Origin of the sequence: Azospirillum brasilense, from assembly GCF_007827815.1 — a bacterium.
In the GTDB taxonomy this organism is placed as follows: Bacteria; Pseudomonadota; Alphaproteobacteria; order Azospirillales; family Azospirillaceae; genus Azospirillum; species Azospirillum brasilense_C.
In genome coordinates this window covers 224,896-275,406 of sequence record NZ_VITH01000009.1, presented here as the reverse complement: position 1 = coordinate 275,406, position 50,511 = coordinate 224,896, and the positions used below count along the sequence as shown (strand labels likewise).

Here is a 50,511-nt window from a genome sequence, read left to right as displayed (position 1 = left end):
ATCAGCACCTTCTCGGCACCCGCTTCCAGGTGCTTGGCGGCGTCGGCGCGCTTGGTGAAGATGCCCGAGCATTCCATGGCGATCTGGATGCCCAGTTCCTTCCACGGCAGCTTGGCCGGGTCACGCTCCTGCACGACCTTGATCGAGTGGCCGTTGACGACCAGCGCGCCGTCCTGGACTTCGATCGTGCCGGGGAAGCGGCCGTGGACGCTGTCGTACTTCAGCAGGTGAGCGTTGGCCTTGAGGTCGGCCAGATCGTTGATCGCCACGACCTCGACGTCCTTGCGGCCGCTCTCGTAGATGGACCGCAGAACCAGACGGCCGATGCGGCCAAAACCGTTGATCGCTACCTTCACGGACATGCTGTTCTCCGCTGGTGTTCGCGGCCCCGGACGGGATCGGGGGCGGCGCCGGCCAGGGCCGGTGGGAAAGGGGCGCCGGATCGGGCGGCCCGCCGCGCCAGGGCGCGGGCGCTTCCGGGCTTCGTTGAGATATATACTAGTATATTAGATTGATGCGCAAGAGCGGAGGGCGGTGCGGCCGGCCCTCCGGACAAAATGTCGCGGTTGCTGCGTTGCAAGACAAATCGTGCCCGGCGCTGTTGGCCTGGGTTGGACCCGTCACCCGGACCGCTCCAAAGGTCTTCCCTGAAGACCGGAACCGCCCTGAAAACGGAACCGCCAGAGGACGATGACTTCCGACGACCGTGCCCCACGGCTTCCCGCCGCCCGCCTCCGCGCCCTGCGCGGCCTTCTCGCCCTCCTTCTCCTGCTGACCGCCGCGCTTGGGGGGATCGCGACCCCGGCCTCGGCGCAGATCCCGACGCCGGCCCCGACGGCCCAGGCCGAGGCGGCGCCCAACCCGGAGGAGATCGCCCGCCTGCGCCAGACGCTGGAGGACCCGGACCGCCGCGCCGCCCTGCTCGGCCAGCTCCGCGCCCTGGAGCAGGCGGAGGCCGCCGTGTCACCGGCGGAACCGGAGGGGATCGGCACCCGCCTGCTCACCCTGCTGTCGAACCGGCTCGACGGGCTGGGGCAGGAGGCCGCGCTGGCCGGCGACGCCCTGCTCAACGCGCCGCAGGGGCTGCATTGGCTGGAGCGGCAGGTCTCCGACCCGGCGCAGCGCGCCGCCTGGGGCTGGCTGGTCGCCGAACTGGTGCTGGTGGTGGTGGTCGGGCAGGGCGCCCGGCTGATCGCCATCCGCACGCTGCGGCGCCCGCGCGCCATGCTGGCGGCCCGGCCCATCCCTTCAACCCTCGCCAAGGTGCCGCTGCTGCTGGTGCGGTCGCTGTTCGATCTGGCGCCCATCGTGGCCTTCGCCGCCGCCGGCTTCGGCGTGCTGGCGCTGTTCGACCCGCCCCCGGTGGTGCGGGTGCTGGGCGTCACCTTCCTCAACGCCAGCATCTTCGTGCAGATCGTCCTTCTGGTGGTCCGGGCGCTGCTCGCCCCGGCCTCGCCCAACCTGCGGCTGATCCCGATGAGCGACGGCTCGGCCCTGCGGCTGCTGCGCTGGTGCCGGACCATCGCCATCACCACGCTCTACGGCATGTTCCTGGCCGAGGCGGCTCGGCGGCTCGGCCTGCCGGCGCAGAGCTACAGCGCGCTGGTGACCCTGGTCGGCCTGCTGGTCGCCGTCATGCTGGCGGTGCTGGTGCTGCAAAGCCGGGAGGCGGTGGCCGCACGCCTGCGCGGCGGGATCGCGGCGGCGCAGCCGCTGTCCGACGTGGTGTCGCCGGTTCCGCCCGGACGGCGCGCCGCCGGGGCGGGCCGGATGCTGCGCGCCGCCGGCCGCCGCGTGGCCGACGTCTGGCACGCCATCGCCATCCTCTACATCATCGTCCTGTTCGGCATCTGGGCGCTGGAGATCAGCGGCGGGCTGCTGTTCGTGGTCCAGGCAACGGCCGTGACCCTGGTGATCGCCGGGGTCGCGCGGCTGATCGGGCGGGGGATCACCCGCGCCGCCGCGGCGATCCTGGAGCGCATGGACCGCCGGCGCGGACACTCCGCCTGGGCGGCGGGGCGGCTGCGCCGCTACGTTGCCCCCACCGCGCGGCTGCTGCACGCGGTGGTGGCCGTGCTGGGCGGGCTGGTGGTTCTGAGCGCCTGGGGGCTGGATGTCTGGGGCTGGCTGCAGACGGCCATCGGCCTGCGCATCGTGGCGTCGGGCCTGTCCCTCCTGCTGGTCGGCGCCATCGCGCTCGCCGTGTGGGAGGTGACCAACGGCCTGATCGAGCGCCATCTGGCGACGACGGACCGCAACGGGCGGGCCATCCAGCGCAGCGCGCGGGTGCGCACCCTGCTGCCACTGCTGCGCAGCGCGCTGCTGGTGGTCCTGCTGACGCTGGTCACGCTGATCACCCTGTCGGAGTTGGGCTTGAACATCGGGCCGCTGCTGGCCGGTGCCGGCGTGGTCGGCCTCGCCGTCGGCTTCGGCGCGCAGACCCTGGTCAAGGACGTCATCACCGGCCTGTTCATCCTGTTCGAGGACACCATCTCGGTCGGCGATGTCGTCAATGTCGGCGGCAAGGGCGGTCTGGTGGAGGGGATGAACATCCGCACCATCCGCCTGCGCGACTTCGACGGGACGGTCCACACCATCCCCTTCAGCGCGGTCACCAGCGTGTCGAACATGACGAAGGACTTCAGCTACTACGTGTTCGACGTGGCGATCCCCTATCACGAGAACGCCGACCGCGTGGTCTCCGTTCTGCACGACATCGGCGACGAGCTGCGCAAGGACCCGCGCTTCGCGCCGCTCATCCTGGAACCGCTGGAGGTGCTGGGCGTCGATTCCTTCCAAGAGTCCGCGGCGGTCATCAAGGCGCGCATCAAGACGCTGCCGATCCAGCAGTGGAACGTCGGGCGTGCGTTCAACGGCCGCATGAAGGCGCGCTTCATCGAGCTGGGAATCGACTTCCCGCTGCCGCAGCGCACGCTGCACATCGCCCGCGGCGCCGCCGAGGCGCTTGCCAAAGCGGGAGCCGCCGATGCTGGCCGGATGCGCCACGCCGGGGCGGCGGAGTAGGCGGCTGGCGCTCCCTCCCGCGGTCTTGCAAAAAAGTGACGGGGCCATGTCGATTTCGCTTGAGCCCCGCCATTGGCACGGCTATATCAGCGCTCCCGCGTCACCCCAAGAGACGCGGGATGCAAAGAGTAGACGTTGCGCTTGTGGCGGAATTGGTAGACGCGCTAGGTTCAGGTCCTAGTGGCTGAAAGGCCGTGGGGGTTCGAGTCCCTCCAAGCGCACCAACACTTCTTGTGTTGGTCTGTGACTATAGTGGGGCCATAGCTCAGCTGGGAGAGCGCTACAATGGCATTGTAGAGGTCAGGAGTTCGATCCTCCTTGGCTCCACCATCATGAAGCCAGCAACCCCGACGGGTTGCTGGCTTTTCCCATTTCCGGCCCCCCTGTTTCCAAGCCGACATCAACACGGCTTCGAGGGGCGTATCGGGTGCGGCCACCGCCATCGCAGCGCACACCACCCCATCGGCCAGCAGCCACCCGAACTGTTTTCCATCGCTGGGTTTGATCGGCGGCGTCTTCGCAGAGCGGGCGAGAGGCAGGCGGGCAAGCGATCGAAGGATCAGGGGTGTAATGGGGGTGACATGGCGTCGGGCGTCTTGTTCGTGGCGGTGGCGCCCCCACCTACCCATCGACAGCGACGATGCGGGAGGACGAGGAATGCGCATGGGCCGAACCGCCGCCCTGATGACCGCCACCACCCTTGCGGCGTGCCTGAGCGTCACCGACGCGAGCGCCGTGGACAAGGTGTTCAAAACCGAAAAAGCGATGGTGTCGGTGAAAACCATCGCCAGCGGCCTCAGCCATCCCTGGGGACTGGCCTTCCTGCCCGATGGGCGGATGCTGGTGACCGAGAAGGACGGCCGGTTGCGCATCGTGGCGCCGGACGGCAGCGTGTCCGCCCCGGTGAAGGGCGTGCCGAAGGTCGACGACCGTGGGCAGGGTGGCCTGCTCGACGTGGCGCTGGACCCGGACTTTGCGCAGAACCGCCTCGTCTATCTCAGCTTTTCCGAGCCGGGGACGGAGGACGGCACCAACTCCACCGCCGTGGCGCGCGGCGCGTTGAACGCCGACGAGACCGCCCTGACCGACGTCCGGGTGATCTTCTCGCAGAAGCCCAAGGTGGAAAGCCGGATGCATTACGGCTCCCGGCTGGTCTTCGACCGGCAGGGCCATCTGTACGTGACTCTGGGCGAGCGTTCGCTGGAGCAGTTCCGGACGCAGGCCCAGGACCTCGACTCGCATCTGGGCAAGGTGGTGCGGATCAACCGCGACGGCTCCGTGCCCGCCGACAACCCCTTCGTGAACCGGTCCGGCGCGTTGCCGGAAATCTGGTCCTACGGTCACCGCAACATCCAGGGCGCCGCCCTGAATCCGCAGACCGGCGCGCTGTGGATCAACGAGCACGGCCCGCGCGGCGGCGACGAGGTCAATGTGCCGGAGCCGGGGAAGAATTACGGCTGGCCGGTGGTCTCCTACGGCGTGAACTACAACGGGACGCCGATCGGGACGGGCAAGTCGAGCGCGCCCGGCATGGAGGAACCGGTGTACCAGTGGACCCCGGTCATCGGCTCCTCCGGCATGACCTTCTACACGGCGGACACGGTGCCGGGCTGGAAGGGCAGCCTCTTCAACGGTGGTCTGGCCACCAAGGAGGTCGTCCGGCTCGAACTCGACGGCAACAAGGTCAAGCACGAGGAGCGCATGTTCCGCGATCTCGGCAAGCGCATCCGGCAGGTCAGCCAGGGGCCGGACGGGGCGCTCTATCTGCTGACCGATGAGAATAGGGGCGAGATCCTGCGGGTGACTCCGGCGGGAAAATCGTAAGCACCGATTCAGCGGCCACCGCGGCGCCGGGGCGGTTTCCCCAGGCGCTCCGCGGCCATCAGGTCGCTGCGGCTGACGCCGATGTCCCTCAGCAATCGGTCGTCGAGGCGGTCGAGGGTGGCGGCTCTTTGCGTCCGGCGCTCCATCAGTTTGCGGAAGGTACCCAGCAGGGCGGAGGCGAGTGATTTCGGCAGGGTTGCGCCGAAGGCGCGGACGACGGGCAGGGTCGGCATGGACGATTCCTCCGTTCGGGCGGGGACTGCCGCCCCGCGTTGCCGGCCCTGTCTAACGGGCTTTGGCCGGTGGGGAAGTGGCCCCCTTCACATCGGCCCCGCACTTTCCGGACTTCCGATGGGGCGGCAGGGGCGCTACACAGGCGCCCATGCCAACCATCATTCCCCCCTCCATCATCCCCATCGACGCCCCGGACGACCCGCGGATCGCCGCCTACCGCGATGTGAAGGAGCGCGACCTCGTGGGGCGGGAGGGGCGCTTCATCGCCGAGGGGGCGGTGGTGCTGCGGACGCTGCTGACCGCCTCGCGCCATGAAACCCTGTCGCTGCTGATCGCCGACAAGCGGATCGCCGGGCTGGCGCCGATGCTGGAGGCGCTGCCCGCCGCGGTGCCGGTCTACAGCGCCCGGCAGGAGGTGCTGGACGCCATCGCCGGCTTCCCCCTGCACCGTGGCATCCTGGGGCTGGGGCGGGCGGCGGCGATGCCCGAGCCGGACGCGCTTCTGGCCGCGCTGGGACCGCGGGCGACCGTGCTGGTGCTGTGCGGGATCGGCAACCACGACAATGTGGGCGGCATCTTCCGCAACGCGGCGGCCTTCGGTGTGGACGCGGTGCTGCTCGATTCCGGCTGCTGCGACCCGCTCTACCGCAAGGCGATCCGCGTGTCGGTCGGGGCGGCGCTGCGGGTGCCCTTCTTGCGGATTCCGGCGGGAACCGACCCGGTCGCCCTGCTGGAGCGGCATGGCTTTGCTGTCCTCTCGCTGAGCCCGGCGGGCGCGGTGACCCTGGCGGGGCTGCGCCGTCCGGAGCGCGCGGCGCTGCTTCTGGGGTCGGAGGGGCCGGGCCTGCCGGCGTCGGTCCTGGCGCGGACGCGGACGGTGCGCATCCCCATGGCGCCGGATTTCGATTCCTTGAACGTCGCCACGACCAGCGGGATCGTCCTGCACCACCTCGCCTTCATGGCGGAGCCGGAGTCAGGCGTCGGCTGAGCCGTCGATCCGGCGCAGGCCGGGCGGAGTGGCGTCGCGCAAGCTCCGGGCGAGCGCGCGGAAGCCGGCGGCGCGCGGGTCGCTGGCCCGCCAGACCAGCCCGATGACCCGGCCCGGCGGGTCGTCCTGGAAGGCGCGGTAGGCGACCAGCCCGCCCACTGTCGCCGCCTCCCCGTCGCCGGTGGCGAGCCGCGGCATCAGCGTGTAGCCGGTGCCGCTGGCGACCATGTGGCGCAACGTCTCCAGCCCGGTGGCGTGGCGCATGCCGCGCGTGGTGGCGCCGCAGGCGGCCAGCGCCTGATCGCGCAGGCAGTGCCCTTCCTCCAGCAGCACCAGTTCGCCTGGGTCGAGGTCGGCCAGGGCGATGGAGGGCAGGCTTTCCAGCCGGTGGCCGGTGGGGTGGGCCAGCACGAAGGGCTCGAAGAACAGGGCGTCGCAGGTCAGCCCTTCCGCTTCGACGGGCAGGGCGAGCAGGACCGCGTCGAGCCGCCCCTCGCGCAACTCCTCCAGCAGGCCGTCTGTGCGGCCCTCGGACAGCACGAGCTGGACATCGGGCAGGTGCCGGCGCATCGCGGGCAGGACGTGGGGGAACAGGTACGGTCCCAGCGTCTGAATCGCCGCGATGGCGAGCGGGCCGTGCAGGCCATCCGCCGTTCCGCGGGCCAGCGCCAGCAGGCGGCGCGCTTCCTCCAGGACGACGCGCGCCTGGCGGATCACCACCTCCCCCTGCGGGGTGGGCAGCACGCGGCGGCTCGTCCGCTCGAACAGAGGGATGCCGAGAAGGTCTTCGAGCTTGCGGATCTGCGCGCTCAGCGACGGCTGGCTGACCGAGCAGCGCTCCGCCGCCTTGCCGAAATGCCGCTGCTCGGCCACCGCCACCACATATTCCAGATCGCGAAGGGAGAGACCGGCGATATTCATAGGTTTTGGCTATCGAAGCATTTGAAACGATGTCTTGGATATATCAACGACGCGGCGGGATAACCAGGGGGCAAAGCAGACACGGCGACCGACAAGACGCCCACCATAAGAAACGCCAGAAGGAGTTGAGCCATGAGCACCCTGACCACCACCGGCCTGACAACGGGAGCCGGCATCCCCGTCGCCGACAACCAGAATTCGTTGACCGCCGGCCCGCGCGGTCCGGTGCTGATGCAGGATTTCCACCTGATCGAGAAGCTGGCCCACTTCAACCGCGAACGCATCCCGGAACGGGTGGTCCACGCCAAGGGGGCCGGCGCCTACGGCGTCTTCCGGGTGACGAAGGACGTGACGCCCTACACGTCGGCGAGGTTCCTGTCGGAGGTGGGCAAAGAGACGGAGGTCTTTCTGCGCTTCTCCACCGTCGGCGGCGAGAAGGGCTCCGCCGACGCCGAGCGCGACCCGCGCGGCTTCGCCGTCAAGTTTTACACCGAGGACGGCAATTACGATCTGGTCGGCAACAACACGCCGGTCTTCTTCGTCCGCGACCCGCTGAAATTCCCGGATTTCATCCACACGCAGAAGCGCAACCCGGCGACCAACCTGAAGGACCCGACCGCGGTCTGGGACTTCTTCTCGCTGTCGCCGGAGACGATGCACCAGTTGACGATCCTGTTCAGCGACCGCGGCACGCCGCGCGGCTACCGCCACATGGACGGCTTCTCCAGCCACACCTTCTCGTGGATCAACGCGGCGGGCGAGCGCTTCTGGGTCAAGGTCCACTTCAAGACCCGCCAGGGCATCCAGAACTTCACGGCGGATCAGGCGGTGCGCATGGCCGGCGTCGATCCCGACCACGCCACCCGCGACCTGTTCGCCGCCATCCGCGACGGCGATTTCCCGGCCTGGACCGTCTCGGTGCAGATCATGCCGGAGGTCGAGGCCGACTCCTATCGCATCAACCCGTTCGACGTGACCAAGGTGTGGCCGCACGCCGATTACCCGCTGGTCGAGATCGGCGAGCTGGTGCTGAACCGCAACCCGCAGAACTACTTCGCGGAGGTCGAGCAGGCCGCCTTCAGCCCGGCCAATGTGGTGCCCGGCGTTTCCTTCAGCCCGGACAAGATGCTGCAAGGGCGCCTGTTCGCCTACGCCGACGCGCACCGCTACCGGCTGGGCGCCAACCATCAGGCGCTGCCGGTCAACCGCCCGCACGCCGCGGAGGTCCGCAACCACCAGCGCGACGGCGCCATGCGCTTCGACGGCAACGGCGGCGGCAGCCCGAATTACGAGCCCAACAGCTTCGGCGGGCCGGTGCAGAACCGCGCGGTGGCCGAACCGCCGCTGCGCATCGCCGGCGACGCCGCCCGCTATGACCACCGCGAGGGCAACGATGACTACGCCCAGGCCGGCGCGCTGTTCCGCCTGATCGGGGCGGAGGCGCAGGGGCGGCTGATGGACACCATCGCCAACTCGCTGGGGGAGGCGCCGGGCTTCATCCAGCGGCGGCAGTTGGCGCACTTCTTCGCGGCGGACCCTGCCTATGGCGCGGGCATCGCGAAGCGGCTGGGGGTGTCGGCGGCGGCGCAGCCTGAAGAGGCCGCCGTGACCGGCTGAGCCCAGCTCCCGAACACTCGGCGCCGCCGGACGCACCCCCTCGCGTCCGGCGGCATTTTTTGTAGGACAGGTCAGTCGGCCGCGGCGTCCTGCCGGCCCTCGTGCTGCCGGCTCGTCCAGCCCTCGGCGATCCGCGGCAGGTTGAATTCGATCCAGTCGGCGAGAAGGCGCACCTTCTCGGCGGCCTCCCGGCCCAGCGGCGTCAGGCTGTAGTCGACATGGGGTGGCACCACGTCGTGGGCGGTGCGTTTGACCAGCCCGTCGCCCTCCAGCCATTGCAGCGTCTGGGCCAGCATCCGTTCGCTGACCCCGCCGATGGTGCGGCGGAGTTCGCTGAAGCGCAGCGTTCCGCTTTCCAGGGCGATCAGGACCAGCACGCCCCAGCGGCTGGTGACGTGTTTCAGCACCTCCCGCGAGGGGCAGGCCACGGCCATCAGGTCGCCGCGCTGCATCCGCTCCGACAGCGGCAGCGGAATGTAGTCATTGTCCGGCTCCGGCATGGTCGTCCTTCTCCCGCCAGGAATCTTCACACTTACATTTATGTACGTACTTACGAAAAGTAAGCAAGTGGCTTAGGTAGGTGGTCACCACCCAACCGCAAACGGGACACCCGACCATGACCATCGCCGTCACCGGTGCCACCGGCCAGCTTGGCCGCCTCGTCATCGCCCGCCTGAAGGAGACGCTTCCGGCCTCCGGCATCGTCGCCCTGGTGCGCTCCTCCGCCAAGGCCGCCGACCTCGGGGTCGAAGCCCGCGAGGCCGACTACGGCAACCCCGAGACGCTCGCCCGCGCGCTGTCCGGAGTCGACACGCTGCTGCTCATCTCGTCGAACGAGATCGGGCAGCGGGCGGCGCAGCACCGCAACGTCGTCAACGCCGCCAAGGCGGCGGGCGTCGGCCGCATCGTCTACACCAGCCTGCTCCACGCCGACCGCTCGCCGCTGAGCCTCGCCGAGGAGCACCGGGCGACCGAGGCGGACATCACGGCGTCGGGCATTCCCTTCACGATCCTGCGCAACGGCTGGTACACCGAGAATCACACCGGCTCGGTCGGCGCCGCGCTGGCCGGGGGCGCCTTCATCGGCAGCGCCGGCGACGGGCGGATCTCCTCCGCCACGCGCGCCGACTACGCCGACGCGGCGGTGGCGGTGCTGACCGGCACCGGCCATGAGGGCAAGACCTACGAGCTGGCCGGCGACGAGGCGGTGACGCTGACCGACCTCGCCGCCGAAATTTCCCGCCAGTCCGGCAAGGACATCCCTTACCGGAACCTGCCGGAGGCGGATTACGCGGCCATCCTCGCCGGCTTCGGCCTTCCGGAAGCCTTCGCGAAGGGCATCGCCTCCTGGGACGCCGACGCGTCGAGGGGCGCGCTGTTCGACGACGGGCGCCAGCTGTCGGCGCTGATCGGGCACCCGACCACGCCGCTCTCCGTCGCCGTGGCCGCCGCCTTGCCCCGATAAGGGCGGGCCGGAAAAGAAAAAGACCCCCTCGCCCGTGCAAGGCGAGGGGGTCTTTTTTCGACGGGCTGCGGTCGGGCCGGCCTTACTGCGAGGCCGCCGCGATCTCCCGCGCGCGGCGGGAGACCGACGCCGCGTAGTGGTCCTTCGCCAGCACGGTGTAGACCGCCGGCAGGACGAACAGCGTGAACAGCGTGCCGATCAGCATGCCCGACACGATCACCAGACCGATGGAGAAGCGGCTGGCCGCTCCGGCGCCGGCGGCGGTCAGCAGGGGCAGGAGGCCCACCACCATCGCCGCTGTGGTCATCAGGATCGGGCGCAGGCGGACGCGGGCCGCGTGCTCGATGGCGGTGCGGCGGTCCACCCGCTCGTTGATCTGCATCTCGCGGGCGAACTCCACCATCAGGATGCCGTGCTTGCTGATCAGGCCGATCAGAGTCACCAGACCCACCTGGGTGTAGATGTTCATGGTGGACAGCCCGAAGAACAGCGGCAGCAGCGCGCCGCAGATCGACATCGGCACCGAGATCAGGATCACCAGCGGGTCACGCAGCGATTCGAACTGCGCGGCCAGCACCAGATAGATCACCACCAGCGCGAAGACAAAGGTGACCATGAGCTGGTTGCCCTCGGTCACGTACTGGCGCGACTCCGACAGGTAGGAATGGCCGAAGCCGGCGGGCAGGACCTCGCGGGCCTGCCGCTCCAGGAACTCCACGGCCTGGCCCATCGTCACGCCCGGCATCGGCACCGCGGAGAAGGTCGCGGAGGGAAGCTGGTTGTACTTGGTCAGGGCGTTCGGCTCCGTCGCCATCTCGATCGAGACGACGGTGGACAGCGGGATCTGCGCGCCGTTGCCCGCGGTGACGTAGTAGCGGGTCAGCGTCTCCGGCGTCAGGCGCTTGTCGCGCGGCACCTGCGGGATGACCTCGTAGGAGCGGCCGTTCAGGTTGAAGCGGTTGACGTAGTTGCCGCCGACCAGGACCGCCAGCGTGTCGCCGATCGACTGCATGGACAGGCCGAGGTCCGCCGCCTTCGACCGGTCGACGTGCAGCCGGACGACCGGGCTGTTGAACTGCAGGTCGCTGTCGGTGACGATGAACATGCCGCTTTCCATGGCGGCGGCCTTGATCCGCTCCATGGCGTTGAAGATGGTCTGGTAATCGCCGGGACTGTTGATGACCATCTGGACCGGCAGGCCGCCGGTGGAGCCGGGCAGGGCCGGCGGCGACACCAGGAACACCTGCGTGCCGGCCACCTTGCCGAGGTCGGCCTGGACCAGCGGCTGCAGCTCCTTGGCGCTGCGGGTGCGCTCGTCCCACGGCTTCAGGATCATGCCGGCGAAGCCCTGGGTCAGGGTCGGCAGGCCGTTCAGCACGAAGCGGGTGTCGGTCTCCGGGTATTGGGCGAACACCTCGTCCATCTCGCGCCCGTAGGCGTCCATGTAATCGAGGTTGGCGTACTGCGGCCCCTTGGTGATGCCGAACAGGATGCCCTGGTCCTCCTCCGGCGCCAGCTCCGACATGGTGTTGGCGAAGAGGAAGCCGACGCTCAGCAGAACGCCGAAGCCGAACAGCAGGGTCGCCGCCCGGTAGTCCAGCGCGCCGCCCAGACGCCGCCCGTACCAGCCGGACAGCTTCTCGAAGGTGCGGTCGACGAAGCGGGCGAAGCGGCCCTCGTTCATGTCGCGGGTCAGCAGGAGCGAGCACATCATCGGCGACAGCGTCAGCGCCACCACGCCGGAGATGATGACCGATCCCGCCAAGGTGAAGGCGAACTCGCGGAACAGCGCGCCGGTCAGCCCGCCGAGGAAGCCGATGGGGGCGTACACGGCGGCCAGCGTGATGGTCATGGAAATGATCGGCCCGATGATTTCCCGCGCGCCGATCAGCGCGGATTCGACGGGCGACTTTCCCTCCTCCAGGTGGCGGTGGACGTTCTCCACCACGACGATGGCGTCGTCCACCACGAGGCCGATGGCCAGCACCATGGCGAGCAGCGTCAGCAGGTTCAGGCTGAAGCCCATCGCCAGCATGATCGTCGCGGCACCCACGATGGACAGCGGGATGGTCACGATGGGGATCAGCACCGAGCGGAAGGAGCCCAGGAACAGGAAGATCACCACGATGACGATGCCGACCGCCTCCAGCAGCGTCTTCTGCACCTCGTCGATCGAGGCCTGGATGAAGCGGGTGGAGTCGTAGACGATCTCCATCTTCAGCGACGGCGGCAGGTTGCGCTCAAGCTCCGGCACCAGCTTGCGGATGTCCTCCACGATGGTCAGCGGGTTGCCGGTCGGCGTGGAGTTGATGCCGATGAAGATCGCCTGCTGGCCGTTCATCGACACGCTGGCGTTGGAGCTTTGCGCGCCCAGCTCGATCTCGGCGATGTCCTTCATGCGGACCAGCGCGCCGTCCTTGGACTTCACCACCATCTGCCGGAACTGCTCGACGTCGGTCAGGCCGGTGTTGGTGGTGATGTTGGAGACGACGAAGACGCCCTTCGATTGCCCGGGGGCCGACTGGTAGTTGTTGGCCTGGATCGCCGCCCGCACGTCGGCGGCGGCGATGTTGCGCGCGGCCATCCGGTCGGGGTCGAGCCAGACGCGCATGGCGAAGGTCTGCCCGCCCAGGATCTGCGCCTCGGCGACGCCGGACACGGTGGACAGCAGCGGCTGCACGACGCGCGTCAGATAGTCGGAGATGGCCGCCCCGGACAGCTCCGGGCTGGCGAAGCCCATGTAGAGGATGGAGGTCGTCTCGCCCGTGGACTTCAGGATCACGGGGTCGTTGGCCTCGCGCGGAAGCTGGTATTTGACCTGCTGCACCTTCGACATCACGTCGGTCATCGCGACGTTGGGGTTGAAGTTCAGCCGGATGTAGGCGGTGACGAGGCTCACCCCCTGGGTGGAGGAGGAGGTGATGTAGTCAATGCCTTCCGCCGTCGCCACCGCCTGCTCGATGGGCGTCGTGATGAAGCCCTGCATCAGGTCGGGAGAAGCGCCGGCGTAGGAGGTGGTGATGGTGATGACGGTGTTCTGCAGCTCCGGATACTGCCGGATCGGCAGATCCGTCAGCGACCGGACGCCGACCAGCAGGATCAGCAGGCTGACCACCAGCGCCAGGACCGGCCGTCGGATGAAGATGTCGGTGAATGACATGGCCGGGTCCTCAGTTGCGCGGAACGGTCTGCGGCGGCACCAGCGCGCTCGCTTCCGTCGGCACCACGGCGGCGCCGTTGTTCAGCTTGAGCTGGCCGGAGGACACCACCCGGTCGCCGGGCTTCACCCCGTCGAGGATCTCCACCTTGCCGTCGAAGCGGTCGCCCGTCTTCACCGGGACGCGGTTGGCGACATGGCCGTCCTTGCCCTCGGCATCCTTCTTGGCGGCGACGACGAAGACGCTGTCGCCGTAGACCGTGTAGTCCACCGCGGTTTCCGGGATGACGATGCGGTTCTGGGCCGGCGGCTGGACGACGCGGATGTTGGCGAACATGCCGGGCAGCAGCTTGCGCTCCGGATTCTTCAGCGTCGCGCGCACCTTGATGGCGCGGGTGTCCGGGCTGACCTGCGGCTCGATGGTCGAGATCACCGCGTCGAAGTTGGCGCCGGGGGCGGCGTCGGCGGAGATCAGCACCGGCTGGCCGACGCGGATCTGGCTCAGCGCCTGCTCGGGCAGGGTGAAGTCGACGAACAGGTTGGACAGGTCGGTCAGCGTGACGACGGGGCCGCCGGCGCTGACATACTCGCCGACATTCACCTGCCGGATGCCCAGCTCGCCGTCGAAGGGGGCGCGGATCAGCTTCTGGGCGATCAGCGCCTCGGTCTTCTTGATGTTGGCGTTGGCCTCGTCGAGCTGGGCCTGGTTCTGGTCCACGGTGACCTGCGGGCCGGCCTGGTTGCGCAGCAGGTTGCGGGCGCGTTGCAGGTTGTTCTCGGCCAGCTTCGCCTGGGCGCGGAAGGCCAGCACGTCGGCCTGCTCGGTGGCATCGTTGAGTTGCACCAGCGGCGCGCCGGCCTTCACGGTGGCGCCCGATTCGAAGAAGATCTGGGTCACGCGCCCGACCACCTCCGGCGCCACGGTGACCTGACGGCTGGCGGTCAGGGTGCCGATGGCGCTGGTGTATTTGGGAACGGACTGCGCCGCCGCCTCGGCAACCGAGACGGGGGTCGGCGGAGGCTTGTTGCCGGCGAAGAAGTCGGCGATGGCCTTGTTCCGGAAGTTGTTGAAGGCGTACAGGCCGCCCAACAGCACGGCCAGGATGATGGCCATGATGATGATGCGGAACGCCAGCCGCCCGCGGGTGACCGGACGGCGTGCGGTGGTCCGCTCTGGCGCGTGAGCGGAATGGTGGATATCACTCGTCACGATCAGCCTCTCTCGAACAGGTCGGTTCTGGTTCTGTTGATTGGGTGCAATGCAATAAAGGCGTGTAAAGGGCGACCGCTTCCTCCCGCAGGCCAAGGCCGCGCAGGATGAAGGCGACCGCGTCGCGGATGGTGCGCCGCGGCTCGGCCAAGGAGGGGACGAGCGGCGTCGGCGGCAGGTGAATGGTCGCCAGGGTGGAGCCCAGCATCTCGGCCAGCCAGAAGGCGTTCTCCGTCACCGGGGCCGAGGGGATGAGGTCGCCTGAGTCGCGTGCGGCCTGCAGCGAGGCCACGAAGGGCGGCGCGATGTGCTCCGACATCCAGCGGCGCACCATGTGGGCGAACTCACCATCCTCCAGCAGGCTCATGAAATAGAGCCGGTAGCGGGGGAGCATGGTGTCGCGGTCGCTGGGCAGCTCGCTGACATAGCAGCTCACCATCGCCTGGACGTAGGCGGCGAGCGTCTCGGTGCTGGGCGGCATCGCCAGCAGCTTCGCGAGATCCTCGTCGCCGTCCACGCAGGAGCGGAAGATCGCCTCGTAGAGAGCGGCCTTGCTGGGGAAATGCTTGAAGATCAGAGCCTCCGACACACCGGCGGCCTGCGCGATCTCCTTGGTCGTGGTGGCGGCGAATCCCTTGCGCGCAAACAGCGGAAGGGCCGCGTCGATGATCGCCGCGCGCCGGGCCGAGTTGTCCAGCCGTCCCATGATTAACCTTATAGCATAAGTGAGCACTAACTCACTTTGTTCGGGCTGGGGATACCACGGCGCGTCCGGGCTGTCCAGACCGGTCGTTGGAGCGGCGTGCGGGCGCGAATTAGCGCTTGACCTTCCCGCCGCTGGAAGGTGGAGACTGTGCGGTGTGATGCCGATGCAGCAACGGGAAACGGCGATGGCGCGGGGTGGATGCCCCCTTGGCGGGATGGCGCCGATCGGGCGGCTGGTGGCGGGGCTGCTCCTGCTCGCCGCGCTGGCGCTGTTCGCGCCGTCCGCCGCGCAGGCGCACGTTCATGCCGGCGCCCATGCTGGCCCCCATGCTCAAGGCCATGCCGCATCCTCGGCGCCGACGCCGGCCGTTGGGGTCTGGGTGGCCGATGCCGACCATGCGCCCCCGGCGGACGAGGCCTGCGCCGGCCGGAAAGGGCTGTCCTGTGGCGGGACCTGCCCGATGATGCTGTCGGGCATCGCCACCACAGCGGTTTTTCCGGCGCCGCCGCTCCGCGCGTCCGCGCGCTTCCGGCCGACCGGCCTGTTGCCGGAGGGAATCGGCCCGCCGCCCGCCCTCAGACCACCGCGCATGGCCGTTTGAGCGGACTTCATGCCCGAGCCGCGCCTTCGCGCGCCCTGGGCCGGCATTCCCCGAAAACGGATCATCGCATCATGACGAGTCTTCAGACCCGCCGCCGTTTCCTGGCGTCCGCGGCTTCGGCCGCCGCGCTGGGCGGCCTCTCCACCCTGATTCCCGCCGTCGCGCGGCAGGCACGGGCCGCGGCGCCCCTCCGCCTCGCCGTCGAGCGGCGCGTTCTTGAGGTGATGGGCAAACCCGCCTCCGTCTTCGGCATCCGCCAGCCGGACAGCACCTCCGGCCTGTTCCTCGATCCGGGGCAGCGTTTCCTGGTCGATCTGGCGAACCGGGCCGGGGAGGACACGGTCATCCACTGGCACGGCATGACCCCGCCCTACGCCCAGGACGGCGTGGCCGACGCGAACCGCCCGCTGATCCGCGACGGCGCCAGCCAGGGCTACGATTTCGAGCCGCGGCCGGGCACGCACTGGATGCATTCGCACCACGGCCTTCAGGAGCAGCTTTTGATGGCGGCCCCGTTGATCGTCCGCACCGCCGACGACCAGCGCGCGGACGCGCAGGAGGTCACCGTGCTGCTGCACGATTTCACCTTCAAGGACCCCGCCGAGGTGCTCGCCGGGCTGACTGGTGGTGGCATGAAACACGGCGGCGGGCATGGAAGCGGCCACGGCGGCCATGGCAGCGGGCATGGCGGGGCCATGCCGATGATGGACCACTCGAACATGAAGGGGATGGGAGACATGAAGGGCATGGGCGGCATGACCATGGCCGCCATGGACCTCAACGACGTGGAGTACGACGCCTACCTCGCCAACGACCGCACGCTCGACGACCCGGAGGTGGTGCGGGTGGAGCGCGGCGGGCGGGTCCGGCTGCGGCTGATCAACGGGGCGACCTCCACGGCCTTCCACATCGACCTCGGCGCCCTCGACGGAACGGTGGTCGCGGCGGACGGCAACCCGGTGCAGCCGGTGAGCGGGCGGCGCTTCGGCATGGTCATGGGCCAGCGGCTGGACATCCTCGTCCAGCTTCCCGCCGAAGGCGGCGCCTTCCCCATCCTGGCGCAGCGGGAAGGGGAGCGCCAGCGCACCGGCATCGTCCTCGCCACCCCCGGCGCCGCGGTGGGCAGGACCGCCGGCCTTGCGGACGCCGCGGCCGGGCCGGTGGACCTGTCGCTGGAGCGGCGGCTGACGGCGCTCGACCCGCTGTCGGAGCGTCCGGAGGGGGCGGCCTTCACCATCCGGCTGACCGGCGGCATGGCCCCCTATGTCTGGACCATCGACGACCGCCCCTTCGGCGAGCACCGGCCGCTGACCGTCCGCAAGGGGCAGCGGGTCAGCATCACCATGGTCAACGAAAGCCCGATGGCCCACCCGATGCACCTGCACGGCCAGCATTTCCAGGTGACCGCGCTCAACGGGACGGCGCTGGCCGGGGCGGTGCGCGACACGGTGCTGGTGCCGATGAACGGGTCCGCCACCATCGCCTTCGACGCCGACAATCCCGGACGCTGGCCGCTGCACTGTCACAACCTTCTGCACATGGCGACGGGCATGATGACCGAATTGGTGTGCGAACAAACCATATGAACACGAAGTTTCCGGCGCGGCCCGACCGCGCCGGAACGGGTACCGCAAAAGCTCTGCGTCGATTCGGATGGATGGAGCCGGCAAATTCAGGCGCATTCCTTTGGGAGCGAACTTTCACGCATCACTCCCATTCACATTGGACCGGGGCGTGTCACTTCTCTTCCATCTGCGGGGCCGGCAACCAATGTTCCGGGACCAATCTTCTGCGGGGGCGGCCATTGGCCATGGATACGTGGTGTTATGACGGCGGTGCCGGGGGGCGCGCGGCCGCCGGGTCTGGTGGTGGAGGAGCTGCCGGCGGGGCTGCCGCCGGTGCGGCGGACCTCTGGCTGGACCCGGACCTTGCGGCCCTGGAGGCGCTGTCGCTGCGGGTGCGGGATCTGGTGCTTCCGCATCTGGGCAGCGGGCCGGCCGTCTATGCGGACATCCCGGTCCATCTGAACGTCGGGGATCTGCTGATCAACCAGGGGGCGGAGACGCTGTTCGCCGACGGCGGCGTGGAGATCCGCGAGCGGGTGACGCTGGGCAACGCCCGGCGCCTGCTGCGCCGCCAGCGCGACGGGCAGGCGGCGATCCTGCTGCACGGCGGCGGCAATTTCGGTGACCTCTACCCCCATCACGAGACGTTCCGGCAGAAGGTGCTGGAGAGCTTCCCGTCCAGCCGCGTCGTGCTGCTGCCGCAGACCGTCTACTACCGCGACCGCGACCGGCTGCGCCACGACATGAAGCGCTGGGCGGCCCACCGCAATCTGGTCTTCATGGCGCGCGACGCGCCGTCGCTCGATCTGGTGCGGCCCTTTCTCGGGGAGCGGGCGATCCAGGTGCCGGACCTTGCCCATTACCTGACGCGCTACCCGACGCGGCTGACGCCGGTGCGCCCGGCCCACGACACCACCCTGCTCGTGATGGCCCGGCGCGACCAGGAATGCGCGGGGCGCCACTGGCTGCGCCAGGACTCGCCGGTCTTCGACTGGGAGGACCTGTGCGGTCCGGAGGACTTCGCCGGCTTTGCCCTGGCCGCCCGGCTGATCCGGTTGGACGACGCGGTGCCGCTGCCCGCCGACCCGCTGCGCGGCTGGTACCCCATCCGCGACCGGCTGGTCCGCAAGGCCGTGGCCCATTTCGGCGCGGCCAACGCCGTGGTCACCAACCGCCTGCACGGAATGCTGCTCGCCCTGATGATGGGGTTGCCGGTGCAGGTGCGCGACAACTCCTACGGCAAGCTGACCAACTACATCGACAGCTGGCTCGCCGATTGGAAACGCTGAGACCTCCGGGAACGTTTGCCCCCCGCATCCGTCTGTCATCCCGGAACACGGGCTGAAGAGGGCGTCGGCGGGCATGGCGGGCAAGGGGCTGCACATCGGGGTCGAGGAGACGGCGAGCGGCGGGCTGGTCCGCCGCACCGTCCTGCTGTCCGAGGACGGCACCCGCCGCCGGCACCGCGTCGTCTACGAATTCGAGGAGCCGGCCGGGACCGCGGCGGACCGGCCGATGGACGGGACGGTGATGGCCGTCCTGTTTCACGCCATGGAGCGGGGCCTTCCTGTCCATGTGCACGGGCCGCTGACCCGAACGGCGCTGCACAACATCGACGCGCTCCAGGGGGTGTGGCGACGCTGGCGTCCCGACCGCTACCGGACCGTCGAGATCATCCCGGAGAGGGTCGTCGACCGCAACGCGCCCAAGCCGGGGCGCCGGGCCATCGCCGCCTATTCCAGCGGGCTCGACAGCACCTTCACCATCCTGCGCCACCGGCTGCTCCTGCCGCCGGAGCGCCGCCACACCGTTGGCGCCCTGCTGATGGTGCATGGTTTCGACGTGGAACTGGACCGGGCCGAGGATTTCGAGCGGCTGGTCGAGCGCACCCGGCCCTTCCGCGATCTGGTCGGGCTGGAGCTGCGCGTGGTGCGCACCAACAGCAAGGAGCTGCATCTCCAGAACTGGCAGGACTCCCACGCGGCGGAGCTGGCGGCCTGCCTGCACCTCCACGAAGCGGAGTTCGAGTTCGGGCTGATCGGGAGCACCAAGCCGTACGACGCGCTGGTCATCCCCTACGGCACCACGCCGATCGCCGACCACCTGCTGTCCGGCGACGGCTTCTCCATCGTCCACGACGGCGCCGCCTATTCCCGGACGGAGAAGGCGGCGGCGGTCGCCGCTTACCCGGAGGCGGTGGGTTCCCTGCGCGTCTGCTGGGAGGGGGCGCAGCAGTTCCGGAACTGCGGCGTCTGCGAGAAGTGCGTGCGCACCCGAATGAACTTCGCCGCCGCCGGTGTGCTCGCCCCGGACTGCTTCGACGGGCCGCTGGACCCGAGCCGCATCGCCGGCATTCCCGTGCGCAACGAGCCGCAGGCGGCGGAACTCCGCTCCATCCTCGACTACGCCCGCCAGCACGAGGTCGAGGGGGAATGGCTGGAGCGGCTGAAGGAGCGGGTGCACGCCATCCAACCGGACTTCGGGCAACCCGATCCCGGTCGTCCCGAGCCCTCTCCCGTCCGGGCAATGAAGGGCGCCGCCGCGTCGCTGCGGCAGGCGGCGGTGGGACTGCTCGACGCCATGGAGCTGAAGCAGCCGCTCAAGCGGGTCCGCAACCGGCTGCGGACCCGCGGCTGACCCTGTCGTTCCGCTGCGCACCGAGCAGCCGCATCGCCACCAGCATCAGCAGAGCCGTCGCCAGAAGCAGGAGGGCGCAAGCCACGGCGATGCCGGTCTCCCCGGTCGCGATGTTGAGGAAGACGGCTATGGGCAGCGTCTCGGTCTTCAGGCGCGTGGCCCCGGCGACCATCAGCGTGGCGCCGAACTCGCCCAGCGCCCGCGCCCAGGCCAGCACGGCGCCCGCCGCGACCCCCCGGGCGGCCAGCGGCAGCTCCACCCGCCAGAACACGGTCCACGGGGTGGCGCCCAGCGACTGCGCCGCGACGGCATAGCCGGGGGCGACGGACCGGAAGGCCGCCGTTGCGGTGCGCACCACCACGGCGGTGGACACGAAGGCCAGGGCCAGCACCACGCCCGCGGGGGAGAACAGCAACTCCATCCCCAGCGCGGGAACCGGCCCGTTGCGGCCGAGCAGGAACAGCAGCCCCAGCCCGGCGACCAGCGGCGGCATGACCAGCGGCACGTCGAGCAGCGTGTCGAGCAGCATCTTTCCCGGAAAGCGCCAATGCGCCATCAGGTAGGCCGCCGGCAGGCCGAGGACCAGCGCGATTCCCAGCGCCGCGACCGAGGTCAGCGCCGACAGCCGCAGCGCGAACAGGGTCTCCGCCGCGGTCAGGGCGGTCCACAGATCGGCCGGGGGCAGGCGGGCGAGCAGGGCGCCCAGCACGCCCGCGATCGTCAGCGCGACGATGGCGAGCGGCAGGGCCAGCAGGGCAGCGAAGCCCATCCGTCACATCTTCGGAGCGGGCGGGAAGCCGAAGCGCTGGAAGGTGGCGAGGCCGGCGTCCGAGGCCAGGAAATCGGCGAAGCGCTTGGCGGCCTCCGGCGCGGCGCTGGTCTTCAGCACGGCGACGGGGGCGTATTCGGCCTCGTACCAGTCCGGCGGGATGGCGAGGACGGACAGCTTGCCGGGATTCTGCGCGGCCTCCGACGCGCCGATGATGGCGGCGTCGACGTTGCCGTCCAGCACATAGAGAGCGAGCTGCTTCACGGTCGCGGCGCGGACGGTGACGTTGCGGCGGATCGCCTCGCCCTGGCCGGACTTGTCCAGGATGTCCTCCGCCGTGCGGCCCAGCGCCATCGCCTGCGGGTCGCCGAGCCCGACGCGGACGCCCGGCTTGGCGAGGTCGGCGAAACCGCGGATCGCCTCGGCCTTGCCCGGCGCCACGGCCAGCACGGGGCCGTGCACCACCAGCACCGTCAGGTCGGCGACGGCGTCCAGCTCCTTCAGCTTGTCGGTGTAGAAGGTCGTGCCGGGGATGAACAGGTCGCCGGCCTTCGTCTCGGTGAAGCGGGCGAGAAGCTGGCCCGACCCGCCATACTCGGCCGTCACGGTGATCCCGGTCTCCTTGCGGAAGTCCTCGATCAGCGCCTCGACCGGCGGGCGGAGGCCGGCGCCGACATAGGCATGGAGGTCCTGGGCGGCGACCGCAGCGGTCTGGGCGGCGGTCTGGAGGGCCAGCAGCCCGAAGGCGAGGGCGAGGGCTTTCAAACGCATGGACACGGTTCCTTCGGTTCGTTGCGGAATGGTGACTCGCCCGACGCTGTATCGATTCGGATACTGCGCTGGCGGGACGCTGTCAACAGGCCGTTGTACGTGAAGGTATATAGCGGTTGTGGATATGGGACGTTCCCCTCTCCCCCTGGGAGAGGGTTAGGGTGAGGGGGTTGCGCTCATGCCGGACGTACCGCCACGCGCATCCCCCTCACCGGCCCTCCGGGCCACCCTCTCCCCGCTTTCGGCGGACCGAAGGTCCGCCTGTCGCGTCAGCGCAAACTTCGTTTGCGCGTGAGCGGAGGGGAGAGGGTTAAATCAGCTCACCAACGCTTCCAAAGCGCTGCGCATGCCGCGCTCCTCGATCACCGCCAGATGAACGGCGGTGCGGTGGGCCAGACCGGGGATGCGGGTCAGGTCCTCGCCCCACAGCGCGGCGTTGGACAGCACGGCGTCCACCAGCGCCGCCGGGTCGTCGCCATGCGCGGCCCAGGCGCCGGACAGCGCCGTCAGCACCGCCGCGTCGTCGCGAATCGGGTAGGGACCGGCGTCGCGGTTGCCGGTGCAGGCGCCGTCCGCCGCCGGCGTGCCCTTGTAGAAACGCAGCAGGGCGGCCAGCGAGAAGGACAGGCCGTCCGGCGCCTCGCCATGGGCGGCGGCGTAATCCTTCAAGCTGGGCAGCACGCGGACCTGCCACTTCGACACCGAGTTCAGCGAGATGGCGATCAGCTCGTGCCGGATGTGGGGGTTGCCGAAGCGCTCCATGATGGTGCGGGCGTAGTCCTGGCGCTCGGCGTCCGGCAGGGGCACGAAGGGCACAATCTCGCCGAACATCACCGTGTTCAGGTAGGCGGACAGGGTGGCGTCGTCCATCATGCCCTTCACCGTGTCCACCCCCGCCACGAAGGCGGCGAGGGCGCCGGCGGTGTGGGCGCCGTTGAGGATGCGCACCTTGCGCGTGCGGTAGGGCTGCAGGTCGTCGGTCCAGACCACGTTCAGCCCGGCCCTGTGCAGCGGGAACTCCTCGGCCAGGGCCGCCGGGCCTTCGATGACCCAGACATGGAAGGGCTCGCCGGCCACGGCCAGCGGGTCCTCATAGCCCCATGCGGCGGCGAGCGCCGCGGCCTCGTCGCGCGGGTAGCCGGGGACGATGCGGTCGACCAGCGTGTTCAGGAAGTGGTTGTGCGCCTCGACCCAGGTGGTGAAGCCGGATTCCAGGCCCCAGCGTTTGGCGTGGGCCAGGACGATCCGCTTCAGCTTGGCGCCGTTGGCCTCGATCAGCTCGCAGGGCAGCAGGACGAGGCCGCTCTCCGGCGTGCCGCCCAGCGCGGTGAAGCGGGCGTGCAGCAGCGCCGCGACCTTGGCCGGGAAGCTCTGCTGGCTGGCGCCGGGGGTGTAGGGTTCCGCCACGTCGGCGATGCCGGCCTCCGTCGTGTTGGACACCAGGAAGCGCAGCGCCGGGGACGTGGCGAGGGCCAGCATGCGGTCCCACTCCGCATAGGGGTTCAGCGCCTCGGACACACAGCTCACCACCCGGCGGGATTCGACCGCCGCGCCCCGCTCGATGCCGCGCAGCAGGATGGTGTAGAGCCCCTCCTGCGCGGTCAGCGGGCCGGCGACGCCCTGGTCCAGCGGCTGGGCGACGGCGACCCCGGCGCTCATCAGCCCGGCGCCGTTGGCGACGTCCACCATCCAATCGACGAAGCCGCGCAGGAAGTTGCCGTCGCCGATCTGAAGGACGGTGACGGGCAGCCGCGGGGCGCCCGCCGTGTGCGCCACATCGAAGGCGCCGGCGGCGAGCGGGTCACGGGAGAGAAGAGGCATGACGGAGGGTCCTTTGAAAATCGGAAGGCGCTGGCGGGGCGTTCAGGCGATGCCGAAGCGGTAGACGATGCGGCCCGCGTACCATTGGCCGGGGGCCAGCGCGGTGGAGGGGAAGGACGGGATGTTGACGGCGTTGGGGAAGTGCGACGGCTCCAGGCAGAAGGCGCTGTGCCGGGTGTAGAGCGTCCCGCCCTTGCCCAGGTCGCGCGGCGTCTGGCCATCGAGGAAATTGCCGGTGTAGACCTGCAGGCCGGGTTCGGTGGAGAGGACCTCCAGCACCCGTCCGCTGCCCGGATGGAGGACGCGGGCGTGCAGCCCCAGCGCGCCCTCCGGCTTGTCCACCGCGTAATGCAGGTCGTAGCCCTTGCCGAGCGCCAGCATCGGATGGTCGGCGCCGATCCGCGCGCCGAAGGCGGCGGGGCTGCGGAAGTCGAGTGGGGTGCCGGTCACGTCCACCAGCTCCCCGGTGGGGACGGCGGTGGCATCAAGCGCCAGATAGCGGCCGCCGTTGACCGTCGCCACATGGTCGAGGATGGAGGACCCGGCGTCGCCCGACAGGTTGAAGAAGCTGTGGTCGGTGAAGTTCGCCACGGTCGCCTTGTCCGCCGCCACGGCGGTCCAGGCGATGGTCAGGGCGTTGTCCTCGTCCAGCGCATAGACCAGCCGGACGGGCAGGGTGCCGGGAAAGCCCTCCTCCCCGTCCTGGAAGACGTGGGTCAGCTCCAGGCTCGTCTCGTCCAGTTGCCGGGCGGCGAAGGTGCGGAAGCGCGAGCCGCGCTGGCCGCCGTGCAGCGTGTTGGGCGGCGCGTTGACGGCGGTGCGGTGCTCCACCCCGCCCAGCGTGAAGCGTCCGCCGCCGATGCGCCCGCAATAGCGCCCGATGAAGGAGCCCATGGAGGGCTGGCCGGCCATCGTCTGCTCCAGCGTCTCGTAGCCCTGCACCACGTCGCCGAGGGCGCCGTCGCGGTCGGGCGCCAGGATCTGGACGATCTTGCAGCCGTAATTGGTGATGCGCACGGCCATGCCCCGGCGGTTGCGCAGGGTGAACAGGTCGGTCGGCGTGCCGTCGATGGTGGCGCGGAAATCCTCGCGCCGGAGGTCGGCATAAGGCGTCATGGCGTGGGTGCCCCTTGGACCGGAGGATGCCGGAAGGATATTGGATATATTAATATATCAGTTATGAGGGCGAAAGGGGGAACCGGAGCCCATGATCGGAACGGGCGTTTTTGCCGCAGGCGGAGCGCTTGAGCGCGATGAGGAGCACGCCAAAACGGAGAAGCCCCGGTCCGTTGACCGGACCAGGGCTTCTCCAGGACGTTGGAAGGGCTGTCCTCCCCGCTGGTTACCAGGCCGGGACCACCGCGCCCTTGAAGCGGTCGAGGATGAACTGCTTCACCTCGTCGCTCTGGTACACCTTCACCAGCGTGGCGACCCACGGCTTGTCCTGGTCGGCCTTGCGGACGGCGATGACGTTGGCGTAGGGGCTCTCGCTGGCCTCGCGGGCGATGGCGTCCTTGTTCGGGTCCAGGCCGGACTCCATGGCGAAGTTGGTGTTGATGACCGCCACGGTCACGTCGTCCAGCGAGCGCGGAAGCTGGGCGGCGTCCAGCTCCAGGATCTGCAGCTTCTTCGGGTTGTCGGAAATGTCGAGCGGCGAGGCCTTCAGGCCGGCGCTCTCCTTCACCTTCAGCAGCCCCTTGGCCTGGAGCAGCAGCAGGGCGCGGCCACCGTTGGTCGGGTCGTTGGGGATGGAGACCTTGGCGCCGTCGGGCAGCTCGTCCAGGCTCTTCACCTTCTTCGAGTAGACGCCCATCGGGAAGATCACCGTCTTGGCGACGCTGACCAGCTCATAGCCGCGGTCCTTCACCTGGTTGTCCAGGTAGGGCTGGTGCTGGAAGGAGTTGGCGTTCAGGTCGCCCTGGGCCAACGCCTGGTTCGGGATGACGTAGTCGGAGAACTCCAGAACCGTCAGGTCGAGGCCCTCCTTGGCGGCCAGCGGCTTGACCTTCTCGAAGATCTGGCCGTGCGGGCCGGGGGTGACGCCGATCTTCAGGGCTTCGGCCGACGCGCCGACGGCGGTCGCCAGGGTCGCGATGCCGGCCACCAGACCAAAGGCCGCGCCGAGCACACGGGTACGGACCATCTCCAACTCCTCAGGACTTCAGGTTGCGTTTGTTGACGCGGCGGGCGATCCAGTCGCCCGTCGATTGAACGATCTGCACCAGCACGATCAGCACGACGACCACGGCCAGCATCACCTCCGGCAGGAAGCGCTGGTAGCCGTAGCGGATGCCGAGGTCGCCCAGGCCGCCGCCGCCCACGGCACCCACCATGGCCGAATAGCCGATCAGGCTGACCACCGACAGGGTCAGGCCCAGCGCGATGGCGGGCATCGCCTCCGGCAGCAGGACCTTGCGGATGATCTGGAAGGGCGTGGCGCCCATGGATTGCGCCGCCTCGATCAGGCCGCGGTCGACCTCGCGCACGGCGCCCTCGACGATGCGGGCGATGAAGGGCACGGCGGCGACCGTCAGCGGCACAATGGCCGCGGCGGTGCCGATGGAGGTGCCGGCGATCAGGCGGGTGAAGGGGATGATCGCCACCACCAGGATGATGAAGGGGGTGGAGCGCGTCATGTTCACCAGCACGCCGGCGATCCGGTTGAAGGCAAGATTCTGCAGCAGCTCCCCCCGGCCGGTGACGGCCAGGAGCACGCCCAGCGGAAGGCCCAGCGCCGTGCCCAGGAGGCCCGACACCGCCACCATGTAGAGCGTGTCGAGAAGCGCCTTAAACAGCAGCGCGTAGATTTCCGGGGACAGCATGACCGAGCACCTCGACACCGAGCTTGTTGACGTTCAGGAGGCTGATGGCCGCCTCGATGGACTGCGGGTTGCCGATGGCCTCCACCACCAGCGTTCCGAAGGGCGCGCCCTGGATCTCGTCGATCTGGCCGTGCCAGATGTTCAGGTCCAGGTTCAGCTTGCGGCTGATCGCGCTGATGACCGGGGAGGTCGCGCGCTCGCCGGTAAAGGTGATGCGCAGCACCATGTTCGACCCCGGCACCGGCGTGGCCGACAGGCGGGCGCGCAGACTGTCCGGGATGCCGCGGTTGATGACCGGGTCGACGAAGGTCTTCGTCGTCTCGTGCTTGGGGTGCGCGAAGATGTCGAAGACCGGCCCCTGCTCGATGATCCGCCCGTTCTCCATCACCGCCACCTTGTGGCAGATCTCCTTGATGACGGCGATCTCGTGGGTGATCAAAACGATGGTCAGCCCCAGCCGCTTGTTGATGTCGGCCAGCAGGTGGAGGATCTGGGTCGTCGTCTCCGGATCGAGGGCGGAGGTCGCCTCGTCCGACAGCAGCACCTTGGGCTTGCTGGCCAGCGCGCGGGCGATGCCGACGCGCTGCTTCTGCCCGCCCGACAGCTCCGCCGGGTAGCGGTCGCGCTTGTCGGTGAGGCCCACGAGGTCGAGCAGCGGCTCCACCGTCGCGCGGATCTGCGCCTTCGCCACCCCGGCCAGCTCCAGCGGCAGGGCGACGTTGTCGAACACCGTGCGCGAGGACAGCAGGTTGAAGTGCTGGAAGATCATGCCGATGCTGTGCCGCGCTTCGCGCAGATCGCGCGGCGACAGGGCGGTGACGTCCACCCCGTCGACCAGCACGCGGCCCGAGGTCGGCTTCTCCAGCAGGTTCACGGTGCGCAGCAGCGTGGATTTGCCGGCGCCCGACCGGCCGATGATGCCGTAGATCTCGCCGCGCCCGATGGTCAGGTCGATGTCGGCGAGCGCCTGGACCGGCTGGCCGGTGCCGCGGGACGGGTAGGTTTTCTGAAGCTGTTCGAAGGTTATCATACGCTCTTGGCCTCCCGACGCGCGCCCAGATCGCGGGCCGCGTCGCGCAGGACGGTCTTCTGGATTTTACCGGTCGATGTCTTCGGCAGATCGCTGAACACAACGGTGCGCGGCACCTTGTAGTGCGCAATGCGGTCGCGGCACCATTGAATTATGTCGGACTCAGAGGGGCGCGCCGCGCCGGGCTTCACCGTCACGAAGGCGCAGGGGCTCTCCCCCCAACGGTCGTCGGGGCGGGCGACCACGGCGGCCTCCAGAACGGCGGGGTGCCGGTACAACGCTTCCTCCACCTCCAGGGACGAGATGTTCTCGCCGCCGGATATGATGATGTCCTTGCTGCGGTCCTTCACCTCGATATAGCCGTCGGGGTGCAGCACGCCCAGGTCCCCGGTGCGGAACCAGCCGTCCTTCAGCGCCTCCTTCGTCGCCGCGGGGTTCTTCAGATAGCCCTTCATCACCGTGTTGCCGCGCAGCGCGATCTCGCCGATGGTCTGCGCGTCGGCGGGCACCGGCCGGCCGGTCTCGCGGTCGAGCACGGTGGCGTCCTCCACGGCGACGTGGTTCACCCCTTGCCGCGCGAATTGCAGGGCCAGCCCGTCGGCGTCGAGATCCTCCCATCCCTCCTGCGGGGCGCAGACGGTGGCCGGGCCGTAGCATTCGGTCAGCCCGTACATGTGCACCACCTCGAAGCCCAGCGCCGCCATGCCGGCCAGGACCGCGGAGGGCGGGGCGGCGCCGCCGGTGCCCACGATGACCCGGCGGGGGGCGGGGCGCCGCACCGGTGCCGGGGCGTGGATCAGCATGTTCAGGACGATCGGCGCGCCGCACAGATGGGTGACGCCCAGCTCCGCGATGGCGTCGAAGATCGCCGCCGGCTCCACCCGGCGCAGGCAGACATGGGTGCCGCCCGCGGCGGTGACCGCCCAGCTGTAGGTCCAGCCGTTGCAATGGAACATCGGCAGCGTCCACAGGAAGACGCTCTCCGGCCGGACGTTCAGGGTAAAGGCGTTGCCCAGCGCGTTCAGGTAGGCGCCGCGGTGGTGGTAGACGACGCCTTTGGGGTTGCCGGTGGTGCCGCTGGTGTAGTTCAGCGCGATGGCCTGCCACTCGTCGTCCGGCCCGCGCCAGGGGGCGGGGTCGGCGGCGGCGAGGAAGTCCTCATACTCCACGGCCCCCAGCGACGGCGTGTCGGGCGCCTGCTCGTCGGCGATCTCCACCAGCGTGATGGGACGCTCCGTCCGGGTGAGCGCCGCCTTGGCGACCGGCGACAACTCGCGGTCCACGATCAGCAGCTTCGTCTCGCTGTGGTCCAGGATGAAGGCGATGGCCGCGGCGTCCAGCCGGGTGTTCAGCGCGTTCAGGACCGCGCCGGCCAGCGGCACCGCGTAATGGGCCTCCAGCAGCGCCGGGACGTTGGGCGCCAGCACCGACACCGTGTCGCCGCGCCTCACCCCGGCCCGCAGCAGTGCTCCGGCGAAGCGCCGCACCCGGTCGTGGAACTGCGCGTAGGTGATGGTGCGGCGGCCGTGACGGATGGCCGGCCTGTCCGGATAGACCTTCGCCGCGCGTTTCAGGAAGCTGAGCGGGCTGAGCGGGACGTGGTTCGCGGGGTCGGGGGCGAGACCGCGGTCGAAGATCGAGGCGGTGCGGCTGAACGGGCCGGTCATGACGGAGCTTCCTGAAAAAAATCACTTTCGCAATTCCCTCTCCCCTCCGGGGAGAGGGGCAGGGTGAGGGGGTTGCGCGTGGCGCCACGTCCGGCAAAAGCACAACCCCCTCACCGGCCCTCCGGGCCACCCTCTCCCCGGAGGGGAGAGGGTTATGACAACCGGCGGCGCTCACCAAGTCGGGATGATGGTGCCGTTGAAGCGCGTGTTGATGAAGTCGCGCACCTCGGCGGAGCGGTACAGCTCGATGAAGCGCTTGATCGCCGGGTCTTCCGCGCGGTCCTTGCGGACGGCCCAGACGAGGTGCCATTTCGACTGGTCGTCCTCCAGAACCAGGGCGGTCTTCGGGCTCAGGCCCGCCAGGACCGCGTAGTTCAGCGTGATGACCGAGGCGTCCACGTCGTCCAGCGACCGCGGAAGCTGGGCGGCGTCCAGCTCGACCAGCTTGATCTTCTTCGGGTTGGACGCGATGTCGGCGATGGAGGTGTTCAGGCCCGCCCCGTCCTTCAGCCCGATCACCCCGGCCTTGGCCAGCAGGAACAGCGCGCGGGCGCCGTTGGTCGGGTCGTTGGGGATGGAGACGCTGGCCCCCTCCTTCAGGTCGGCCAGCGACTGGACCTTCTTCGCGTAGATGCCCATGGGCACGACGATGCTCTTGGCGACCGGCACGATGTCGTAGCCGCGCTGCTTGATCTGATTGTCCAGGAAGGGCTGGTGCTGGAAGTTGTTGGCGTCGATGTCGCCGGACTGGAGGGCGGCGTTGGGCATGTTCCAGTCGGTGAACTCGATGACCTCCGCCTTCAGGCCCTCCTTGGCGGCGATCTTCGCCGTGTATTCCAGGATCTCGCCATAGGGACCGGCGGACACGCCGAGCTTCAGGGCCGCGGCGCCGGCGCCGGTGGAGACGGTGAGAAGGGCGGCGGTGACAATGGACGTCAGAAAGGCTTTCACGGAACGGGTCCTCTGTGCGCGGTGTGGAATGGTCGGATCGGGCGCGGGGTCGGTGTGAAATGCGGGCGCGATCAGCGCCGCCGCACGCCGGAGCGCCGGGCCGCCAACTGCTTGGCGGCGCGCTCGGCCTGTCCGACGTTGCGGAAGGTCTGGCGGTCGAGGTCCTTGAAGGACCAGTCGGACACGAAGAAGGTGAAGCCGCCCTGGCCGGCGACGACGATGCCGGCGGACCGGCCCTGGACCTCGATGGCGTAGGCGTTGGAGGCGCTCATGACGGTGTTCTCCCTCGGCCCGCGGCGCTGCGGCGCGCGGGTTTCATGCGGATCGGATGCTGGACGGGACGGGTTGGCGCGCTGGGGTCAGCGGCGACACGAGGCGTTGCGCATTCGGCAACACAGGTCCGTCGCGGTGCCGGTCCGATCGGCTGGGGAGGGGAGGGTCATCATGGTCATTCCGGTCACTCCTTCCAGAGTTCCACGACCGGTATCGTGGCGCTTTAGCGTTTGGTGACGCGGCGCAAGCTGGCGATCAAATTGCCGCGGGGCGCCCCCCTTGGGCGTCCGGCTTTTTATCTACAATGAGAGTGGGCATTCGGTCAAGGCGGAAAGTGAATTGAATCTGTGAAAATGGACATGCCACTTTTTCGGTTTGTGAAATAGGGCGCTCGGCCATGGATGGCCGGGGCTCAGCGCGCGCTGTCCTCGCCCGCCGTCTCCCGCGGTCGGCTCTGCGCGTAGTGCAGCGACAGGGCGCGGATCTGCTCCTCCGTCAGGTTGCGCACGGCGGCGCCCATGATCCTGGACAGCGGTGTGTCGCCGTGCGCGTCCCTCTGCCAGAGACGGAGCTGGTCGGCGATGTAGCTCGCGTGCTGCCCGTCGAGGCGGGGGTAGCGCGGGTCGCGGTCCTCGCCATGGCAACCGGAGCAGGCCGGCACGCCGGTGTCGCGGTCGCCGGACTCGGCCAGCCGTGCGCCCAGCGCCAGCAGGGCCGGATCGGCGTCGGCGGGCGGCGGCGGGTAGGGCGCCCTCTGCCTTGCATAGTGGTCGGCCAGGGTTCGCAGGATCGGCTCGTCCAGCCCGGCGGCCACCGGCTGCATGATGCCGCTGTGCCGCCCGCCCTCGGCGTAGGCCTTCAGCGCGTGGAAGAGATACGCGGCGTTCTGGTCCGACAGGCGGGGGAAGGCGGAGGCGCTGTCTCCGGGGCCGCCCCCGGCGCCGTCATAGCCGTGGCAGCGCGCGCAGTTGTCCAGCACCTCGCGGGCGGAACCGTCCAGCATCGCCAAGTCACTCAGCGCCGAGCGGTCGCCGTCCGGCGTCGTCTCCCCGAAGGCGAGGCGGCGGTACTCCTCGGCGCTCATGCCGTCGAGCCGGCGCAGGAAAGCGGCCACCGCCCAGGGCTCGTCGTCGCGCGCCTGCGCCGGCCAGGCGGGCATGCCGGCGTATTTGATGCCGTTGTAGGTGATCCAGTAGAGCTGCTTGTCCGTCCAGTCCCCGGCATGGCCCGGCAGGAAGGGCGGGGCGGGCAGCATGTGGCGCGAGATCGGGTTGCGCCCGACGTCGGGCGCGCCGTGGCAGGGGGCGCAGCCGTCCTCGTAATGGCCGGCGCCGCGCCGGATCAGCGCCGGGTCGTCCAGGTCGGGCGGATCGCTCACGAAAGCGGCGTGCGTCTCGATGGAGCTGCGCATCGCCATGCTGAAGAACCAGTGGACCGGCGGCCAGTGTTCCTTGCTGGCGGCGATGCTGTAGAGCCCCGACCAGGCGAACAGGAAGCCCCCCACCGCTTGGGCGCCCAGAACCAGCCCGATGATCGTCAGAACTCTGCGCATGGATGGGACGCTCCGCCGGTTGTTGGTGTTCGTCCCCGAGTGAATGCTCCCCCGCCGACCGAAGTTCCGGCGGAACCTGCGGCCTTGCCGTGAGTTTAGCCGTGCAACGACGACGCCCGCCGCCGCGGGCCAACGCCGCGAGGGGGGTGCATGGACCGCAGGTCTGGCCGCAGCGAGGGACGCAGACGGAATTGGCGGGGGGCGGCCCTGGCTGGCGGAATGGGGCTCCTGGCGGCCTGCGAGCGGGGGCCGCAATCCGCGCTCCACCCCGCCGGACGCAACGCCGAGGCGATCCTCGACCTGACGCTGATTCTGGTCGCCGGGGGCGGGGTCATCTTCCTTTTCGTCATGGCGCTGGCGGGGTACGCCGTCATCGCCCGGCCGGAACGCTTTCCCGGAGGCCGCGCCTGGATCATCGGCGGCGGCCTCGTCTTTCCCATCGTCACGCTGACCGCGCTTCAGGTCTACGAGTTCGCCGTGGCCCGGCAATTGTCGGACACCGGCGGGGTGGAGCCGCTGCGCATCGAGGTCACCGGCTATATGTGGTGGTGGGAGGTCCGCTATCCCGACGTGAGGGTGGAGGGGGGTGAGGTTCTGCGCACCGCCAACCGCCTCGTCATCCCGGCCGGGCGGCCGGTGGAGGTGGTGGTGACCGCGGCGGACGTCATCCACAGCTTCTGGGTGCCCAGCCTGGGCGGCAAGATGGACATGATCCCCGGCCACGAGAACCGGCTGATCCTGGTCGGGGAGCGGCCCGGCACCTACCGCGGCCAGTGCGCCGAATACTGCGGCGCCCAGCACGCGCTGATGGCCTTCGACGTGGTGGTGGAGCCGCCCGACCGCTTCGAGGAATGGCTGGCCGCCGAGCGCCGCCCCGCCGCCGAACCTGAAGGGCCGCAGCAGACCGCCGGGCGCGACGCCTTCCTGCGTGCCGGCTGCGGGTCCTGCCACACGGTGCGCGGGACGCCGGCCAACGGGGCGGCCGGGCCGGACCTGACCCATGTCGGCGGGCGCGGTGCTCTGGCCGCCGGGACGCTGCCCAACACGCCGGAGGCCCTGGCCGGCTGGATCGCCGGGGCGCAGCACATCAAGCCGGAGAACCGCATGCCGTCCTTCCCGATCCTGGGCGGCGACGATCTGCACGCCATCGCCGTCTGGCTGGAGAGCCTGAAATGACCCCGCCGCTCGACGATGCCGCCCTGCCCAACCGCCTGCCGCGCCCGAAGGAGGAGCTGGAGGCGCTGAAGCGCGCCTGGAAGCCGACCTCCGGCCTCGGCCTGCTGAAGGAGGTGAACAACAACATCATCGGGGTGATGTACATCGCCACGGCGCTGCTGTTCTTCGTCATCTCGGGCACGCTGGCGCTGGTCATGCGGACGCAGCTCGCCGTGCCGGAGAACGACGTGCTGGGGCACAGCCTCTACAACCAGTTCTTCACCGTGCACGGCACAGGCATGATGTTCCTGTTCGCCGTGCCCATCGTCGAGGCCATCGGCGTCTTCCTGCTGCCCTCCATGCTGGCGGCGCGCGACCTGCCCTTTCCGCGGCTGTCGGCCTTCGCCTTCTGGGCCTATCTGTTCGGCGGGCTGGCCTTCTTCTGCTCGCTGATCTTCGAGGTGGCGCCGGACGGCGGCTGGTTCATGTACCCGCCGCTGACCAGCATGAAGTTCTCGCCGGGCATCAACGCCGATTTCTGGCTGCTCGGCATCGGCTTCATCGAGATATCGGCCATCGCCGGGGCCATCGAGATCATCGTCGGCATCCTGCGCACCCGGCCGCCCGGCATGACGCTGGACAAGATCCCGGTCTACTGCTGGTCGATGCTGGTCATGGCGGGGATGATCGTCTTCGCCTTCCCGGCGGTGATCGTCGCGACCGCGCTTCTGGAGATCGAGCGCGCCTTCGACTGGCCCTTCTTCATCGCGGAGCGGGGCGGCGCCCCACTGCTCTGGCAGCACCTGTTCTGGTTCTTCGGCCATCCCGAGGTCTACATCATCTTCCTGCCGGCGGCGGGGCTGGTGTCGATGATGGTGCCGGCGCTGGCGCAGCGGCCGCTGGTCGGCCACGACTGGGTGGTGGTGGCGCTGGTCGGCACGGGCTTCTTCAGCTTCGGCCTGTGGGTGCACCACATGTTCGCCACCGGCATCCCGCCGCTGAGCCTCAGCTTCTTTTCCGCCGCCAGCATGGCCGTGTCGGTGCCCGCCGGCATCCAGGTCTTCGCCTGGATCGCCACGCTGGGCAAGGGGCGGCTGCAATGGACGGTGGCGACGTGGTTCCTGCTGGGCTTCCTGTTCATCTTCGTGGCCGGCGGGCTGACCGGCGTGATGGTGGCGGTCATCCCCTTCGACTGGCAGGCCCATGACAGCTACTTCGTGGTGGCGCACCTGCATTACGTGCTGATCGGCGGCATGGTCTTCCCGGTCTTCGCCGGGCTGTATCACTGGTGGCCGACGCTGAAGGGCACCATGCTGTCGGAGCGGCTGGGGCGCTGGGCCTTCTGGATGATGTTCATCGGCTTCAACGTCGCCTTCTTCCCCATGCATGTCAGCGGCCTGATGGGCATGCCACGGCGCGTCTACACCTACCCGGGCGATCTCGGCTGGAACGTCCTGAACATGGTCTCGACCGTCGGGGCCTTCGTGATGGCCTTCGGCGTCCTGCTGGTGCTGATCGACATGGCGCGCGACGCCTTCGGCCGGGGTCGCCCGGCGCCGGAGAATCCGTGGAAGGCGGGGACGCTGGAATGGATCCCGAACGACAATTACGCCACGCGCAGCATCCCGCACGTCCGCTCGCTCTACCCGCTGTGGGACAACCCGAGCCTGTCGCGTGAGGTGCAGGAGGGCGCCCATTACCTGCCCGGCGCCCCGACCCGCCGGCGTGAAACCATCGTGACCAGCCCGATCGAGGCACGGCCCCAGTATCTGATGCCGATGCCCGGCCCACACTGGAGCCACTTCCTCGCCGGGCTGTTCACCGCCGCCCACTTCATCTGTCTGGCGGTGCAGCTCTACTGGGTGTCGCTGGTGCCGGGGGTGTTGGCCATCGCCTCGGTCTTCTGGTGGGTGTGGAGCCTGGACAAGGGGGCCGACCATCCGCCGCAGGACGTCGGCGGCGGCTGGCGGGTGCCGGTCTATCTCCAGGGATCGGAGAACCATTCCTGGTGGGGGACGGCGGTCCTGTTGCTGGTGGACGGGACGGCCTTCGCCTGCCTGTGCTTCACTTACGTCTTCCTGTGGACGGTCAGCCCGGACGTCTGGCCGGTGGGCACCGACGCCCTGCCGGGGCTGGGATGGCTGTTCGGCGAAGCGGCGCTCTGGGTCGTGGCGGCGGGGGCGATGCTGCTGGCGAGCCGCGCCGTGGCCGGCAACCGCCCCTGGGCGACGCGGGGCCTCCTGCTTGCCGGTCTCCTGCTGATGCTGGCCGCCGCGGTGGCAGAGCCCTACAACCGCATCGCCAGCGGCCTCGTGGCGTCGGAGAGCGCCTATGGCGCCATCGTCTACATGCTGGCCTCCTGGCAGGTCTTCCACGTCGTGATCCTGGTCCTGATGACCGGCTTCACGCTGGCGCGCTCCTTCGCCGGGCGGCTGCACGCGCGGCGCCGCGTTACCTTCGACAATGTGATGCTGGTGTGGCTCTACACCTGCGGGCAGGGGATCGTGTCCCTCCTGCTGGTGCATCTGTTTCCGCGTCTGGCCGTGTGAGGTGGACCATGGAAAGGACGGCGTTCACTGCGACCTTCACCGGGATGATGTCGGCCTTCCTGATCTGGGCGGTCCATTTCGCCGCGGTCTACGGCATCAACGGGCTGATCTGCGCCCGCGAGTGGGACGGGGTGGAACTGTACGGCCACCCCGTCGCGGTGGTGCTGATCCTCGGCGCCACGGCGGTCGCTCTGCTGCTGGCCGCGGGCGTGCTGGCGGCGGCGCTGTGGGGCGCCGCGCCGGGCCGGCGGACCAGCGAGGACCCGCGCCGCTTCATCCGCCTGTTCACCGGGCTCGCCGCCGCGGGTTCGCTGGTTGCCATCCTGTGGAACGGGCTTCCCGCCCTGCAGGTGCCGGCCTGTGGCTAACCCGGCCGTCTCACTCCGGAATCAGGCGCCGGTAGAGGTGCCACGTGGCGTGGCCGAGCACCGGCATGACGATCACCAGCCCGACGAAGGCGGGCAGCGAGCCGAGCAGCAGCCCTCCCGCCACGATCAGGCCCCAGAGCGCCATGGGTTCGGGATTCCTCAGGGTGGCACGAACGGAGGTGCGGATGGCCGTCGCCACGCCGACCCGGCGGTCCATGAGGAGCGGGAAGCTGACCACGCTGATCGCCAGCACCAGGACGGCGAACAGGAAGCCGACACCCATCCCGAGAACGATCATGCTCCAGCCGGCGCGGGTGGTGAACAGGGCTTGGACGAAGGCGCTCCAGCCCTCCGGCGCCAGCGGGGCGAGAGTCGCCATGTAGATGAGCTGCGCCGCCACCAGCCACAGCAGGAACACCGCCGTCAGGATCGCCCCCATCGCCAGGATCGCCCCGAAGGCCGGGGAGCGCGCCACGCCGAAGGCGTCCGCCCAGGACACGTGCTCGCCCCGCTCGCGCCGGCGGCTCATCTCATAGAGGCCGACCGCGGCGAAGGGGCCGATCAGCACGAAGCCGGAGGCCAGCGGAAACAGCAGGTGCAGCGCGTTCTGGTCGAAGACCACCTCGGCCAGCAGCAGCCCGACCAGCGGGTAGATCAGGGCGATGAACAGGACGTCGGTGCGGCAGGCCATGAAGTCATGGAGCCCCTTCCTCAGCGCGTCACGCAGATCGTCGCTGCGGATGCGCCGCACGGTCGGCTCCAGCGCCGCCCGCTCCGCCGCCGGCGGGGCGATGGCGTGACCCGCCTCGGCCAGGCCGTGGGACCAGGATTTGAAATGGGCCGCTCCCCATTCCACAGGGTTTCGGATGGTCATGTCCGTTCCTCCCGAACCGTTCGTTCAGGGAACGCGAGCCCGCCCGTGCCCGGTCGCGGCCTTCGCTGTCGCGGCCCGGCGGTCACAGGAGATCCCGCGCCCCGCCATGCAAGGGATGATACGCCGACGAATGGTTGGCGGCACTGTTCATTGGGGGAGGGGAGGGCGCCGGCTTTTCCGGAACCGGCGCCTGTCCTATTGTCCTTCGCCTCATGGAAACGACACCGGGGATGGGAATGGCGGATAAGGAAGACCGCAAGGCCGTGCTGGCCCGCATTCATGGCAAGGTGCAGGGCGTGTGGTACCGCGGCTGGACCGTGGAGACGGCGAACCGGCTAGGGCTGGACGGCTGGGTGCGCAACCGCGGCGACGGCACGGTGGAGGCGCTGTTCGCCGGCCCGGCGGACGCCGTGGACCGCATGCTGGAGGCCTGCCGCCGCGGCCCCTCCGCCGCCATCGTCAGCGACATCGCCGTCGAGCCCGCCCGCGATCCCGGTCCGGGCGTCTTCGAGCAGCGCCCGACGCTGTGACGGTGGGATGGTTAGCGTTCTGTTAGTCCGGCGGGGCTAGGCTGTCGGGCGTGGATGAGGGGCTGTTTAGCCTTGCCCCCACCCCGACCCTCCCCCGCTATCGCAGGGGAGGGAGTGTATCGCGAAGCGGCGGCAGTCCCCTCCCCTGCGAAGCGGGGGAGGGTTAGGGTGGGGGCACTCGGGTCGGGATGAGCGGCAAAAGGCCAAAATCAGCGCTTCGGCTCCTGTGCGGCGCCCTCCTGTCGCTCGGCGTGTTGGCAACCGGAGCCGCCTGGGCCAAGGGGCCGCTTGACCGGACGGAGCCGGGGCACATGCCGCCGGTGCCGCCCGGCGGCTACGACCTGCCGCTGTCGCCGCCGGTCGTCCAGTTCCCGCTGCCGCCGCAATGGGTGACGATCCGCTCCACCCAGGACTGGCGGCACGCCGGGACCTTCGAGAAGGAACTGAGCAAATCCTGCGCCTCCCGCCAGTTCCGGGAGCAAATGCCCATGCGCTACCGCGCCATTTTCAAAGGCGAGGTCCTGGGCGTCGCCTTCGGTCACGGCCTGAACCTGCACGACCCGAAGAAGCAGGCGAACCGCAAGCTGATCTACCTGTTCCGCAACGGCGACAGCACCGGCTGCACCATCGTGTCGATCACCAACGAGGATCTGCGCGTCCTCAACGACGCGCAGCCCGCCGGGGCGCCGAAGCGGTAGGGCTCATTCCCCTTCCGGCCCGCCGCCGAAGACCTCCGCGAAGCTGGCGATCAGGGCGGCGTCCACATCCTCCATGGCGACGAGATGGCCGAGCGCGACGATGGAGGTCACCCCATGCTCGCTGATGCCGCATGGGACGATGCCGGCGAAGTGCGACAGGTCCGGCTCCACGTTCAGGGCGACGCCATGGAAGCTGACCCAGCGGCGCACCCGCACGCCGATCGCGGCGATCTTGTCCTCCTGGCCGGGGGCGCCGCCGTAAGGTCCCTTGTCCACCCAGATGCCGACGCGGCCCTCCCGCCGCTCGCCGCGGATGTTGAAGGCGGCCAGCGTGCGGATCAGCCACTCCTCCAGATCCTGGACGAAGGCGCGGATGTCGGCGCCGCGCGTCTTCAGGTCGAGCATCACATAGGCCACGCGCTGCCCCGGCCCATGGTAGGTGAACTGCCCGCCGCGCCCGGCCTGATAGACGGGGAAGCGGCCCGGCTCCAGCAGGTCTTCCTCCCGCGCGCTGGTTCCGGCGGTGTAGAGGGGCGGGTGCTCCAGCAGCCAGACCAGCTCCGGCGCGGTGCCGGCGCGGATGGCCTCGACGCGCGCCTCCATCTCGGCCAGCGCGTCGGGGTAGGGGACGGGCGTGTCGCTGATGCGCCACTCCACCGCCCTGGCCGGGGCGGGAACGGCATCGCCGATGGCGTCGGGGGCGGGCGGAACGGGGGCGGTGAGGTCGGTCATCCCGACGTTATGAACTTTCTTTGGCAAAAACGCGAGACGCCGCTTGATCGGTCGTTGGGGATCTGCTATTCCCCCGCTCCACCCGATGACGGGAGTGATCCTGTCGTCGGTTCTACCAGCCTTGTGCGGTCGTGGCGGAATTGGTAGACGCGCAGCGTTGAGGTCGCTGTGGCAGAGATGCCGTGGAAGTTCGAGTCTTCTCGACCGCACCATCCCCCCGAAACGGGGGATCAGGCAAACAAACGAAAAGCCCGCCGGTCCATCGGACCACAGCGGGCTTTTTCGTTTTCAGGCCGCCCGGATCAGGGCTGTTTCTTTCGGGCCGCTCCGCCTCAGCGGAACTCCACATACTGGTCGAGCGCCACGCGCCGCATGGTCTGCACGATGTAGGGCTGCGCGTTGTGCACCGTCACCAGACCCTTGGCGTCGCGGCAACGGTTGGCAAGGACGAACAGCATGCCGATTGCCGCGGAGTCGAGAAAGGTCAGATAACGCAGGTCCAGCCGCACCTCGGGCCGCGCGCCGATGTCCCAATCCGCCAGCAGGTCGTGGAACTTGCGGCTGTCGTCGTAGGTGAAACGCCCCGACAGCATGATCCCCTCCTGACCGTCGATGTCGGTGTAGGCGTACTCCATCGTCACATCCGCTGGCCGGTGGTGTCGGTTCTTCTCGGGCTGCGCGAGGTGGAAAGCCCCGCGCGCATTATGGGTGCACGAATTGTGAAGCCCGCGCAAGCAATTGCGCGCAAGGCCGGAGGGCCCGGACCGGTCCGCCGGGCTGGACAAAACAGCGGCACACCTATATTCGGTGGGCGCCCCGGCGGGATTCCGCGAGGGCTCCCCACCAACCCGCAAACGCCGGTGCGCCATGGTCGGCCGATCGCAGGACCATGCCGTCACGCCGCATTGCCATCGTAAAGGGAGGGTGCCGCCATGCACACCGACCGCCAGGAACCGGATCGTATCCAGGACGATGTGCCGCACCCGGCCGAACGCCCCGCCCCGCCCCGCGAGGACGGCGAGGAGGAGCGCGCCTACGGTGTTGAGCCGGAGTTCGTGGAGGAGATCGTCGAACGGCTGCACGCCGGATGGCGCGACGATCTGCGCGCCGAGCTGGACACGCTGCACCCCGCCGACATCGCCGACCTGATCGAACAGCTCGGCCACGACGACCGCGAGGCGCTGGTCGGCGTCCTGCGCCCCGACTTCGACGGCGAGGTGCTGAGCTACCTCAACCCCGATCTCCGCGAGGAGATCGTCGAGCTGTTCGAGCCGAAGGAGCTGGCCGCCGCCGTCGCGGAGCTGGACACCGACGACGCCGTCGACGTCATCGAGGACCTGGACGAGGACACCCGGCGCGAGGTTCTGGAGAATCTGCCGGCCGCCGACCGCGCGCTGGTCCAGGAGAACCTGACCTACGACGAATACACCGCCGGCCGCCTGATGCAGCGCGATCTGGTGGCGGTCCCGCAGTTCTGGACGGTGGGCAAGACCATCGATTATGTCCGCGCCACCACCGATGAGCTGCCGGAGGACTTCTACGACATCTTCGTCGTCGATCCGATGCACCGGGTGGTCGGGGCGGTGCCGCTGTCGCGCCTGCTGCGCCAGAAGCGGTCCGTCCGCATCGCCGATCTGGTGACGGAGGAGGTGGACACCATCCCCGCCACCATGGACCAGGAGGAGGTGGCGAACCTGTTCCGCCAATACGCCCTGGTCTCCGCCCCCGTGGTGGATGCCGGCGGGCGGCTGATCGGCGTCATCACCGTCGACGACGTGGTCCACATCATCGACGAGGAGGCCGAGGACGACATCGGCAAGCTGGGCGGCGTCGGCGACACCTCGATCTACCGCTCGGTGCTGGAAACCTCGCGCTCGCGCATTTCCTGGCTGGGGCTGAACCTGTTCACCGCCTTTGCGGCGGCGGGCGTCATCTCGCTGTTCGAGGCGACCATCGAACAGATCGTGGCGCTGGCCGTGCTGATGCCGATCACCGCCTCGATGGGCGGCAACGCCGGGACCCAGACGCTGACCGTGGCGGTGCGCGCCCTGGCGACGCGCGAGCTGTCGTCCTCCAACGCGCCCCGCGTGGTGGGCAAGGAGGTTCTGGTCGGTCTGCTCAACGGCGCCGTCTTCGCCACGCTGGTGGGGGCCATCGCCGCGACGTGGTTCGAGCCGATGATCGGCCTCGTCATCGGCTGCGCCATGGTCATCAACCTGTTCGTCGCCGGGCTGTGCGGGGTGCTGATTCCCATCGGGCTGGACCGGATGGGCGTCGATCCGGCGGTGGCGAGTTCGGTCTTCCTGACCACCATGACCGACGTCATCGGCTTCCTGTCCTTCCTGGGGCTGGCGTCGCTTTTGTTGTTGTGACCAACGAAAAGGGACTTGCCAAAGGCGGCTCTCTTCCGGATGATCCGGGCATTGGCTGGGGTGCCGTGCGGGATGCGCTCGCGCGGCTGAGATCACACCCATCGAACCTGTCTGGATAATGCCAGCGAAGGGAGCCGCCGCATGGTATCCGCGCCCTTATTTCATTCTGATTCCGCAAAACCCACCGTCGCCGTGATCGGCGCCGGGGTGATCGGCCTGTCCATCGCCTGGAGGCTGGCCGCCGCCGGCTGCCGGGTCGAGGTCTTCGACCGCGGCGCCGCCGGCCGGGGCGCCAGCCACGCCGCGGGGGGCATGCTCGCCGCCTGCGTGGAAACCGAACCCGGCGAAGAGAACCTTCTGCCGTTGACCCGCGCCTCGCAGGACCTGTGGCCCGCCTTCGCGGCGGAGCTGGAGGCCGCTTCCGGCATGGCGGTGGACCTGCGCGGCGAAGGCACGATGGTCATCGCGCTGAACGCCGACGACGCGGCCAAGGTGCGCTTCCTGCACGACTTCCAGACCAAGCTTGGCCTGCCGGTGGAATGGCTGAGCGGGGCGGAGGTGCGGCGGCGCGAGCCCTATCTCCAGCCGGGCGTGGCCGGTGCGCTGTTCTGCGCCGGCGACCATCAGGTGGACAACCGCAAGGTTGCCGCCGCCCTGCATGCCGCCGCTTTGCGGGCCGGTGCCGTGGTGCACGAGTATGCAGAGATCGGCCGCATCGAGGTCCGTGGTGGTCGCGCCGTTGGCGTCCAGGTCGGCGACCGGCTGTTCGAGGCCGACCGGGTGGTTCTGGCCGCCGGGGCGTGGTCGGGCTGGATCGACGGGCTGTCCCCGGCGGTGCGGCCGCCGGTGCGCCCGGTGAAGGGCCAGATGCTCTGCCTGCGCATGGACGCCCGGTTGCCGCTGCTGCGCCATGTGGTGTGGACGCCCGGCACCTACCTGATCCCGCGGCTGGACGGGCGGCTGCTGGTCGGCGCCACGACGGAGGAGCGCGGCTTCGACGACCGGCTGACCGCCGGGGGCCAGTTCGCCCTGCTGGAGGGGGCGTGGCGCGCCCTGCCGGGCATCGCCGAACTGCCCATCGAGGAGGCATGGGCCGGCTTCCGCCCCGGCACCCGCGACGACGCCCCGATCCTCGGCCTCTCGGAGGTGGAGGGGCTGGTCTACGCCACCGGGCACCACCGCAACGGCATCCTGCTGACCCCGGTCACCGCGGATTCGGTGGCGCGGCTGGTCCTGACCGGGGAAAGCGATCCGGTGATCCTCCCCTTCGCGCTCGACCGCTTCGCCCAGCCCAGGGGAGCCGCGGCATGAGCGCGCGCATCCGCGTCAATGGGCGGGAGGAGGAGCTGAACGTTCCGACCGTCGCCGCCCTGCTGGCCGACCGCGGTATCGCCGCGGGGACTCGCGGGGTCGCCGTCGCTCTCAATGGCGCCGTCCTGCCGTCCCGCCGCTGGGATGAGACGGCCCTGTCCGCGGGCGACGCCCTGGAGATCATCCGGCCCGTCCAAGGCGGCTGAACCTCTCGCCCGCCACGTCCCTTGATGTTTTTCCCGCAAAGGCGGCGCCCAATCCCTCTCCCGTCCCGGGAGAGGGTGCCCGCGCAGCGGGCGGGTGAGGGTCGTGCAAGGATCAAGGCGCTGATCCTCGGCGGCACCCTCACCCTTCCCGCGCTTCGCGCGGGCCCCTCCCCTCTCCCGAGGCGGGAGAGGGGATATCAATCATCGAGGAAACACCCATGAACGACACGCTCACCATAGCGGGCCGCGAGTTCCGCTCGCGCCTGTTTCTCGGCACCGCTGGTTATCCGAACCAGCAGGTCATGCTCGACGCGCTGGAGGCCAGCGGCAGCGAACTGGTCACGCTGGCCATCCGCCGCATCAGCCTGGACGGCTATTCGGAAAGCCTCGTCGACGTCATCGGCGACCGCGCGGGGCTGCTGCCCAACACCGCCGGCTGCCTGACCGCCAAGGAGGCGGTGCTGACCGCGCAGCTCGCCCGCGAGGCGCTGGGTGTGGACTGGATCAAGCTGGAGGTCATCGGCGACCGCGAACTGCTCTACCCCGATGTGGAAGAACTGCTGCGCGCGACCGAGGAGTTGGTGGGCGACGGCTTTACCGTTCTGCCCTACTGCAACGACGATCCGGTGACCTGCCGCAAGCTCGCCGACCTGGGTGCTGCGGCGGTGATGCCGCTGGGCGCCTTCATCGGCTCGGGGCTGGGCATCCGCAACCCGCACGCCATCGAGACGATCTGCGCGCGCAGCCCGGTGCCGGTGGTCCTGGACGCCGGGATCGGTACGGCGTCGGATGCCGCCCTGGCGATGGAGCTGGGCTGCGCCGCCGTCCTGCTGAACACCGCGGTGTCGAAGGCGCGCGATCCGGTGCGCATGGCGGCGGCGATGCGCGACGCGGTGGCGGCGGGGCGGGCGGCCCGTCTGGCCGGGCGCATGCCGAAACGCGCCTTCGCGGAGGCGTCGAGCCCGCAGCTCGGCTTGATCGGAACGTAAGGCTGGCGCAGGGTAGGGGCCGTCCGATTTCAACCCCCCGAACACGATCAGAGGGACCCGAGACGTGCCCAAGACCTTCGAACCGCGCGATCCGGACTGGGAGGCGCGCTGCCGCGCCGGCTTCGAGCGCCAGCCGATCTGCAAGACGCTGGGGATCGAGCTGACGCGGCTGGAGCCCGGCTTCTGCGAGATGCGCCTGCCGTTCCGCACCGACCTGACGCAGCAGCACGGCTTTTTCCACGCGGGCATGGTCAGCACGCTGGCCGACAACGCCGGGGGCTACGCCGGCTACACGCTGATGCCGGCGGGCAGCGAGGTCCTGGCGGTGGAGTTCAAGGTCAACCTGATGGCGCCGGCCAAGGGCGAGGTGATGATCGCCCGCGCCCGCGTGTTGAAGCCGGGCCGCACCCTGACCGTCACCAGCGTCGAGATTTCGATGCTCGACGGCGGGGTGGAGAAGGACTGCGCCATCATGCAGCAGACCCTGTTCTGCCAAGCCACCGCCTGACCCGCCCATCCCCTTCCATCCGATCCAGGAGGTTCGCATGCCGCTGTCGCGTCTTTTCGGTGCCGCGTTGATCGCGGGCGCCGCCACCATTGCGCTTGCCCAGCCGGCCCTTGCCCAAAAGAAGGAGCCGCCGGCCTGCGGCGCCGTGTCCTTCCGCGCCATCGCTCCCGGCGCGCCGGACGGCGAAACCGACGCCGGCCTCTACAAGTCCCGATTCGGCAAGATCGAGGTGAAAGCCGAGGTGAAGGGTGGGCAGGCTACCAACTATTACATGGTGCTGAACGGCAAGCGCATCGACGCGTCGGCCAACCCGCCCAAGGCCGCTGATTCCTGCCTGAAGTCCAAGAGCGTCAAGCTGCCTTACCAGAAGCAGGCGGCGGGTGCCTGCACCGGCAACCGCTTCCGCGTGGTCATCGACCGCTCCGGCAAGCAGCCGGTGGCCCTGTTCTTCGGCCTGCACGGCGACGATTGGGCCTATTGCAGCGGCACGACGCTGGACAAGGGCGCCTGACGAGGGCGCTTTACGAGGGGTGTAGGACGCGACCGGGAGACCGCTCATGACCGGGACCATCGCCCATCTGTCGGCCGCGGGGCTGTTCCTGCTGCTGACGCATTTCGGCATTTCCAGCACGCCGCTGCGCGCCGCACTGGTCGGACGGCTGGGCGAGAAGCCCTATCTCGGCCTCTATTCGCTGGTCTCGGCGCTGGCCTTCTGGTGGCTGGTGGCGGCCTACAACGCGGCGCCCCATGTGCCGCTGTGGCCGCCCGCCGGCGGGCTGGCCTGGGTGCCGATCCTGCTGGTGCCGGTGGCGCTGTTCCTGCTCGTCGCCGGCCTTTCCACCCCGAACCCGACCTCGGTCGGGCAGGAGAGGCTGCTGACCGGCGACCACGAGCCGGTCCGCGGCATCCTGCGGGTGACGCGCAACCCGTTCCTGTGGGGAGTCGGGCTGTGGGCGGTCGCCCATATGGTGCCGAACGGCGATCTGGCCTCGCTGATCCTGTTCGGCACGCTCGCCCTGCTGGCGCTGGGCGGTAGCATCCTGATCGACGCGAAGCTGGCGCGGCGGTTGGGGGCCGATTGGGACCGCTACGCCGCGCGCACCTCCAACCTGCCCTTCGCGGCGATCCTGGCCGGGCGCCAAAGCCTCGTCTTGAAGGAGATCGGCTGGTGGCGCCCGGCGGTGGCTCTGCTGGTCTATGGCGGTCTGCTGCACCTGCACCGGATGCTGTTCGGCGTGTCTCCGCTGCCTTGGTGACGGCGCCTCCTCACCGTCAGAACGTCATGCCGCGCACCTGATCGCGCAGCGTGTTGCGGGCGGTGTCGGCCTCCTTGCGGGCGGTGGACAGCTCGCGGGACAGACCGTCCAGGCGGGTTTCCTGCTCGCCCATCTTGGCGATGGTCCGCTTGAACAGGTCGCTGTCGCGCGGCAGCGTGGCGAGGTTCTGGCGCAGTCGCTCCTGCTCCTTGCCGATCTCAGCCTGTTCGCGCTCCAACTCGCCGACGCGGCGCTCCTTGTCGGCGACGGCGCCGCGCAGCGTCGCGACCTTTGCCAGGGCCTCGCGCGCCGCGGCCGGCAGCTCCGTGGAGGAGGCGTAGGCCCGCACCTGCTCCGGCGACATTTCCGAGATGCCGAAGCGCTCGATCCGCGGGCGCTCCAGAGCGACCGCCAGGGTCACCGTCTGGCCGGCGGGCACCGCCACCGGCAGGCGGTAGGCATCGGCCGTCAGGTCGGGAGCGGCCCCGCCGGTGGCCCCACCCGAAGGCGGCACCAGCTCCCAGCCGGAACGCCGCGGGTGCTCGACGATGACGGTGCGGTCCTCGCCCGCCGCGCCGGCGATCCGGTAGGTGGTGGTCTGGCGGTCGGTCACGGTCAGCTGCAGCACCCCGTCGGCCAGGGTGGCGCGGGACAGGGTGCGGCTCGGCTGCTCGGAGCGGTCCACCGTCACCGCCTGATCCACCGCGAAGCTGAGGATCCGGCTTTCGCCCGCCGGAAGGGTGGCCAGCCGCGCGTCGCCCACATAGGCGGCGGCTCCGCCGATCCGCTCATAGAGCGTCAGCACGCCCGGCGGCAGGCCGGTCTCGCCCGAATCGCCGTTGCTGAGGCGCAGCGCGGCCAGCGGGTGGCGCGGCTGGGTGTTGGGCTGGTAGAGCGACAGCCGCTCCGCCGGGATGGCGCGGGCGGTGATCGGCATCATCATCGTGCCGCCGTTGGCCAAGGTCACCGGCTGCGGGTAGCGGAACAGCACCTGGGCCGTCGCCTCCGTGCTTTCGGCTGGGGTGGTCTCCGCCGCGCGCTGCGGCATCGCCCCGGCGTAGGGCGCGTTCATCACCGGAGCGGGCGGGGGCGGGGCGGCCATGGCGGTCGGGGCGCCGGACTCGGTGGCGGCGCGCGAGCGGATGGCCGAATCCTGCGCCTTTGCCATCACGTCGGCGGCCACGGCCCCCTCGTCGGGCGGCGGCAGGACGCGGCCCAGCACCTCCACCGGCACCTCCGGCCGGTTCACGAAATAGGCGGAGTAGAGCGCCTGCCGGAAGGTCACCGGGTTGCCCGACGCCACCGACAGCTCCACCCCCTTCCAGTCGTCGCCGCTGAGATTCTCCAGCACGGCCCAGCCCTGCAGATCGCCGGTGCCGCCCTCGCTTCCCTTCGCCGCTCCGGGCGCCGATTCGGGCAGGGTCAGGCGGTAGGTCGCCTTCCACAGCGGGGCGGCGACCACATAGGCGACGCGCACGGTGCGCTCCGCGCCCGCGTCCGTCTGCGGCGCGGTGGTGCGGATGGACAGGCGCCGCCGCTCCTTGCCCGCGGCCCCGGCGACGGCGGCCAGCGCCGAGTCGAGCTGCGCCTGCACCCGCGGGTCGGCGAAGCGCAGGGAATCGGTCTCCTCCAGGACGAGCTGGCGCAGCCCCTCCGCGGTCATCAGGCTGACGCGGTTGCGGGTGACGGTGCCGCCGCCGTTGGGAAGCTGGGTGTATTCCTCGGTCACCGAGAGCAGCCGGCCCGACACCGCGCGGGAACCGCTGGTCTGAACCTCCGCCCCCTTCATGGCGTTCAGGAGCGCGGTGGGGGAGGCGAGATCCTGCGGCGTGAAGGGCAGTTCACGGAAGGCGGTCTCCAGCGGTTCCTGGCCCGGCAGGTCCACCGTGCCGATTCCGCCGCGGTCGTCGTAGACCACGATGCTCTTCAGGACGTCGTCCACCTGGTCGCGGCGCACCTCCAGGGTCAGCGCGGCGTCGCCGGAGACGCGCGCCTCATGCTCGAAATAGCCGACGCCGCCGGTGGACAGCAGCACCCGCTTCAGCGCCAGCGCTCCCGGCGGCTGGTCCGCCGCCAGGGCGGGGGCGGCCAGCAGCGGCACGGCGAGGGTGAAGAGGGCGGCTTTCGTGATCCCGGACATGCGGGTTTCTCCCGTTATGGACGATTGGGCGTTCTTGGCCTGACGGACTAAGCCCGGCTTCCTGGCCCGGCTTACGCTTGGATTTGGGAAAGATTGGGGCGGGCGGAAAGGCGCAAACCGCGCCGACATGCCGCGGAACCGCCGACGGTCAGGCTTTGTGCGGATTCGGCGCCCTGTGACATAAAGGCGCCAAATCGGTTTTGCTGATTATAAAGAACGCCAACGACAAGGGATGGAAGCGCCATGGATCGTGGCGGGAGCGGAGCCGGCGGCCCGGCCGGCGGGGTGCCCGATGGCCGGTGGGAAGTCCGCGCGCGGGCTCTGGTGACCGACGGGGCGGGCGCTCCGGACCGGCGGTGGGTGTTCGTGTCGGGCACCTCCGGCTTCGATGCGGAGCGCCGGACGATGGCCGTCGATGTGGAGGAGCAGGCGCGCCAGACCCTGCGCAACATCCGCCGGACGCTGCGGCGGTCGGAAGCGGATTTGCCGGATGTGGTGCGGATGCGGGTCTATCTGGCGGACGCCGCCGATTTCCCGCGGGTTCAGCCGATCCTGGCGGAGGCGTTCGGCGACCGGCCGCCCATCGGCAGGACCATGGTCTGCCCGCTGGCCGACCCGCAGGCGCGGATCGAGATCGAGGTCACCGCGCGCTGCTGAGGGGCGCCTGTCCCCGGCGCGTGGCGGTTCACAGCTCGCCGACCAGCGTGCGCGCCGATTCGATGTGGCGGCGGGCTTCGGTCAGCAGCGCGCGGTGCTGGGCCAGCGCTTCGCGGATCGGCAGGCGGTTGTTGTAGACGCGCACCTCGTTCAGCAGCCGGTCGGCGCGGTCGAGATGGGCCATCCGTTCCAGGCACTGGTCGAGCACGAGCATCTTAGTTCCCCTCTGGTGCGGGCTTTTGCCTTCCGCCTCGCGGCTGAGAGGAATAAACCAACCTGTGATGACCGCGTGATTTCAGGAAATCGGCTTTTTCGTTTCGACCGCACGGTAGGATGTTTCAGCCGATTCACCCATCGGTCGTGCGGCGAGTGCCTGTTACGGGCTTGTAACCGATTGCGTGCACCTACGGCGGTGAGCTATGAAGAGAGCGGGAGGTAACGGCCATGCATATTCTCGCGGTCGATGATGACGAGCCGGTGCGCGAACTTCTGGAGTCCTATCTGGCTTCGGAAGGCTACCGTGTGACCACCGCACCGGACACGGCCGCGGCGAAAAAGGCGTTGGAGAGCGATCCCGTCGATCTGGTGGTCTGCGACCTCCGGCTTCCCGACGGCGACGGGCTGGGGCTGGTCCGCCAGATCCGCACCGAGTCGCACATCCCCGTCATCATCCTGTCGTCGAAGGACCAGGACGTGGACCGCATCGTCGGGCTGGAGCTGGGCGCCGACGACTACCTGACCAAGCCGTTCAACCCGCGCGAGCTTCTGGCCCGCATCAAGGCTGTGCTGCGCCGCGTCTCCGGCGAGGGGCGCCCGCCGCGCAGCCCCGACGACCTGCGCGCCGTCGTGCAGTTCGCCAACTGGGAACTGGACCTGACCGCCCAGCGCCTGCGCAGCCAGGACGGGCGCGAGGTGGAGCTGACCAAGGCCGAGTTCGGCCTGCTCGCCGCCTTCGTGAAGCGTCCGCAGCGCGTGCTGACCCGCGACCGACCCGCGCCGACGGGGCGGAGGTGTTCGACCGCTCCATCGACGTGCTGATCCTGCGGCTGCGCCGCAAGATCGAGGCGAACCCGAAGGAACCGCGCATCATCAAGACCGAGCGCGGCGCCGGCTATGTCTTCGACGCCAAGGTGAAGACGGTCTGACGCGGCGAAGGCCGTCTGACCACCCGGCGGGTCATCTGGGGATCGGCCGGGGATCAGCCGGTCGGCGGCTGGACGGAACCTTCGGCGCGCGCTAGCCTTTCCGGAAAAGCAGAACCGGGAGGATGCGCGGATGGCCGACCCCATCGATTTCTACTTCGACTTCGCCTCGCCCTACGGCTATTTCGCCAGCCGCCGCATCGAGGAGCTGGCCGCGGCGCATGGCCGCACCGTCACGTGGCGCCCGATCCTGCTCGGCGCCATCTTCAAGGTGACGGGGATGAAGCCGAACCTCCAGCAGCCGTTGCGCGGCGAGTATCTGGTCCATGACGTGGGCCGGATCGCCCGGCTGACCAAGGCGCCCTTCACCTACCCCGATTCGGCCCCCGCCAACAGCGTCGCGGCGTCGCGCGCCTTCTACTGGCTGACCGACGAGCATTCCGAGCAGGCGAAGCTGCTGGCCCGCACCCTCTACCATGCCCATTGGGGGGAGGGGCGCGACATCGGCCCCGCCGAGACGGTGGTGGAGATCGCCGGCACGCTCGGCCACGACCGGGCGGCGGTGACCGCGGCCCTCCAGGACCAGACCGTCAAGGATCGTCTGCGCGCCGAGAACGACGCGGCGGTGGACCGCGGCGTCTTCGGGTCCCCCTTCGTCATCGTCGATGACGAGCCCTTCTGGGGCTGGGACCGTCTGGACATGGTGGAGCGCTGGCTGTCCACCGGCGGCTGGTAAGGCCCGCCGCACAGCAAGGCCCGTTGGGGGAGGGCGGTTGAAAGTCCTGCCATCGGGACCGGCGGTGGCGCTATAAGGTGGGCACCACCGACAACCGGTTCGCGCATGGACCAGATCCTCCCCGACCGCCGCTCCAGCAAGGCCGCCGGCCCCGCCCATACGTCCCGGCCGCGCGCCCGCCGGTCCTGGCTGACCGGCGCGGTGCTGACCGCGCTGATGCAGGGGATGATCGCCCTGTCCATCCGCTCGGTGTCGGGCGATCTGGCCTTCGCCCTGCTGGGGTCGGTCGGCCTCGTCGTCGGGGCCTTCCACTATCTGTTTCCGGGCAGCCAGTTCTTCAGCCTGGCACTGGCGAATTTCATCGGCGTCTACGCCTGCGTCTTCGTCTTCTTCCTGGAAAGCAACTTCCACAGCATCCCGTCGCACATCCAGGCCGCCGCCTTCGCGATCCCGCTGATCGCCTTCCTGGGGGGCGCGTGGTGGCGGGCCGACACGATCCGCAGCATCGTGATGTCGCGGCGCCTGCGCGACGGCGGGCATTTCGACCGCATCTTCCTGTGGATGGCCCCGGTCTGGGGAATCGGCGCGCTGACCTTCCTGCTGCCGGGGCGGGAAGTCCCGCCGGAGACGCTGACGGCGATCTTCCTGCTGTCGATGTCCGCCATCGGCGTCGTCGTCGCCCT

Annotated in this window: 49 protein-coding genes, 3 tRNA genes and 1 riboswitch (1 of these 53 only partly in view); of the genes, 29 read left to right on the top strand and 23 right to left on the bottom strand. The window is 69.5% G+C overall.

The features are described 5' to 3' along the window. Positions 1-362: glyceraldehyde 3-phosphate dehydrogenase NAD-binding domain-containing protein (locus FBZ83_RS20365; RefSeq protein ID WP_247888391.1), on the bottom strand; the 362-nt coding region annotated here is incomplete at its 3' end. 328 nt (positions 363-690) lie between these two features. Here FBZ83_RS20365 and FBZ83_RS20360 point away from each other — a divergent pair. The 4 genes from FBZ83_RS20360 (at position 691) to FBZ83_RS20345 (ending at position 4,848) form a co-directional block, all read left to right on the top strand. Continuing rightward, positions 691-3,024, top strand: coding sequence for a mechanosensitive ion channel domain-containing protein (locus FBZ83_RS20360; RefSeq protein WP_145687487.1), 2,334 nt, complete (start codon positions 691-693; stop codon positions 3,022-3,024). A 137-nt stretch (positions 3,025-3,161) separates the two neighbouring features. After that, positions 3,162-3,248, top strand: a tRNA-Leu gene (locus FBZ83_RS20355). Between the two features lie 30 nt (positions 3,249-3,278). Then, positions 3,279-3,354: transfer RNA gene (locus tag FBZ83_RS20350), tRNA-Ala, on the top strand. A 327-nt stretch (positions 3,355-3,681) separates the two neighbouring features. Next, positions 3,682-4,848: a PQQ-dependent sugar dehydrogenase gene (locus FBZ83_RS20345; RefSeq protein ID WP_247888390.1), complete on the top strand. Its 1,167-nt coding sequence runs from the start codon at positions 3,682-3,684 to the stop codon at positions 4,846-4,848. An 8-nt stretch (positions 4,849-4,856) separates the two neighbouring features. Here the strand turns inward: FBZ83_RS20345 and FBZ83_RS20340 are convergent, their stop codons facing one another. Next, the gene (locus tag FBZ83_RS20340; protein WP_145687484.1) at positions 4,857-5,081 is read right to left on the bottom strand and encodes a DUF1127 domain-containing protein; all 225 of its coding nucleotides are present in this window, start codon (positions 5,079-5,081) and stop codon (positions 4,857-4,859) included. A 149-nt stretch (positions 5,082-5,230) separates the two neighbouring features. On the opposite strand from FBZ83_RS20340, the gene FBZ83_RS20335 reads away from it, so the two are divergent. After that, positions 5,231-6,070, top strand: coding sequence for a TrmH family RNA methyltransferase (locus tag FBZ83_RS20335; RefSeq protein ID WP_145687480.1), 840 nt, complete (start codon positions 5,231-5,233; stop codon positions 6,068-6,070). Here FBZ83_RS20335 and FBZ83_RS20330 read toward each other — a convergent pair. Further along, a complete protein-coding gene (locus tag FBZ83_RS20330) occupies positions 6,056-6,991 on the bottom strand; it encodes a LysR substrate-binding domain-containing protein (RefSeq protein ID WP_145687473.1) in 936 nt (311 codons plus the stop codon). The two genes, FBZ83_RS20335 and FBZ83_RS20330, sit on opposite strands and share 15 nt — an antisense overlap. Before the next feature lie 132 nt (positions 6,992-7,123). Here FBZ83_RS20330 and FBZ83_RS20325 point away from each other — a divergent pair, with 132 nt between their 5' ends. Continuing rightward, on the top strand, positions 7,124-8,608 hold the full coding sequence (locus FBZ83_RS20325) for a catalase (RefSeq protein WP_145687465.1): 1,485 nt from the start codon (positions 7,124-7,126) through the stop codon (positions 8,606-8,608). A 71-nt stretch (positions 8,609-8,679) separates the two neighbouring features. Here the strand turns inward: FBZ83_RS20325 and FBZ83_RS20320 are convergent, their stop codons facing one another. Then, positions 8,680-9,108 (bottom strand): winged helix-turn-helix transcriptional regulator, encoded by a 429-nt coding sequence (locus tag FBZ83_RS20320; RefSeq protein ID WP_145687458.1) that lies wholly within the window; start codon positions 9,106-9,108, stop codon positions 8,680-8,682. Positions 9,109-9,224: 116 nt separating this feature from the next. Between FBZ83_RS20320 and FBZ83_RS20315 the strand changes: the two genes are divergently transcribed. Next, positions 9,225-10,073: an SDR family oxidoreductase gene (locus FBZ83_RS20315; protein WP_145687450.1), complete on the top strand. Its 849-nt coding sequence runs from the start codon at positions 9,225-9,227 to the stop codon at positions 10,071-10,073. An 82-nt stretch (positions 10,074-10,155) separates the two neighbouring features. On the opposite strand, the gene FBZ83_RS20310 is transcribed toward FBZ83_RS20315, so the two are convergent. From FBZ83_RS20310 to FBZ83_RS20300, 3 genes are read right to left on the bottom strand one after another with little or no spacing between them, the layout of a single operon-like run. After that, positions 10,156-13,233: a MexW/MexI family multidrug efflux RND transporter permease subunit gene (locus FBZ83_RS20310; protein WP_145687447.1), complete on the bottom strand. Its 3,078-nt coding sequence runs from the start codon at positions 13,231-13,233 to the stop codon at positions 10,156-10,158. 10 nt (positions 13,234-13,243) lie between these two features. Next, positions 13,244-14,440, bottom strand: a complete 1,197-nt coding sequence (locus FBZ83_RS20305; protein WP_145687445.1) for an efflux RND transporter periplasmic adaptor subunit — start codon at positions 14,438-14,440, stop codon at positions 13,244-13,246. Then, positions 14,430-15,146 (bottom strand): TetR/AcrR family transcriptional regulator, encoded by a 717-nt coding sequence (locus tag FBZ83_RS20300; protein ID WP_145687442.1) that lies wholly within the window; start codon positions 15,144-15,146, stop codon positions 14,430-14,432. The genes FBZ83_RS20305 and FBZ83_RS20300 overlap by 11 nt, the downstream gene beginning before the upstream one ends. Before the next feature lie 157 nt (positions 15,147-15,303). On the opposite strand from FBZ83_RS20300, the gene FBZ83_RS20295 reads away from it, so the two are divergent. The 4 genes from FBZ83_RS20295 to FBZ83_RS20280 all read left to right on the top strand — a co-directional run bounded on the left by FBZ83_RS20295 (position 15,304) and on the right by FBZ83_RS20280 (position 19,949). Beyond that, a complete protein-coding gene (locus FBZ83_RS20295) occupies positions 15,304-15,747 on the top strand; it encodes a hypothetical protein (RefSeq protein ID WP_247888389.1) in 444 nt (147 codons plus the stop codon). Positions 15,748-15,818: 71 nt separating this feature from the next. After that, on the top strand, positions 15,819-17,333 hold the full coding sequence (locus FBZ83_RS20290; protein WP_145687440.1) for a multicopper oxidase family protein: 1,515 nt from the start codon (positions 15,819-15,821) through the stop codon (positions 17,331-17,333). 224 nt (positions 17,334-17,557) lie between these two features. Beyond that, positions 17,558-18,601 (top strand): polysaccharide pyruvyl transferase family protein, encoded by a 1,044-nt coding sequence (locus FBZ83_RS20285; protein ID WP_145687438.1) that lies wholly within the window; start codon positions 17,558-17,560, stop codon positions 18,599-18,601. Between the two features lie 73 nt (positions 18,602-18,674). Further along, positions 18,675-19,949 (top strand): hypothetical protein, encoded by a 1,275-nt coding sequence (locus tag FBZ83_RS20280; protein WP_145687436.1) that lies wholly within the window; start codon positions 18,675-18,677, stop codon positions 19,947-19,949. On the opposite strand, the gene FBZ83_RS20275 is transcribed toward FBZ83_RS20280, so the two are convergent. From FBZ83_RS20275 to FBZ83_RS20215, 11 genes are all read right to left on the bottom strand, one after another. Beyond that, the gene (locus tag FBZ83_RS20275; RefSeq protein ID WP_145687434.1) at positions 19,912-20,718 is read right to left on the bottom strand and encodes an ABC transporter permease; all 807 of its coding nucleotides are present in this window, start codon (positions 20,716-20,718) and stop codon (positions 19,912-19,914) included. The genes FBZ83_RS20280 and FBZ83_RS20275 overlap by 38 nt on opposite strands. 3 nt (positions 20,719-20,721) lie before the next feature. Continuing rightward, entirely contained in the window at positions 20,722-21,489 is a 768-nt protein-coding gene (gene modA / locus FBZ83_RS20270) for a molybdate ABC transporter substrate-binding protein (protein WP_145687431.1), read from the bottom strand. Between the two features lie 315 nt (positions 21,490-21,804). After that, on the bottom strand, positions 21,805-23,310 hold the full coding sequence (locus tag FBZ83_RS20260; RefSeq protein ID WP_145687429.1) for a tagaturonate reductase: 1,506 nt from the start codon (positions 23,308-23,310) through the stop codon (positions 21,805-21,807). Between the two features lie 42 nt (positions 23,311-23,352). After that, positions 23,353-24,426: an aldose epimerase family protein gene (locus FBZ83_RS20255; protein WP_145687427.1), complete on the bottom strand. Its 1,074-nt coding sequence runs from the start codon at positions 24,424-24,426 to the stop codon at positions 23,353-23,355. A gap of 226 nt (positions 24,427-24,652) precedes the next feature. Continuing rightward, on the bottom strand, positions 24,653-25,453 hold the full coding sequence (locus FBZ83_RS20250; RefSeq protein WP_145687424.1) for a MetQ/NlpA family ABC transporter substrate-binding protein: 801 nt from the start codon (positions 25,451-25,453) through the stop codon (positions 24,653-24,655). 10 nt (positions 25,454-25,463) lie between these two features. Then, a complete protein-coding gene (locus tag FBZ83_RS20245; protein WP_109072323.1) occupies positions 25,464-26,132 on the bottom strand; it encodes a methionine ABC transporter permease in 669 nt (222 codons plus the stop codon). Continuing rightward, positions 26,098-27,162 (bottom strand): methionine ABC transporter ATP-binding protein, encoded by a 1,065-nt coding sequence (locus FBZ83_RS20240; RefSeq protein ID WP_094304187.1) that lies wholly within the window; start codon positions 27,160-27,162, stop codon positions 26,098-26,100. The genes FBZ83_RS20245 and FBZ83_RS20240 overlap by 35 nt, the downstream gene beginning before the upstream one ends. Next, a complete protein-coding gene (locus tag FBZ83_RS20235) occupies positions 27,159-28,829 on the bottom strand; it encodes an acyl-CoA synthetase (RefSeq protein ID WP_145687423.1) in 1,671 nt (556 codons plus the stop codon). Before FBZ83_RS20235 ends, FBZ83_RS20240 begins: the two co-directional genes overlap by 4 nt. Before the next feature lie 171 nt (positions 28,830-29,000). After that, positions 29,001-29,780 carry a MetQ/NlpA family ABC transporter substrate-binding protein gene (locus tag FBZ83_RS20230; RefSeq protein ID WP_094304184.1) on the bottom strand — a complete coding sequence of 260 codons (780 nt, stop codon included), beginning with the start codon at positions 29,778-29,780 and terminating at the stop codon, positions 29,001-29,003. Between the two features lie 71 nt (positions 29,781-29,851). Continuing rightward, positions 29,852-30,052: a hypothetical protein gene (locus tag FBZ83_RS20225; protein ID WP_145687421.1), complete on the bottom strand. Its 201-nt coding sequence runs from the start codon at positions 30,050-30,052 to the stop codon at positions 29,852-29,854. Positions 30,053-30,465: 413 nt separating this feature from the next. After that, positions 30,466-31,605: a c-type cytochrome gene (locus tag FBZ83_RS20215; protein WP_145687417.1), complete on the bottom strand. Its 1,140-nt coding sequence runs from the start codon at positions 31,603-31,605 to the stop codon at positions 30,466-30,468. 219 nt (positions 31,606-31,824) lie between these two features. On the opposite strand from FBZ83_RS20215, the gene coxB reads away from it, so the two are divergent. From coxB to FBZ83_RS20200, 3 genes are read left to right on the top strand one after another with little or no spacing between them, the layout of a single operon-like run. Continuing rightward, positions 31,825-32,781 (top strand): cytochrome c oxidase subunit II, encoded by a 957-nt coding sequence (coxB, locus tag FBZ83_RS20210; protein ID WP_247888388.1) that lies wholly within the window; start codon positions 31,825-31,827, stop codon positions 32,779-32,781. Continuing rightward, positions 32,778-35,309 (top strand): cytochrome c oxidase subunit I, encoded by a 2,532-nt coding sequence (gene ctaD, locus FBZ83_RS20205; RefSeq protein WP_145687412.1) that lies wholly within the window; start codon positions 32,778-32,780, stop codon positions 35,307-35,309. Before coxB ends, ctaD begins: the two co-directional genes overlap by 4 nt. 8 nt (positions 35,310-35,317) lie before the next feature. Continuing rightward, positions 35,318-35,677 (top strand): hypothetical protein, encoded by a 360-nt coding sequence (locus tag FBZ83_RS20200; protein WP_145687410.1) that lies wholly within the window; start codon positions 35,318-35,320, stop codon positions 35,675-35,677. A 10-nt stretch (positions 35,678-35,687) separates the two neighbouring features. Here FBZ83_RS20200 and FBZ83_RS20195 read toward each other — a convergent pair whose 3' ends face one another. Then, positions 35,688-36,551: a DUF2189 domain-containing protein gene (locus FBZ83_RS20195; RefSeq protein ID WP_145687408.1), complete on the bottom strand. Its 864-nt coding sequence runs from the start codon at positions 36,549-36,551 to the stop codon at positions 35,688-35,690. Between the two features lie 236 nt (positions 36,552-36,787). On the opposite strand from FBZ83_RS20195, the gene FBZ83_RS20190 reads away from it, so the two are divergent. Both FBZ83_RS20190 and FBZ83_RS20185 read left to right on the top strand, forming a co-directional pair. Beyond that, a complete protein-coding gene (locus FBZ83_RS20190) occupies positions 36,788-37,081 on the top strand; it encodes an acylphosphatase (RefSeq protein WP_145687407.1) in 294 nt (97 codons plus the stop codon). Between the two features lie 311 nt (positions 37,082-37,392). Continuing rightward, positions 37,393-37,779, top strand: coding sequence for a hypothetical protein (locus tag FBZ83_RS20185; protein ID WP_145687405.1), 387 nt, complete (start codon positions 37,393-37,395; stop codon positions 37,777-37,779). A gap of 3 nt (positions 37,780-37,782) precedes the next feature. Here FBZ83_RS20185 and lipB read toward each other — a convergent pair whose 3' ends face one another. Next, a complete protein-coding gene (gene lipB / locus FBZ83_RS20180) occupies positions 37,783-38,511 on the bottom strand; it encodes a lipoyl(octanoyl) transferase LipB (RefSeq protein ID WP_145687402.1) in 729 nt (242 codons plus the stop codon). Positions 38,512-38,636: 125 nt separating this feature from the next. On the opposite strand from lipB, the gene FBZ83_RS20175 reads away from it, so the two are divergent. Continuing rightward, a tRNA-Leu gene (locus FBZ83_RS20175) sits at positions 38,637-38,723 on the top strand. 120 nt (positions 38,724-38,843) lie between these two features. Here the strand turns inward: FBZ83_RS20175 and FBZ83_RS20170 are convergent. After that, positions 38,844-39,146, bottom strand: a complete 303-nt coding sequence (locus FBZ83_RS20170; protein ID WP_145687400.1) for an STAS domain-containing protein — start codon at positions 39,144-39,146, stop codon at positions 38,844-38,846. Positions 39,147-39,443: 297 nt separating this feature from the next. On the opposite strand from FBZ83_RS20170, the gene mgtE reads away from it, so the two are divergent. From mgtE to FBZ83_RS20135, 7 genes are all read left to right on the top strand, one after another. Beyond that, the gene (gene mgtE / locus FBZ83_RS20165; RefSeq protein WP_145687398.1) at positions 39,444-40,883 is read left to right on the top strand and encodes a magnesium transporter; all 1,440 of its coding nucleotides are present in this window, start codon (positions 39,444-39,446) and stop codon (positions 40,881-40,883) included. A 46-nt stretch (positions 40,884-40,929) separates the two neighbouring features. Continuing rightward, a riboswitch (TPP riboswitch) is annotated at positions 40,930-41,033 on the top strand. Beyond that, positions 41,025-42,194 carry a glycine oxidase ThiO gene (gene thiO / locus FBZ83_RS20160; RefSeq protein ID WP_145687396.1) on the top strand — a complete coding sequence of 390 codons (1,170 nt, stop codon included), beginning with the start codon at positions 41,025-41,027 and terminating at the stop codon, positions 42,192-42,194. It overlaps the preceding riboswitch by 9 nt. Further along, positions 42,191-42,400: a sulfur carrier protein ThiS gene (gene thiS, locus FBZ83_RS20155; protein ID WP_145687394.1), complete on the top strand. Its 210-nt coding sequence runs from the start codon at positions 42,191-42,193 to the stop codon at positions 42,398-42,400. Before thiO ends, thiS begins: the two co-directional genes overlap by 4 nt. Positions 42,401-42,618: 218 nt before the next feature. Further along, entirely contained in the window at positions 42,619-43,389 is a 771-nt protein-coding gene (locus tag FBZ83_RS20150) for a thiazole synthase (protein WP_145687392.1), read from the top strand. A gap of 64 nt (positions 43,390-43,453) precedes the next feature. Further along, positions 43,454-43,897: a PaaI family thioesterase gene (locus FBZ83_RS20145; RefSeq protein ID WP_145687390.1), complete on the top strand. Its 444-nt coding sequence runs from the start codon at positions 43,454-43,456 to the stop codon at positions 43,895-43,897. Between the two features lie 37 nt (positions 43,898-43,934). Then, positions 43,935-44,408 (top strand): hypothetical protein, encoded by a 474-nt coding sequence (locus FBZ83_RS20140; RefSeq protein WP_145687388.1) that lies wholly within the window; start codon positions 43,935-43,937, stop codon positions 44,406-44,408. A gap of 46 nt (positions 44,409-44,454) precedes the next feature. Further along, on the top strand, positions 44,455-45,153 hold the full coding sequence (locus tag FBZ83_RS20135; RefSeq protein ID WP_145687386.1) for an NnrU family protein: 699 nt from the start codon (positions 44,455-44,457) through the stop codon (positions 45,151-45,153). A gap of 16 nt (positions 45,154-45,169) precedes the next feature. Here the strand turns inward: FBZ83_RS20135 and FBZ83_RS20130 are convergent, their stop codons facing one another. Further along, positions 45,170-47,293: a hypothetical protein gene (locus FBZ83_RS20130; RefSeq protein ID WP_145687384.1), complete on the bottom strand. Its 2,124-nt coding sequence runs from the start codon at positions 47,291-47,293 to the stop codon at positions 45,170-45,172. Positions 47,294-47,536: 243 nt separating this feature from the next. Here FBZ83_RS20130 and FBZ83_RS20125 point away from each other — a divergent pair, with 243 nt between their 5' ends. Further along, complete coding sequence (locus FBZ83_RS20125) at positions 47,537-47,950, top strand: Rid family hydrolase (RefSeq protein ID WP_145687382.1); 414 nt, start codon at positions 47,537-47,539, stop codon at positions 47,948-47,950. 28 nt (positions 47,951-47,978) lie between these two features. On the opposite strand, the gene FBZ83_RS20120 is transcribed toward FBZ83_RS20125, so the two are convergent. Continuing rightward, positions 47,979-48,164, bottom strand: coding sequence for a hypothetical protein (locus FBZ83_RS20120; protein ID WP_145678021.1), 186 nt, complete (start codon positions 48,162-48,164; stop codon positions 47,979-47,981). Between the two features lie 230 nt (positions 48,165-48,394). On the opposite strand from FBZ83_RS20120, the gene FBZ83_RS20115 reads away from it, so the two are divergent. The 4 genes from FBZ83_RS20115 to FBZ83_RS20105 form a co-directional block, all read left to right on the top strand. Next, positions 48,395-48,988, top strand: coding sequence for a response regulator transcription factor (locus FBZ83_RS20115; protein ID WP_348982513.1), 594 nt, complete (start codon positions 48,395-48,397; stop codon positions 48,986-48,988). Beyond that, on the top strand, positions 48,961-49,095 hold the full coding sequence (locus FBZ83_RS32485) for a winged helix-turn-helix domain-containing protein (protein ID WP_348982512.1): 135 nt from the start codon (positions 48,961-48,963) through the stop codon (positions 49,093-49,095). Before FBZ83_RS20115 ends, FBZ83_RS32485 begins: the two co-directional genes overlap by 28 nt. Positions 49,096-49,225: 130 nt before the next feature. After that, positions 49,226-49,828 (top strand): 2-hydroxychromene-2-carboxylate isomerase, encoded by a 603-nt coding sequence (locus FBZ83_RS20110; protein WP_145687381.1) that lies wholly within the window; start codon positions 49,226-49,228, stop codon positions 49,826-49,828. A gap of 105 nt (positions 49,829-49,933) precedes the next feature. Next, a protein-coding gene (locus FBZ83_RS20105; protein WP_145687378.1) for a potassium channel family protein crosses the window boundary here: on the top strand, positions 49,934-50,511 show its 5' portion. It continues 415 nt past the right edge of the window; the window shows 578 of its 993 coding nt (coding positions 1-578); its start codon is at positions 49,934-49,936; its stop codon lies beyond the right edge, outside the window.

Bases quoted from the DNA above. Each gene is read 5' to 3' on its own strand.
- FBZ83_RS20330 (WP_145687473.1), bottom strand. From the start codon at position 6,991: ATGAATATCGCCGGTCTCTCCCTTCGCGATCTGGAATATGTGGTGGCG.
- ctaD (WP_145687412.1), top strand. From the start codon at position 32,778: ATGACCCCGCCGCTCGACGATGCCGCCCTGCCCAACCGCCTGCCGCGC.
- FBZ83_RS20250 (WP_145687424.1), bottom strand. From the start codon at position 25,453: ATGGTCCGTACCCGTGTGCTCGGCGCGGCCTTTGGTCTGGTGGCCGGC.
- FBZ83_RS20190 (WP_145687407.1), top strand. From the start codon at position 36,788: ATGGCGGATAAGGAAGACCGCAAGGCCGTGCTGGCCCGCATTCATGGC.
- FBZ83_RS20135 (WP_145687386.1), top strand. From the start codon at position 44,455: ATGACCGGGACCATCGCCCATCTGTCGGCCGCGGGGCTGTTCCTGCTG.
- thiS (WP_145687394.1), top strand. From the start codon at position 42,191: ATGAGCGCGCGCATCCGCGTCAATGGGCGGGAGGAGGAGCTGAACGTT.
- FBZ83_RS20275 (WP_145687434.1), bottom strand. From the start codon at position 20,718: ATGGGCTTCGCTGCCCTGCTGGCCCTGCCGCTCGCCATCGTCGCGCTG.
- FBZ83_RS20315 (WP_145687450.1), top strand. From the start codon at position 9,225: ATGACCATCGCCGTCACCGGTGCCACCGGCCAGCTTGGCCGCCTCGTC.
- FBZ83_RS20225 (WP_145687421.1), bottom strand. From the start codon at position 30,052: ATGAGCGCCTCCAACGCCTACGCCATCGAGGTCCAGGGCCGGTCCGCC.
- FBZ83_RS20125 (WP_145687382.1), top strand. From the start codon at position 47,537: ATGGATCGTGGCGGGAGCGGAGCCGGCGGCCCGGCCGGCGGGGTGCCC.
- FBZ83_RS20140 (WP_145687388.1), top strand. From the start codon at position 43,935: ATGCCGCTGTCGCGTCTTTTCGGTGCCGCGTTGATCGCGGGCGCCGCC.
- FBZ83_RS20335 (WP_145687480.1), top strand. From the start codon at position 5,231: ATGCCAACCATCATTCCCCCCTCCATCATCCCCATCGACGCCCCGGAC.
- FBZ83_RS20245 (WP_109072323.1), bottom strand. From the start codon at position 26,132: ATGCTGTCCCCGGAAATCTACGCGCTGCTGTTTAAGGCGCTTCTCGAC.
- lipB (WP_145687402.1), bottom strand. From the start codon at position 38,511: ATGACCGACCTCACCGCCCCCGTTCCGCCCGCCCCCGACGCCATCGGC.
- FBZ83_RS20185 (WP_145687405.1), top strand. From the start codon at position 37,393: ATGCCGCCGGTGCCGCCCGGCGGCTACGACCTGCCGCTGTCGCCGCCG.
- FBZ83_RS20290 (WP_145687440.1), top strand. From the start codon at position 15,819: ATGACGAGTCTTCAGACCCGCCGCCGTTTCCTGGCGTCCGCGGCTTCG.
- FBZ83_RS20200 (WP_145687410.1), top strand. From the start codon at position 35,318: ATGGAAAGGACGGCGTTCACTGCGACCTTCACCGGGATGATGTCGGCC.
- FBZ83_RS20280 (WP_145687436.1), top strand. From the start codon at position 18,675: ATGGCGGGCAAGGGGCTGCACATCGGGGTCGAGGAGACGGCGAGCGGC.
- mgtE (WP_145687398.1), top strand. From the start codon at position 39,444: ATGCACACCGACCGCCAGGAACCGGATCGTATCCAGGACGATGTGCCG.
- coxB (WP_247888388.1), top strand. From the start codon at position 31,825: ATGGGGCTCCTGGCGGCCTGCGAGCGGGGGCCGCAATCCGCGCTCCAC.
- FBZ83_RS20215 (WP_145687417.1), bottom strand. From the start codon at position 31,605: ATGCGCAGAGTTCTGACGATCATCGGGCTGGTTCTGGGCGCCCAAGCG.
- FBZ83_RS20235 (WP_145687423.1), bottom strand. From the start codon at position 28,829: ATGACCGGCCCGTTCAGCCGCACCGCCTCGATCTTCGACCGCGGTCTC.
- FBZ83_RS20150 (WP_145687392.1), top strand. From the start codon at position 42,619: ATGAACGACACGCTCACCATAGCGGGCCGCGAGTTCCGCTCGCGCCTG.
- FBZ83_RS20115 (WP_348982513.1), top strand. From the start codon at position 48,395: ATGCATATTCTCGCGGTCGATGATGACGAGCCGGTGCGCGAACTTCTG.
- FBZ83_RS20345 (WP_247888390.1), top strand. From the start codon at position 3,682: ATGCGCATGGGCCGAACCGCCGCCCTGATGACCGCCACCACCCTTGCG.
- FBZ83_RS20320 (WP_145687458.1), bottom strand. From the start codon at position 9,108: ATGCCGGAGCCGGACAATGACTACATTCCGCTGCCGCTGTCGGAGCGG.
- FBZ83_RS20325 (WP_145687465.1), top strand. From the start codon at position 7,124: ATGAGCACCCTGACCACCACCGGCCTGACAACGGGAGCCGGCATCCCC.
- FBZ83_RS20255 (WP_145687427.1), bottom strand. From the start codon at position 24,426: ATGACGCCTTATGCCGACCTCCGGCGCGAGGATTTCCGCGCCACCATC.
- FBZ83_RS20130 (WP_145687384.1), bottom strand. From the start codon at position 47,293: ATGTCCGGGATCACGAAAGCCGCCCTCTTCACCCTCGCCGTGCCGCTG.
- FBZ83_RS20360 (WP_145687487.1), top strand. From the start codon at position 691: ATGACTTCCGACGACCGTGCCCCACGGCTTCCCGCCGCCCGCCTCCGC.
- modA (WP_145687431.1), bottom strand. From the start codon at position 21,489: ATGCGTTTGAAAGCCCTCGCCCTCGCCTTCGGGCTGCTGGCCCTCCAG.
- FBZ83_RS20110 (WP_145687381.1), top strand. From the start codon at position 49,226: ATGGCCGACCCCATCGATTTCTACTTCGACTTCGCCTCGCCCTACGGC.
- FBZ83_RS20310 (WP_145687447.1), bottom strand. From the start codon at position 13,233: ATGTCATTCACCGACATCTTCATCCGACGGCCGGTCCTGGCGCTGGTG.
- FBZ83_RS20195 (WP_145687408.1), bottom strand. From the start codon at position 36,551: ATGACCATCCGAAACCCTGTGGAATGGGGAGCGGCCCATTTCAAATCC.
- FBZ83_RS20260 (WP_145687429.1), bottom strand. From the start codon at position 23,310: ATGCCTCTTCTCTCCCGTGACCCGCTCGCCGCCGGCGCCTTCGATGTG.
- FBZ83_RS20340 (WP_145687484.1), bottom strand. From the start codon at position 5,081: ATGCCGACCCTGCCCGTCGTCCGCGCCTTCGGCGCAACCCTGCCGAAA.
- FBZ83_RS20300 (WP_145687442.1), bottom strand. From the start codon at position 15,146: ATGGGACGGCTGGACAACTCGGCCCGGCGCGCGGCGATCATCGACGCG.
- FBZ83_RS20170 (WP_145687400.1), bottom strand. From the start codon at position 39,146: ATGGAGTACGCCTACACCGACATCGACGGTCAGGAGGGGATCATGCTG.
- thiO (WP_145687396.1), top strand. From the start codon at position 41,025: ATGGTATCCGCGCCCTTATTTCATTCTGATTCCGCAAAACCCACCGTC.
- FBZ83_RS20240 (WP_094304187.1), bottom strand. From the start codon at position 27,162: ATGATAACCTTCGAACAGCTTCAGAAAACCTACCCGTCCCGCGGCACC.
- FBZ83_RS20285 (WP_145687438.1), top strand. From the start codon at position 17,558: ATGGATACGTGGTGTTATGACGGCGGTGCCGGGGGGCGCGCGGCCGCC.
- FBZ83_RS20120 (WP_145678021.1), bottom strand. From the start codon at position 48,164: ATGCTCGTGCTCGACCAGTGCCTGGAACGGATGGCCCATCTCGACCGC.
- FBZ83_RS20295 (WP_247888389.1), top strand. From the start codon at position 15,304: ATGCCGATGCAGCAACGGGAAACGGCGATGGCGCGGGGTGGATGCCCC.